Origin of the sequence: Brucella oryzae (assembly GCF_041929965.1) — a bacterium.
GTDB lineage: Bacteria > Pseudomonadota > Alphaproteobacteria > Rhizobiales > Rhizobiaceae > Brucella > Brucella oryzae.
The window spans coordinates 1-56,245 of sequence record NZ_JBHEEO010000007.1; the positions used below are offsets into that span (position 1 = coordinate 1).

A 56,245-nucleotide genomic window follows, 5' to 3' on the forward strand; every position below is an offset into this window, starting at 1 on the left:
ACGTTCTGAATCTGGGACGTTCCGTGAATCTGAGGTCATTTTGACCCTGCCGGAGGTTTGTCAGCAGTCTGAGGCGGGCTTTTAGCCCGCCTTTCTTTATAAGATCGCTTGTTTGATCAAGATTCCAGATACTTGCTGGGATTGACTGGAGCCGAATTCTTGCGCACCTCGAAATGCAGCTTCGGAGATTTTGCGTTGCCGCTCATACCCGATTTTGCAACTTCTTCGCCGCGCCGAACCTTTTGTCCACGCTGAACCAGTATCTGACTGTTGTGACCGTAAACGGTAACGAGGCCGTTGTCGTGGCGGATCAGAACAGTCTGACCGAATTCCTTGAGACCGTCACCGGCATAGATGACAACGCCATTCTCAGCCGCCTTCACCGATGTCCCTTCCGGGACCATAATGTCGATGCCGTCGCTTACAGACGTGCCTTCACGCTGACCGAAGCTTGCGAGAATACGGCCACGCACTGGCCAGCGCATTTGGGAAATGCCAGTTGAGGAAGGCGCTGCCGCCTGATCCTTTTCGGCATCCTCGATCACCTTGTTGCTCGCCTGTGGTGGCGTGTAAGGCTTCACATCGGCATTGGCGGTCGGCGCAGTGGCAGCCTTGGCCGGATTTTCCGGCTGCTGCGAAACTGCTGCAACCTGTGTTGCATTGCCCGCTGCGGCAGACGGAATAAGAAGCGCCTGACCGACGCGGATAGCGCCATTTGACAGACCGTTTGCCTTCTTCAACTGCTCGACAGGAACGTTGTGCCTCTGCGCGATGGAGAAGAGCGAATCGCCGCTCTTAACCGTGTAGGTGCCGTTCGGCGCTGGCGGCGTTGTGGCATTTGCACCGGCCGAAGCCATATCGTTCGCCGAAGGCTTCTTGCCGTTGACAGCAGGTGCCTGCGGCACGACTGCGATATTGTTATCAGTCGGCCGCGGCATGGTTGGGTTTGCCGGAAGCTGGCCGAGAACCTTTTCCTGCGCACCGTTTACGGTATTGCGCGTGGAGGTGGCCGCGCTGGCGACTTTGGTTTCAGCGGCATTGACCGTGTTGTTCACACGGTTTGCGGCCATGTCCTGCGCCTGCCCAACCTGATTTTGAATGTTATTGGATGCCGCTGCGACCGGAGCCTGAACCGACTGCCGCGCCGCCGCCATCGGCGCTGAGGACACTGGCGGCAATGAATTGCGCTGAACGGAACCGCTCGAAGCGGGAGCTACGGGAGCCGCAGATGCATAAAGATCGCCAGCCGGCTGCTGTGCGACACGCTGACTGGACGTAGAGCCCGTACTGATACCATCAGTGAAGCGCATCGTATCGGCACTGCACCCGGCACCAAAACCGGCAATCAGAACGATCGCGACATTCCGCAGAAGACGTTCAGACGTGTGCTGCAAAATTTGTAAACGCATGTTCAACTCGCCCATACTCGAAACTCAGTAAGGTGATTAAAACGCGTTAATGTTACTCTCTGGTTAAGAACGGCAAATCTTCGAAAAAAGATTCACCAATTAAATACCATAAGCGCACAAAGCGACCGAAAGCCCTCCCCGCTGCTGCCGAAGAGAGCCTGATAGTCATCATTTTGACGAATCGATACGCCGCCGTTCACAGAACGGAAGAGACACCTTCGATAAAAGGCTGATAACGGACCGCCATCAGGTCTTCCTGTTCGAATCGGCTGCCGACCTTGGCGATACGGGTCATGACCTGCGGGCCATCGCCCGGACCAATCGGGGCGATCAGCACGCCATGCGTTGCCAGAAGATCAACGAACTGACGTGGCACTTCCTCGAAGGCGAGCCAGATCAGAATACGATCGAAGGGGCCGCCGGGCATTCCATGACGGCCATCGGCATGTTTGACCATGATGTTTTCGCGCTTCAGCGACACGAATTGCTGCAAGGCGTGGTCGCAAAGCTTGCGATAGCGCTCAACGGTCGTGACGCGACCGGCAAGCGAAGACATGACTGCCGCGGTAAATCCGGAACCGGTCCCGATCTCGAGTACACGATGACCGGGCTCCAGCTTGAGTGCGGCTATAGCCCGAACCTGATCGTCGATGCCTTCCATATACTCGCCGCAGTCAAGCGGCGCAGTACGCGAGCTATAAGCAAGATGCGACCAGGAAGATGCGAGGAAACTCTGGCGGGGCGTAGCTTCAACGGCCGCGAAAAGACGCGGATCGTCAATCCCGTATCCACGCATCCTCATAACGAAGGACGCAAATCCTTCCTTGTCCGAAAGCCGTGGGCGCTCAGACGCTGCCTGCCTCATGCTTCAACCCCAAGTGCTGCGCTCAATTCTGCCCGAACCTTATGCGCGGTCAGATCGAGGTGCAACGGGGTGACCGAAATGCAATCGGAACGGATAGCTGCTATATCGCTGTCGTCAGCCACCGGAGCCTTGCCGCGACCGAAATGCAGCCAGAAATACGGGAAGCCGCGTCCGTCACGGCGCTCATCGAGCCGGGCGTCATGGCTGAGTTTACCCTGGGCTGTGACGCGCACGCCTTTCACTTCCTCCGGACCGCAATTCGGGAAATTCAGGTTCAGAAGTACCCCTTCCGGCCAGCCTGCCGCCATCAGCTTTTTTATAAGGTCTGGGGCATGGGTTTCAGCCGTTTCCCACGGCACGATACGGCGGTCACCCTCATATTCATATTCCTGCGACAGCGCGATGGCTCGCACACCGAGCAAGGTTCCTTCCATCGCACCGGCGACGGTGCCCGAATAGGTCACATCGTCAGCCATGTTCGCCCCGGAGTTGACACCGGAGAGGACGAGATCAGGCGCCCCCGGCAAAACATGGCGCACGCCCATGATGACGCAATCGGTCGGCGTGCCGCGCAATGCAAAATGGCGTTCATCGATCTGGCGAAGGCGGAGCGGTTCCGACAACGTCAACGAATGCGCTAGGCCGCTCTGATCAGTTTCCGGGGCGACAACCCATACATCATCGGAAAGTTTGCGTGCGATCCGTTCCAGAACTGCGAGGCCTTCAGCGTGGATACCATCATCGTTCGTCAGCAGAATTCGCACGTCGTCACTCCTTCATTAAGGCTGTCAGTAATTTCGATTCACGCAGCTTTCTCTATCCGCGTGAGGCCGCCCATGTATGGCTGCAATGCTTCAGGAATATGAATGCTACCGTCTTCTTCCTGATAATTTTCCATGACGGCGATCAGGGCACGACCGACGGCGACCCCCGAACCGTTCAGCGTGTGCACGAAACGGGTCGATTTCTCGCCTTCCGGACGGTAGCGGGCATTCATGCGACGCCCCTGGAAATCACCGCAGACCGAGCAGCTTGAGATTTCGCGATAAGTGTTCTGGCCGGGCAGCCATACTTCGATGTCATAGGTTTTCTGTGCGCCGAAGCCCATATCGCCGGTGCAGAGCACGACGGTGCGGAACGGCAGACCAAGCCGCTTCAGCACTTCTTCAGCACAGGCAGTCATGCGCTCATGCTCTTCAATCGAGCTGTCCGCATCAGTGATCGACACCATTTCCACTTTCAGGAACTGGTGCTGACGCAGCATACCGCGGGTGTCGCGACCGGCAGAACCCGCTTCCGAACGGAAGCATGGAGTCAGCGCCGTGTAGCGCTGGGGAAGCGATTTGGTTTCGACGATTTCATCGGCAACCAGATTGGTCAGCGGAACTTCAGCGGTCGGAATGAGCCAGCGACGGCTTGGATTGTCCGCCAGACTAAACGAAACTCGCTCTGGTGACTTGATCATAGATCTAAGCCAATCAAGTATCTCAGCCGGGCTTTTATTGGGTTCGCGAGCGATGGCTTGCTGGGCTATGTCCCAAGCTGCATCAAGCTGTTCCTTCAAATCCCGTTCTTGATTCTCTTGATCCGCGGTTCGGAATAAGTCTTCTGAGAATTTGGGCAGTTGGCCCGTGCCATAAACCGCCTTGTCATTTACCAATAGCGGCGGCATCGTTTCGGTATAGCCATGCTCCATGGTGTGCAGGTCGAGCATGAACTGACCGAGCGCACGTTCGAGACGCGCAAGCGGTCCCTTCAACACGGTAAAGCGCGAACCTGCGAGCTTTGCGGCACGCTCGAAATCCATGTAGCCGAGTGCTTCGCCCAGCTCGAAATGTTCCTTCGGCTGGAAGGAAAAGTTACGCTGGTTGCCGATGCGACGAATTTCGACATTGTCGCTTTCGTCCTTACCGAGCGGTACGTCTTCGAGCGGAATATTGGGAATGGTCGACAGGGCGTCGTTCAGTTCCTTGGTCAGGCGGCGTTCTTCGTCCTCAGCCTGCGCAAGAAAATCCTTCAACGCGGCGACTTCGGCCTTCAGCTTGTCAGCCGTTGCGGCATCCTTTGCGGCCATGGCCTTGCCGATTTCTTTCGAAGCGGCGTTGCGGCGCTCCTGGGCGGCCTGAACCTTGCCGACATATTCGCGGCGTTTTTCATCCAGCGCCATCAATTCGGACGACAGCGGCTGAGCCCCACGCTTAGCGAGCGCTTTGTCGAGGGTTTCAGGGTTTTCGCGAATCCATTTGATGTCGAGCATGGGAAAAGCCGTTTCGTGAAATTGAACAGAAGCGAGGCCGCACAACCTGCGACCTCACAGAATTATCGTGACAAATCAGGACGATGAAGCGTTGTTTTCAGCGTCGGAAGCTTCCTGCGCCTCATCCCGCTTCTTCTCGATCATGCGAGCCACGATGATTGAAATCTCGTAGAGAAGGATCGTTGGCAAGGCAAGGCCGATCTGGCTCGCCGGGTCCGGTGGCGTCAGGACAGCTGCAACGACAAAAGCGATGACGATCGCGTATTTGCGCTTGTCTTTCAAGCCAGCCGAGGTGACCAGTCCGACACGGGCCATAAGGCTCGTGACCACCGGCAACTGGAAGACCAGACCGAAAGCGAAGATGAGCGTCATAATGAGGCTCAGATATTCCGACACCTTCGGCAGGAGAGAAATCTGCACTTCGCCGCTGCCGCCGGTCTGCTGCATTGCGAGGAAGAACCACATCACCATCGGCGTGAAGAAGAAATAGACGAGCGCGCCCCCGGTCAAAAACAGGATCGGCGATGCGATCAGGAACGGCAGAAACGCCATGCGCTCATGCTTGTAGAGGCCAGGAGCCACGAACTTATAAATCTGCGCGGCGATGATCGGAAAGGCCAGAACGACGCCACCGAACATGGCAACCTTCACCTGCGTGAAGAAGAATTCCTGCGGCGCGGTATAGATCAGTTCTGCTTTCGAGCGATCCATACCAGCCCAGTCGAGCGCCCATTGATAAGGCACGACGAGCAGGTTGAAGAGCTGTTTTGCGAAAGCGAAACAGAAAATAAATGCCACGAAAAATGCCAGAATTGCCCAGATCAGGCGGCGGCGCAGCTCGATCAGGTGCTCAAGCAGAGGCGCTGCGCTCTGTTCGATTTCGTCCTCGTCGCGTTTCACGCTTTGGTTCCTGTCTTCTTCGTGGTCTTCTTGGCAGGTGCGACCGCAGCAGCCTTGGCTGTTTCCGGTTTCGCCGCTGCGGGCTTTTTGGCAGCGGGCTTTGCGACGGAAACCGTCTTAGAAGCTGCTTTCGTTTTGGCTGCCTTGGCTTCGGTCGCCTTATTCTCCGCCTTTGGAGCAGCCTTGCGGGTGGTTTTCTTCGGCGTTACGGCTTTTTCCCCGGCTGGCTTCACAGCAGGCGGAACCGGTGCGCCATCGGCATCAACCGGCGTCGTCACTTCGGCAACCTTTTCAGGCGTCGCCGGAGACATGGAAGACGTGGATTGAAGGCCGGAGCGCAAATCCTCGCCTGCGCTTCGAATCGGATCAAATACCTGCGTGATCTTTGAACGTGGGTCGAGCTTGCGGGTTTCATCGATGATGTTCTTGACGTCGTCCAGCTCAGCCTCTTTCAAGGCTTCGTCGAACTGCTGCTTGAACTCATTGGCAGTTGCGCGCATACGCGCGGTCGCCTTGCCGAATGCCCTCAGCATCTTCGGCAAATCCTTGGGACCGACGACCACGATCATCACGATCGCAATAATCAGAAGTTCAGACCAACCGATGTCGAGCATATTCTTGATACCCCGCGCAATTCGCGCGCGCGTCCCGTCTTTCGGCGGAAAACCGCACTTGTAAATGGCAAAATATGCTGCGCGCGTTCTCCCGCGCGCAGCATGCTTTATCCGTCAGATCAGGACTTGGTGGTTTTCTTGACGTCGTTGACCGTCTCGTCAGCCTTGGCGTCGATCGTACGACCCGAATCCCGGGCTTCATCCTTGGCGTCTTCGTCGGACATGCCCTGCTTGAAGTTCTTGATGCCCTTGGCAACATCACCCATCAGCTCGGGAATCTTGCCGCGGCCAAACAGAAGAAGGACAACCGCCAGGACGATCAGCCAGTGCCAGATGGAAAAGCTACCCATTTTATTCCTCTCATTGCCGCGAATGCGCGACATGTTCCTGCAATGCCAGTTACGATTTAAGCGCTTTCAACAAATCTTTCAAACAGAAGTGTGACAGTGAACGGCCCTGCGGCAAATAAAATTCAACAGAAAGGCCAGACTGAGACTATTCACCGCGCGGCGCGAGCAAGCCAAGGCTTTCCAGATCGATATCTTCGAGCGGCTCTTCGTCTTCTGTCAGCTCATCCGGATCGATATTCGGCACCGGAACGGCAAAACTCGACGGCATACGTGCAGAAAGCAGCCCTGCCCCGCGCAGCTCTTCCAGTCCCGGCAAATCGCGGATTTCAGGCAGGCCGAAATGGTCGAGAAACGAATCTGTCGTCCCGTAAGTAACCGGGCGGCCAGGCGTCCGGCGGCGACCGCGCAATTTGATCCAGCCGGTCTCCATGAGAACGTCAAGCGTACCCTTCGATGTCTCCACGCCGCGGATATCTTCCAACTCAGCGCGTGTAACCGGCTGGTGATAAGCGATGATAGCCAGCACTTCCATCGCCGCGCGAGACAGTTTGCGCTGCTGCACGGCTTCCCGGCTCATGAGAAAGGCGAGGTCCGGAGCGGTACGGAACGCCCAAGCGTTGCCGACCCGAACAAGATGCACACCGCGCGTTTCATATACTTTCTGCAGATGCTTTAAAACTGGTGCGACGTCCACATTGGCTGGCAGGCGTTCTGCCAATGCGCGTTCGGAAACCGGCTCGGAGGACGCAAAAACAATGGCCTCCACAATGCGTGCAAGGTCAGCAAGCCCCTGTGTCGAGACAGAATTTTCTGTTTCGATCTGATCGTCGTCACTATCGATTTCGGCCAGATTTCGACGTTCCGCCTCAGACATCCTCGTCCTCATCCAATTCGCTGATATCCCCTGTCGCCCGGATATAGATCGGCTCGAAAGGAGCGTTTTGCCTGACTTCCAGCTTGCCTTCGCGCACAAGTTCGAGACTGGCAGCGAAGGAACTCGCGAGTGCCGAAGCTCTTTCTCGCGGCGAAAGCGCATAATCGATCAGGAAACGGTCGAGAGAAATCCAGTCCCCCACAGACCCCATCAAACGCTCAAGCGCCACGCGTGCTTCTTTCAATGACCAGACCGCCCGCTTGGCGATCTGCACCTGCGAAACGGACTGTCGCTGCCGCTGCGAAGCATAGGCGGTGAGAAGGTCGTATAATGTCGCAGAAAACTGGCTGGTCCTGTCCACCATGACCATTTCCGGCATGCCCCGCGCAAAGACATCCCGCCCCAGCCGATTACGATTGACGAGTTTTGCCGCCGCATCGCGCATGGCTTCAAGTCTCTTCAAGCGGTAATGCAACGAAGCCGCCAGTTCTTCGCCGGTTGCTCCATCATCGCCCGGCTGTTTGGGGATCAGCAGCTTCGACTTGAGATAGGCAAGCCACGCCGCCATGACGAGATAGTCGGCTGCAAGTTCGAGGCGCAAGGCGCGTGCCTGCTCCACGAACACCAAATACTGCTCTGCGAGCGCCAGAACGGAGATGCGGGCAAGATCGACGCGCTGACTTCGTGCAAGATGCAGCAGCAGGTCGAGAGGGCCTTCAAACCCCTGCACATCGATGAGAAGCGACGGCTCGCTTTCACTGCGCTCGGAATCGCCCTGCCACAGCGCATCCATCGGCACGAGCGTGCCGTCTTTGCCGTCTGTGTCTGCTCCCGATGCCGCCAAACCCGTTTCCCTGCTGATGAGGTTCACCGGCGGATCAATCCGCCGATGATGTCAGTTTACCAATTTTTGGCGATTACGCTATCAGTTCGAACATGGCGTTGAATTCTGCGCGCAGTTCATCCTCATCGGAAAGATCGGGGTCACCCGCATAGACTTCCGCCAGATCGGCACGGCGCTTCGCCTTGCCTTCAAGAACCGGCACACGTGCTGCAACCTGCTTCAGTTCTTCCATCACGCCCGCGCAATAGAGAACCATATCGCAACCGGCACCGATGATGCCGTCTGCAATATCGCCAAGCCCACCCGAGAGCGCCTTCATGGAAATGTCGTCGCTCATAACGAGACCGTCAAACTCGATGACATCGCGAATGATCGTATTGATGACGGTCGGCGACAATGTGGACGGACGCTGCGGATCAATGCAATCGAACACGACATGCGCCGTCATTGCCATCGGCAGGTCATTGAGCGCCTTGAACGGCACAAAATCATGCGCAACCAGTTCATTCAGTGGAACGGAGACGCGCGCCAGCTCCTTGTGCGTGTCGGCAAACGCTCGGCCATGCCCAGGCATATGCTTGACTACAGGCAGCAATCCGCCGGCGAGCAAGCCTTCAGCGGCAGCTCGTCCCATTTCGGCAACCGCATGCGGATTCTTCGAATATGCTCGTGCACCGATGACATCATGCGCGCCTTCGACAGGTACGTCCAGAACCGGCAGGCAATCCACATTAACACCGATTTTCAGCAAATCGAATGCATGGAGACGCGCATGAAGCCATGCTGCACGCAGACCGGCCTCGCGGTCACGCGCATAGATCGCACCGACTTCCGAGGCCGAAGGATAGTTTGGGACGAGCGGCGGGCGAAGGCGCTGCACACGACCACCTTCCTGATCAATGAAAACCGGCGTCTGATCCCGGCCCGTCAAGTCGCGCATGTGAGCCGTCAGCTCTGAAACCTGTTCCAGACTTTCGACATTACGCGCAAAAAGAATAAAGCCCCAAGGTCTTTCATCGCGGAAGAACGCGATTTCGTCCTCGGTAAGTTTCGTTCCCGACACACCGGCAATCCATGCCTTGCACTCTTTCATGCGCTCTTCCCCAAAATGGTCTGGAAATGCTGTTCTCAAACAACCCTGCCCCGGTGTAACTGAAAAAATCGGAGCTTGGTAGTGGACCATGAAAAAGGGCGACCGAGGCCGCCCTTTCAATGTTCAATATTCGATCAATTACTGCGTCACGAAGCAGCTGCCGCCTGCGGATTTGAGACGTCCGCAAAGTGCGGATGCATCTTCCTTGGAGCCGCCCTGAACGCGGACACGATAGTAGGTGCCCTTGCCCGGAATATCGGCGCGCTTGATATCGACGCTGCGGCCACCGATCACGTTGCCATACTTCTGGGCCATGTTGGCGTAAGATTTCTGTGCCAGTTCGGCAGATGGCTGCGAAGCGATCTGGATGAAATAGCCCCCCGCACCTGCCGCCGATGCCACCTGAGGTGCGGCTGGCGCCGCCGGTGCCTGCTGCGTACGCTGCGGAACATTGCCAACGATATTAACCGGCTGTTCGGCGGGGCGTGACGGCACCACCGGTGCACGGACAGGAAGACGTGGTGCTTCTGCAGTCGGCTGAGGCTGTTGTGCCTGCGGGGCCGGTGCCGGTGTTTGCGCAGCCGGCTCTACAGGCGCATTGCCAGCCGCAAGCGCAGCAATTTCATCGCCAGCGGCGGGAGCCGCCGGCTGAGCAGTATTTGCCGGAGACAGCTGCGAAGCGGTTTCCTCCGGCGCTGACGAAGGCTGAACGATAGAACCATCCGGACGAACGATCATGGTTTCCACTTCGCGCGGCTGAACCAACGGCGCATTGTGATTCGTGTTTTGATTCTGGGCCGAAGCATTATTCGTCACCGGCGGCTCATCTGGCGTATTGTCCGCCATGTTCGCACTGTCATCCGTGCTGGAAATATCGACCGGCTCTTCACCGGACGTAATCAGGGACTTTTGTTCCGGATTGTTCGGCAATGTACCGGCAACCCGATCATAAACGGCCTTGTCCTGATTCGGCACCGTGGCGCCGCCCGGATTTTCAGGCTGCACCTTGATCGGCTGATTGTCGGCACGAATCACGACCGGTTCGCTAGAACCGCCACCTCCAAGGAAATGATAGCCGATCCCGCCAAGAAGCACCGCCACACCGGCCACGCTGGCCAGAATGAGGCCGCGACGGCCCCGAACCGGACGATTGCGATAGGCCTCGGCAGCGCTGCCAAGATCGTCTTCCGCCTGCATCGCAGCGCGTTCGCCATAGTCGCCGCCTTCCAGGGTCTGCGCGCCTTGGGCTGCCCAATGGTTATAGAAGTCGTCTTCGTTGCCCAGGGAGTTAGAGGCTTTCGACTGCGCTGCAGTCTGGGGTATCGCCTGAGGTGTCGCCTGCGAACGGCCATACGTTCCAGCTGTCGCGGCTGCACCGACGCCCATTGCGGCAGCACCTAGAGCGGCACCGACACTGGCGTCCGAATTCGGCAGATAGGTTGAGGCGCTTTCGCGGAATATATCTTCAAAAGCCCTGTCGGCTTCGCTTTGTGCGTCGGTTTTCGCCGATTCATCCACACCAACCGTGTTAAAGACATCGGCAAATTCTGCTTCGAGATCAGTCAGACCTGCATTGGGCTCTTCTTCACCGTAATTGATTTCCGGCAAATCGAGGGAGTGCGTCTGCTCGACCTTCTCGTCGGCCACGCTCAATGTTTCGACTTCGGGTGCCGGAGCAGCACTGACCGCAGCCGTATGAGCATCGCCGAACTGCGAAAAAGAAGCCGGGGACGGTCGATAGTCATCGTCCGAACGGACCGCATGCGCATAAGCGGCGGTTTCGTCGACTGTTTCCGCACTCAGATCGAGATCGCTTTCAGTGAAGAAATCATCTTCGCTGAACGCATTCGCATCCTGCGCGCTGGAAACATCCCCCGACGGCTCGAAACCGAAATCGTCTTCCGAAAGACTGATCTCAGCCAGCTCAGGAAGATCGTCCTCTGTTCCTTCAGCATCAATTGCAGCCGGGTTTTCCTCAAGATCGAACGAAAAATCGTCATCGAAGGAGAAATCGTCTTCATCATCGAGCGAAGGAGCCGATTCTGCAACCGGCGCATAATCAGCCCTTGGTGCTGTCGCTACCGCATCCTGTCCTGCAACTCCCGACGAGAAATTGCTTCGCGTGTAGTACGGGTATCCCGCCGGAACCGTCTGGGGGGCGTAGGCTTCGATTGGCGCAACCGGTGCAGCAGCCGGAGCCTCATCATCATAAGCCGCCTCATCAAGCTGCAAATCATCGAAATGGAAGTCTTCCAGCTCCGGCACATCCTGATGCCCGGTATTCTGCACCGGCGCCGTATCGTGCTGAACATTTGCCGCTTCCGCGGGCGCAACACGGGAGAAATAGGTGTTATCTTGAGTCACAGGCTGCGGCTCGTCGCCGAACAGGAGATTTTCCAGTTCGTCCTCAAGCGAAACCGGCGCTGCGACGGCAGCATAGGACTGCTCTGACGGCTCAACTGGCTGAACGTTCCAGTCATGCTGACGCGCAGGCGGGTAAGCCTCTTCTTGCGGCTCAATCGCTGGCTGATAGATCGTCGGATCGTAATCCGTTTGATCGATATGAACCGGCTCGACTGTTTCGCGGCGACCGTAGACCGACGGCGACGAGGCATACGCTTCCTCATTCGAATCGCGCGCAGTCGAATAATCGTTGTAGTCGAATTGCGGTACAGGTTCGGTACGGTCAGCTTCTTCAAACTCAAGCGTTTCAAATGATGGCGTATCCAGTTCAGGCGCCTGCTCATCCTCGCTTAACTGAAGATCAAGCTCGTCTTCCAACGCCGAAGCAAGTTCTTCCTCATGAATCAGAGGCTCATCCAATAGATGGGAATCATCTTGCACGGGCATCGCTGCCAACTGTGACTGATCCGCAGGCTGAGAATAATCATTGAAGTCACCGAGCAATTCGCGCTCCAGATCCAGCGATGGATCGAAGCCCGGCTCTGTTCGGTTGTCTTCAAAGTAAGGGCGGCGCTCATTCCAAGCGACGTTGTTATCAGCAGGCGTGCCGAAGTCCATGATCCGCGACAGTTCCATCAGTGGATCGTCTTCGTGCAACGGACGCTCGCCGTAATTACGGGGATTTGCACTGCTGTCCGTCATAGCGTGTTCCTAACTCAAACCCTGGACGTCGCAAGACGTCTCCATACATTGCTTTTTAGCGAGGCAATGTGGGCAAAAGTTGACGGAAGTTTCCTGCGCCAGAAGGAAGACCAATGACTTGCGTTCATTATGGCCTTCCACCTGTTCGACTTGTCAACTTTTGCCTTCAATCAGTCTTTCGACCTGAAAAGCTTTGTGACAGTCGCCTGATCTCCGAAGTCATCTCGAACCGCATATTGCGACCGCTACAGCCGCGGAGATCATTCTTCGAGTATAATCCGTTCTAAACGGCGTTCACCTTCGAACTACACTCTAGCGCATTTCCGTTGGAGCATCCGCACCGATTATCATCAATCCGGAAGTCAGCACATCGGAAACAACCTGTACCAGCCCTAGCCTGGCTAGTGACAAGTCTGGATCGTTAACCTTAATAAAACGTAAGTCCGGGTTCTCTGTGCCTCTATTCCACTGTGAATGGAACGCGCTGGCGAGGTCATAGAGGTAGAACGCAAGCCGATGCGGCTCCTGATGAATAGCCGCAGCCTCGATCAGACGCGGATATTCGGCCAGCTTGCGAACGAGCGCAATTTCGCTTTCATCGGTCAGCTTGTCGAAATGCGCAGCCATGCTGACTCGGTCGAGATCGGCAAGCCCGAGCTGATCGACAGCCTGCCGGAAAACCGAATGGCAACGTGCGGAGGCATATTGCACGTAGAAGACCGGATTGTCTTTCGACTGCTCCGTCACCTTGGCAAAATCGAAGTCCAGCGGCGCATCGTTCTTCCGGTAAAGCATCATGAAACGAACCGGATCACGACCGACTTCATCGACCACGTCGCGCAGCGTGATGAACTCGCCTGCCCGCTTCGACATGCGCACAGGCTCGCCGTCGCGGAAGAGCTTGACCAGCTGACAGAGCAACACCGTCAGCTTCGCCTTACCGTCGGAAACAGCCTTTGCAACCGCTTCCAGACGCTTGACATAGCCGCCATGGTCGGCGCCCAGCACATAAATCATCTCGTTGAAGCCGCGGTCGTACTTGTCCTTGAAATACGCCACGTCGCCAGCAAAATAGGTGAAAGAGCCATCCGACTTCACCAGCGGGCGGTCGATGTCGTCACCCACTTCCGTCGAACGGAACAAGGTCTGCTCACGATCCTCCCAGTCTTCCGGAAGCTGACCCTTCGGGGGAGGCAGCTTGCCCTTATAGACATGACCCTTGAGCGTCAGATCGTTGATTGCATTGCGAATCGCCCGTGCATGATCCACATGCAGTTTCCGCTCCGAAAAGAACACATCATGATGCACGTTGAGCGCATCGAGATCGGCACGGATCATTGCCATCATGGCGTCAATGGTCCGATCCTTTACGAGAGCAAGTGCTTCGGCTTCCGGCATTTCCAGAAGCTTCGTGCCAAACTCCTTGGCAAGCTCCTGCCCGACCGGAACGAGATAGTCACCGGGATAAAGACCCGCCGGAATCTCGCCGATATTCTCGCCGAGTGCTTCACGGTAGCGCAACATGACGGACCGCGCCAGCACATCGATCTGTGCGCCCGCATCGTTGATGTAGTATTCCTTGACCACATCATAGCCTGCAAACTTGAGCAGATTGGCCAGAACGTCACCCACGACAGCACCACGGCAATGGCCGACATGCATGGGACCGGTCGGGTTTGCCGAAACATATTCGACATTGACCTTCGATCCCGCGCCAAGCTTGGAACGACCGAAATCCGTACCTTCGTTCAGCATCGCGGAGAGTTCGCGCTGCCAGTAGGTAGCCTTCAGACGCAGATTGATGAAGCCTGGACCGGCGACATCGACAGTTTCGACATCTTCGTCCGTGGCAAGAGCCTCGGCGATACGACCGGCGAGTTCACGCGGGTTCTGGCCAACAGCCTTGGAAAGCACCATTGCAGCATTGGTTGCAATATCGCCGTGGGAAGCATCTCGTGGCGGCTCGACACCGATGCGCGAAAGGTCCAGTTCGCCACCGTCTTTCGGTTTCAGATCAATATCTTGCAACGTCTTTTTGATACGTGCGTCGAAATCTGCAAAGATATTCATGGTCTGTCCTGTCAGGCTTACGCCGGGCTTTGTTTTACCGCATTATCCAACGCAAAACCGCTTCGCACTTTTGCTGGAAATGCTCTGTTTCGTCGCATTGTCCAACGCAAAACCGCTTCGCACTTTTGCTGGAAATGCTCTAAATTTCCTGCGGAACCCGGCCAGTCTGCCGGAAATGCCGCTTCGTTTGGCCCCGATTAAGCTAAATCGGGTGTGCGGTCAAACAATCGTCGGTGTTCTCGCACGGCATAATTGTCAGTCATCCCGGCAAGATAGTCGGCAACCCGCCGCGCTCGCGCCGCTTCATCGAGCGTCTCGCAGCCCGACTGCCATTCCGGCGGCATGATCGACGGGTCGGCAAAACAGGCATCGAAAAGATCCTGCAAGATCTTGTCGGCGGCGTGCCTGCGCACCACGACGCTGTCGTGGAAATAGAGGTTCTTGAACAGAAACCGCTTCAGCACCTTCTCTTCGGCGCGCATGGCATCGGAAAAAGCCACAAGCGCGTGCGACTGTCCGTGCACCTCTTCCACGCTCTGCGGGTTTGCCGCGGCAAGACGGCGCTGGGCCTCTTCGATTACATCTTCCACCATGATGGTGATCTGCCTGCGCACCAGTTCATGACCGGTGCGAACGGGATCGAGATCGGGATAGCGCGCCCGAACAAGATCGAGCAGGCGTTTTGTCAACGGCACTTCGTCCAGTGCATCGAGGCTCAAAAGCCCGGCCCGCAGACCGTCATCGATATCATGGGCGTTATAGGCAATATCGTCGGCAATGGCCGCGCATTGCGCTTCCAGACTGGCAAAGCGCGTCAGTTCCAGATCATAGCGTTCGTTGAAATCGAGAATCGGCAACGGAACCGGGACATCCGGATGCGTCGCATGAGCGCCCAGCAAAGGCCCATTGTGCTTGACCAGACCTTCCAGCGTTTCCCAGGAGAGGTTGAGCCCATCGAAATCGGCATAGCGATGTTCGAGCTTGGTCACGATCCGGAGCGACTGCGCATTGTGATCGAACCCGCCGAAATGCTTCATGCGTTCGTTGAGCGCCTCCTCACCGGTATGGCCGAAAGGTGTGTGGCCAAAATCATGGACAAGCGCCACCGCCTCGGCCAGATCTTCATCGAGCCGCAATGCACGAGCCAGCGCACGCGCAATCTGGGCGACCTCTATCGTATGCGTCAGCCGTGTGCGGTAATGATCGCCTTCATGCGCGATAAAAACCTGCGTCTTATGCTTCAGACGACGAAATGCCGTGGAATGAATGATACGGTCGCGGTCGCGCTGGAACGGCGTGCGGGTCGGGCTTTCCGACTCCGGCACCAGACGTCCACGGCTTCGTGCAGGATCACAGGCATAGGGCGCGCGTTCGCGATAACCGAAGCCTATTCCTTCCAGCGACATTGCGATGCATCCTTCACTGTAATATGATTACACAAAACTGTTGCGAACATTGACTTCCGCAGTTCGCGTTCATAGCTATCAGCTAATCATGAAGGCAAGTATGCGGCTATCGGAAATCTGGAAAATCGCCCGGTTCGATATTCGCAATTGCAAACGGAACAAGGCAGATGACAGGCATTACCGTTTCAGATTCCGCAGCAAGGCGGATCGCCAAGATTCTCGGATCGGAACCGGGAAAGACTGCCCTTCGCGTTTCTGTCGAAGGCGGCGGGTGTTCCGGTTTCTCCTATAAATACGATCTTGTCGATGAGCAAACCGACGACGACATCGTCATCGAGAAGCTCGGCGCCAAGGTGCTGATCGATTCCATTTCGGTTCCCTATATGGACGGCTCGGAAATCGATTTCGTCGACGATCTGATGGGACAGTCGTTCCAGATCCGCAATCCAAACGCCACTTCGGCTTGCGGCTGCGGAACCAGTTTCGCCATCTGATCGGCGCGCACGAGGTCGAAATTCAAAACCGGCTGCCATGGGGAGCCGGTTTTTTCATGACTGCCGGAAAACAACAAGCCTCAAACCTTGACCGAAGCGACCGTCGCCTCAATGTGGTCCACCAAGGCATCCGGCAAACCGAGGCGACCAGCCAGCATATCCAGATATCCGCGTTCAGCCCGGTTATCCGGATCTATTGCAAGACGCGAAGCCGTATAAAGCTCGACCTTCTGCTCTTCAGTCTGTGCGGCTGAAACCAGAACATTGAGATCGACAGGATCGGCAAGTTCCTTTTCAAGGAAGGCTTCCGCCTCATCGTCGAGACCTGAAATCTTCACCTTCTCCATGATGCGAGCCCGCTCGGCGTCATCGATATGACCATCGGCTTTGGCGGCAGCAATCATCGCCTGCACAAGTGTCAGCGCGAAACTGTTGCTCATGGCTGGAGATTGCGGGTGGAACGGAGAATCGGCCGGAGGCGGCGGAAGCAGTTCAGGCTCCTTCGCAACCAGCTGTTCAGCTTCCTGCGGTGCCTGACCGGACTTATAATTCTTGTAGGCGAGATATCCCAATCCGGCGATGGCAGCAATGCCACCCACTGTCGCCACATTGCCCGCGAGCTTGCGTCCGGTCTTGGTGCCAAGGATGGCGGCGGCGATAGCGCCTGTCGCAAGCGGGTTCTTTTTTGCAAGATCGGTCACCTGCCCGGCCTTGTCGCGGACACTTCCCGACGTACCAGGTACTTGTGATCCCAGAAACTGTTCGAGAAGTTTCTTGGCGTCGAACATTCGGATATCTCCTGTTTGGCTCCTGTCCAGAGCAAATAGGAATGCAAAACCGCCAATACAAATAGTCTTGCGCCGAAATATCCGCGGATATTGAAATTGTGGTCGATGAAAAGCTGTGGCGCGCGATTGCGTGCTGCTTGCCCTCACCTCGCCAAGCGCATAATCATAGCGATATGAAAATCGCGACCTGGAACATCAACGGCGTCAAAGCCCGCATCGACAACCTCCAGCACTGGCTGAAGGAGTCCTCGCCCGATATCGCCTGCCTGCAGGAAATAAAATCGGTCGATGACCAGTTTCCGCGTCTGGAGATCGAAGCGCTTGGCTACCATGTGGAAACCCACGGTCAGAAGGGCTTCAACGGCGTCGCGCTTCTGTCCAAGAAATCACCGGATGAGGTCAACCGTGGCCTTCCGGGTGATGATAGCGACGAGCAGGCGCGTTTCATCGAAGGCGTCTACTCGACGGACAAAGGCGTTGTTCGTGTTGTTTCGCTTTACCTGCCGAACGGCAATCCGGTGGACACGGAGAAGTTTCCTTACAAGCTTTCGTGGATGCAGCGGCTTGAACTATGGGCGAAAGATCGTCTTGCCCTGGAAGAGCCTCTGGTGCTTGCCGGTGACTATAACGTCATTCCCGAGCAGGAAGATGCAAAGAACCCCGGCCAGTGGGTCGGCGACGCGCTCTTTCAGCCCCAATCACGTCAGGCATTCCGCAGGCTTGAAAATCTGGGCTTTACCGATGCGATCCGTGCGTCAACCGACGATGGTGGAATTTACTCGTTCTGGGATTATCAGGCCGGTGCCTGGCAGAAGAACAACGGCATCCGCATCGACCATCTGATGCTGTCGCCGGAGGCGGCCAATCGCTTCATTTCAAGTGATGTGGAAAAGCATGTCCGCGCCTGGGAAAAGCCGTCCGACCACGTGCCGGTAACGATAACGCTTTCGGCCTGAGAAATGCCCCTACCTCAAAACAGCAATCAGAAATCGCCTTTGGTGACATAGTCACTGGAGAGAGCAACCGCATTGCGGCGGTCCGCTTCACCCGCAATCGAGAATGCCTGTTCCTGCATATCGCGTATCCACGGGCAATCTTCGGTCGGGCAGCGTTCAAAAGCTGCCGTCATCATGGCAAGGCCACGAACGGTTTTCCCTGCCTGAAACAGCATGTTGCCGAGCATGGCCTGCGCTCCAGCATTACCCTTCTTGGCTGCGAGCTGAAACCAGCGTGCGGCCTGAACGGAATTGCGTTCTCCACCGTCGCCATCAAGCAGCATCTTGCCAAGCTCGAACTGGGCCGCTGAATCACCGAAATTCGAGGCAGCCTGCACATAAAGATTGCGCGCCATGCCCGGATTGGCATTGACCGGCGAGCCGGGAATACCGCGCTTCACATAGCCTGCAAGCGCCACGAGGGCATCAGCCACATAGGAGTCGTTCTCCGATCCCGGCTCGGAACCTTCGCGAACGATTTTCTCAAAAATCTTGTAGGCTTCGTAGTCATTCTCCGGCACGCCATCGCCATCGGCGTACATGCGGGCCAGTTTCCACTTTGCGCCTTGATGGCCGCGATCTGCAGCATAGCGCAGCGCCTTGATCGCCTCATCCTTGTGACCGTTCTTATATGCAGAGAAGCCGAACTTGAAGAGTTCGAACGGACTTCTCGACTTTTCGGAATCGTCATTGAGATCGAAAGCAAAGGCGCTGTTACAGGCAATGGCCAAGCCGAGAGCCATAGCAAGGGCGCTATATGAAAAACTGCGGATACGCATCACAACGCTGGTCTTTCACATTCAGTGGAGGAAACATTCATGGAGGACAGAATGCACGCTGTTTTGGTCAAGACTGAGACCCGATCTTGGCCGAAAAAAGCCTTACCATCATGGGAAAGAATAAAGGGCGCGTGAACAGGGTTGATCCTGTTCCCAATCCGTTTGCTGTGCAACAACACGCCCTTCGTCATTCCTGCCTATCCTGCTGGAGCTTACCGGCTCCCAATGGTTCGACGGCTTCTGCCTTCCCTTGAAGCGGTGACGCCTGTTTGTGGCGGGAAATGGGCAAAATGTGCCAGAGCTCTTTCTAGCCTAAAGCAACGGTAAAGACTGTTGCTAATTGACAACAAACTGACTGTTGTTCTGATCAACAATCTGCTCTTGTTGACGCAAAGGACAAGAGTTCGCAGTCTGCCGCAAAATCAAGGACGCCAGGGAATCGGGAAGCCACCTATGAGCAAATACCGTCGTCCTCACAGACGTCCCTACCGACCTGCCCGCAAAAGCAATAATATAAATTTTCGCAGTATCTTATTGACGATATTACTCTTTTCCGTCCTCGTCGCGCTTATCGCCTATCTGCCGATCCCACCAGCTCCCAAAGAAGCTTTGAACGGGCCGGCCTATGTCATCGACGGCGATACTGTGGTCGTTGGCAAGAGACATATACGGCTCAAGGGGATCGACGCGCCGGAGATGCAACAGCAATGCGTCCGGGCAGGAGCCGCTTATGACTGCGGCAAGGAAGCTCGCAACATCTTGCGGGCCAGAATCAGCAGGTCTTCGATTCGGTGCGAGACGGAGGGGCGGGATCAGTACAGTCGCGATCTGGCGCGCTGTTATCTCGGTGAAACCGATCTCAACCGCTGGATGGTCGAACAGGGCTGGGCCGTCGCCTACGGCGACTATCAGCGTGAAGAAAGAGACGCCCGCAGTAACCAACGCGGCGTTTGGGCAGGACAGTTCCAGCAACCGTCTCTATGGCGCAAGCAACATCGCAATGAGGAAACGGCCCGGCAATCCGACCGTCGATCACTGCTGGGTGTGATCGACGAAGCCTTTACCTATATAAGAGAGCATATCCGGACTTTAATCGAAATGATCCTGCCCCGAAACTGATAGAATTCGCCGATACAATTCATGGAAAAACCAGACACGCTCAGTCAGTCGATCCGGGCCTGCCGTATCTGCCGCGACACCCCTGAATTTCCGCCGCCCCTTCCGCACGAGCCCAACCCCGTCTGTATCGTCTCTGATACAGCGAAAATCGCTATTTGTGGCCAGGCTCCCGGCATTCGCGTGCACAACACTTCCCTGCCGTTCAACGACCCGTCTGGGGATCGCCTGCGGCAATGGCTCGGCGTATCACGTGAAGAGTTTTATGATCCATCACGCTTCGCCATCATTCCGATGGGCTTCTGCTTTCCCGGCTATGACAAGCATGGCGGCGATCTTCCACCGCGCCGCGAATGCCGCCAGACTTGGCATGACCGTGTTTTCGCGGCGATGCCGCAACTGGAGTTCATTCTGGTCGTCGGGCAATACGCCCTGGCCTATCACCTGCCCGACTATCGAGGCCGCAATCTGACTGAAACCGTCAAGAACTGGCGGCATTTCATGGAGACACCCAATCCGGCGGGTCGAATCGCGCTGCCCCTGCCGCACCCTTCCTGGCGCAACAGCGGCTGGCTCAAGCGCAATCCATGGTTCGACGCTGAAGTTGTGCCTGTTCTTCAGGCAAAAGTGCGCGACATCATCCGAGACGATAAATAATTTTTATTCCATTCGTTCTCATCGGAATATTTTTCCTGTAACTTCGGATCATTGCGAACCATAAGGTATGACGTTTCACCTATTCGCAAAGTTCGGGAAACGATTTCTAAAACCGGGAACGGAAACGCATGGACAGGCTCGACAGAAAGATACTGCGCTTATTGCAGGAAGATGCGACACTTGCGGTGGCAGACGTTGCCAAGAAAGTTGGCCTTTCCACGACGCCCTGCTGGCGCCGCATCCAGAAACTCGAGGAAGACGGCGTCATCAAGCGTCGTGTCGCCATTCTCGATCCGGTTCGCGTCAATGCGCGGGTGACGGTGTTCGTGTCGGTGCGCACAAGCTCCCACAGCCATGAATGGCTGAAGCGCTTCTCCGAAGTGGTTCAGGAGTTTCCTGAAGTGATCGAGTTCTACCGCATGAGCGGCGATGTCGATTATCTGCTGCGCGTGGCCGTGCCGGATATCGCCGCCTATGATGCGTTCTACAAGCGCCTCATCAGCAAGATCGAAATTCGCGACGTGTCTTCTTCCTTTGCCATGGAGCAGATCAAATATACCACCGAATTGCCACTCGACTACATGGTGCTCGACAAAGATAACAACTGACGCTTTTAAGCTATTGATTAAAAAAGAGCCCGCCGGAAGTGGCGGGCTTTTTTGATAGTACTGACAACCTCTATTTCGAGCCGGATATGCCAGCCTGTTCGAACGTAGCCATGCCGCTATGGCACAGCGCCGCCGCCTTGACGATACCGGCCGCAAGCGCTGCGCCGGTACCTTCACCAAGGCGCATTCCCATATCGAGCAGCGGTTGCTTGCCCATCTTCTCCAAAAGCTTGCGATGGCCCGGCTCGGCAGAGACATGGCCGAACAGGCAATGGTCTATGGCTTCCGGGTTGGCCGCAAAAAGAACCGCTGCGGCAGCACTTGCCACAAAGCCATCGACGATGACGGGAATTTTCTCCATGCGCGCCGCCAGAATTGCACCAGCCATGGCTGCGACTTCACGACCGCCGAGGCGGCTCAACACTTCCAGCGGGTCGCCGAGATGCGCCTGATGGAAGGCAACCGCCTGACGAACGGCGGCAAGCTTGCGCTCAAGCAATTCACCCGTTGAACCGGTGCCCGGCCCCACCCAGTCTTCCGCCGTACCACCGAAGAGCGCCAGCGCGATTGCCGCGGCAATCGTGGTGTTACCGATACCCATTTCACCGATGCACAGGAGATCGGTTCCACCGGCAATCGCTTCCATACCGAAAGCCATAGTTGCAGCACAAGTGCGCTCGTCCATGGCCGGTTCTTCCGTGATATCGCCGGTCGGATGCTCCAGCGCCAGATCGAACACCTTCAGCCCAAGATCGTTGGCGATGCAGATCTGGTTGATTGCTGCGCCACCGGCAGCAAAATTCTCGACCATCTGCGCCGTGACACTTGGTGGAAACGGTGTAATATTCTTGGCCGTAACACCGTGATTACCGGCAAAGACTGCAACCAGCGGACGATTGATCTGAGGTGTGCGCTTGCCGGTCCATGCGGCCAGCCATGCCACGATCTCTTCCATGCGTCCGAGCGAACCTGCGGGTTTGGTGAGCGTAGCTTCGCGCTCGCGAACGGCTCTTTCCGCGCCAAGGTCGGGACCCGGCAGATTTCGGATCAGTTCTCGGAAATCGTCGAAAGGTAGGCCGCTGGCGCTCATAAGTTCAGTCCAATCAATGATGGGAGGTGTAAATTCGTTGGGGTCGTCCTATAAGCACTGACGCGAATTTTCAAATCACCTCTTTGAGCTGAAGCAATATTGAGGCGAATTATCGCGAGAACGCCGCTCGGGAAACAAGGTGGAACAGTCACTTGCAGCGAAATAGTCTCATTGGCGACACGATCCGGAGTCTGGGCTTTCTGAGCCGCCTGCCGCTTCCGCAGAGCTGGTTCGAGAACGGCGATGATTCGCTGCCGCGCAATGCCCGCGCCTTTCCGCTCGCAGGTGCGGTTCTGGGCCTGCTGGCCGGCATTGTGCTTTTCATGGCCCATAAAATAAACCTGCCGCCCCTTGCAAGTGCTCTGCTCGCCATTGGGGCTCTGGCGGCGATGACCGGCGCGCTTCATGAAGACGGCCTGGGCGATACTGCTGACGGCTTTTTCGGCGCTTCTTCCCCTGATCGCCGGCTGGACATCATGAAAGATTCCCGCATCGGGACTTTCGCTGCGCTGACGCTGATTGTTTTCGTGGTTTTGAAGGCGGCGCTCCTGATGGCGATCATCGACCGTGCGGGCGCTGGCTATGCGGCACTTGCGCTGATTGGCTGCGAAGCGGCAAGCCGCGCGAGCATGCTGGCATTCTGGCACGCCCTGCCCTCGGCGCGTCCCGGCGGGCTTTCCGATAGCGTCGGCAAGCCGCAATGGGAGACCGTTGTTTGCGGTTTCGGGATCGGGCTGGTCTTTCTTGTCTTTACGCTCATACCAGCGGGCGGATTTCTCTCGCTCATCAATGCGCTGGTGCTGGCGACTGTTCTGCTGTTCGGCTTTGCCCGACTTTGCATGGCAAAAATCGGCGGGCAGACGGGCGATACCCTGGGCGCAGCACAGCAGATCTGTTCGATTGCCGTTCTCGCCGGGCTTGTCATGGCGCTGTGACGCAACCACATTGCATCCATGGACACGACAACCATCGCATCCCCGTGCATCCTTGTCTGCACGATCGATCCGGAAACCGGCTTCTGCCTCGGCTGTGCCCGAACGCTGGATGAGATTGCACGCTGGTCCAGCATGAGCGCGGACGAGCGATTGGCCGTGTGGGCGCTTCTCGCCGACAGGCATGAAATCATTGTTGAAAAGAGAATTGGCTGATGGGGCGTTTTTTCTGGCTCATTATTGCGGCGGTTGCGATTGTTGTCCTGCTGCTGATGTCCAACAATGACAGCGGCTCAACGCTGGGCATGGACAATGACGTATTTGCCCGCGCGGCCTATCTCGGCATATGGGGCGTCGTGCTTGCCGCGGGTCTGCTCGGCTCCGGTATCAAGCTGACCGACTTTGCACGCAACATGGCCATGTGGGCCGTGATTATTCTCGGCCTCGTTGCAGGCTACCAGTATCGTTATGAGCTACAGGACGTCGCAAGCCGGGTCACGGCCGGGCTTATCCCCGGAAGCCCTATTTCGGGTCGCAATGCCGATGGCTCCCTGACCGTCACGCTTGCAAAGGCTGCAAACGGTCACTTCGAGGTCAACGGACGCGTGAACGGTGAGCGTGTTCATTTTCTGGTCGATACCGGCGCGTCGTCGGTCGTCCTGTCCCAGCAAGATGCAGAACGCGCAGGCATAAACACCGCCTCGCTCAACTATTCCGTTCCGATCATGACCGCTAATGGCACGGCAAGTGCAGCAGTCATCAACATTGCCACATTGCAGATCGGCGATATCGAACGCCAGAATGTGCGCGCTATGGTGACGAAGGAAGGCCTGATGACCGGTAGCCTGCTTGGCATGAACTTCCTGCAAACGCTCGGCGGATTCACCGTTCGTGGCGACCAGCTTATTCTTATAGATTAAGCAGCTTCTGCCGCCGCTTCAGTCACAACGGCATAGGCCTGACGCAGAACTTCACTCGTCGCGCCCGGCTTGGTGGCGTCCGTCGAAAGGATCTGCCGCCAGCGCCGTGCGCCCGGCTGTCCGGTAAAAAGCCCGACCATATGGCGGCTCACATGCGAAAGCCTGCCGCCTGCCGCAATGTGGCGATCAATATAGTCACACATCGCATCGATAACATCGGCCATCGAAGTATCGCGTTGTTCGCCGCCATAAAGGCGCGCATCCACCTCTGCTAGAAGCTCCGGATTATGATAGGCGGCGCGACCGAGCATGACCGCATCGACCTTGCGCAAATGCGTTTCGGCTTCATCAAGCGTGTTAATCCCGCCATTAATGCCGACGAAAACATCGCCGAGCCGTTCCTTGAGCCGATAGACGCGATCATAATCGAGCGGCGGAATCTCGCGGTTTTCCTTCGGCGATAATCCTTTCAGCCAGGCCTTGCGGGCATGGACCCAAAGCGCATCGGCACCAGCGTCAAGCGTCAGGTCGGCCAAGGTATCGAGCGCAACTTCCACGTCCTGATCGTCAACGCCGATACGGCATTTGACAGTAACAGGCACGGAAACGGCTTCCTTCATGGCTGAAACGCAACGCGCCACTACGTCCGGGGTCTGCATGAGACAAGCCCCGAATGTGCCGGACTGCACGCGGTCCGAAGGGCAGCCGACATTGAGATTGATTTCATCATAGCCGTAATCAGCGCCGATTCTGGCTGCCTCTTTCAGCTTCGCCGGGTCGGAACCGCCAAGCTGCAACGCCACCGGATGTTCCGCCACATCGAAGCCCAGCAACCGGTCACGCGGCCCATGGATGATGGCATCCGCAACCACCATTTCGGTGTAGAGCAATGCGCGTCTGGAAAAGAGCCGGTGAAAATAGCGGCAGTGCCTGTCCGACCAGTCGATCATGGGCGCAACGGCAAAACGGACATCGGGATAGTTGCGTTTTTTTGATTTTATTTCAGTCATTTATACAACAATCCTGAGAATGCGATTCAGTCGCAACCAACGCTTTCGACATCTGTTCAAATTCGGATTGGTGCCAAAAGCCACAATCGATCGAAATGTTCAAGTTTTGCCATTATTGCGGTCACCAGCGCTCAATATAATAAGCCAGAGAGAATTTTCATACCCAATACGGCAACTCCGGCTGCTCCAGGACTGTCTTCCCGCCAAATAAGCACTATGATCGCGTTTGGAAGCATTCTCCCGATTCTCATTTGCGCAATTCAAGGACATTCGGCGTGACCTCCTTTTCCCCCTTCGGCAAATCATTCGATGCGTTTCTATTCGACATGGACGGCACGATACTGAGCTCCATCGAAGCGACCGAACGCGTGTGGAGCGAATGGGCAATACGCCATGGCATCGATCCGATCACGTTTCTGCCGACCATTCACGGCGTCCGGGCAGTTGAAACGGTGCGCCGCCTTGCTCTGCCGGGCGTGGATCCGATCCGCGAGGCCGAAATATTGCTTCAGGCCGAAATGGCTGATCTGGACGGTATTGCACCTATCGACGGCGCATATGACTTTCTGAGTTCCTTGCCTGAAGACCGCTGGGCAATCGTGACCTCGGCCCCGCTTGAGCTTGCGACCCGTCGCGTCGCCGCGGCAGGGCTACCGATGCCGAAAACCATCGTTTCCGCCGAAGATGTGGAGCGCGGCAAGCCAAGCCCCGAATGTTTCCAGCTTGGCGCCAAAAGGCTTGGCTTCGATCCGCGCAATTGTCTTGTGTTCGAGGACGCGCCAGCCGGTATCGTTGCGGGGGAAACTGCCGGCGCCAGCGTTGTCGTGGTGACGGCGACGCACCCGCATTCCCCGAAGACATCCCATCTGAGCATTGACAGCTATCGCTCTCTCCAGCTCGATATTCTGGATGATGGCAGATTGGCGCTGGAACCGACAAGCCCGGTCCCGGTGGGCTAGATAACCCGCCGCCCTTCCCGCCAGACGGTGCGGATGATCGGAACATGATCGGCAATCTGCACCCGAACCAGATCAGCTCGCTTGCCTGCGAGAATCTCGCCGCGATCCTCCAGCCCTACTGCTTTGGCAGGGTTGGCAGAAACCAGTCGAATAGCTTGAGGCAGCGAGATATTTTCGGCGACATCTGCGAGAAAAAACGCCGATTGCATCATGCTGGCCGGAATATAGTCCGACGATATGATGTCGAGATTTCCAGCTTCCGCCAGTTCGCGCGCGGACACATTTCCCGAATGTGAACCGCCGCGCACGACATTTGGCGCGCCCATGAGAACCGACATTCCGGACTCCTTTGACGCCTTCGCAGCCGTATGTGTGGTGGGAAATTCCGCAACCCTTATTCCCTGCGCCTGCGCTTCCGCCACATGGTCCACCGTTGCGTCATCGTGGCTCGCCAGAACAACGCCGCGTTGGTGGCACAATTCGGCAATCGCCTTGCGTGTCGGCGCGGAATATTGCTGGGACTGCCCGATACGCCGCTCGCAATAGAGGCGGAACTCCTCTTCCGAGAATTTCAGCTTGCGAAGGAAATAGGTCTTGTAGCTTTCGATATCCGTGAACTGACGCTGCCCCGGCGCGTGATCCATCAGGGATACCAGCCTGACCAGCGGCTGATTGCCGAATTGTTCGAAGGCTGGAAGGCAGTCAGGTGCTGAAACCTCGCAGCGCAAATGCAGGAAATGGTCGGCGCGCAGACGGCCCGCATTGCGGCCCTCGGCAATTGCCGACGAAAGCTTGCGCATATCGTCTATACCTGTCTCGGCGTCGTCATCGAAGCCAATGCGCAATGCATCGAAAACAGTTGTGATCCCAGAAGCAGCAATCTGCGCATCATGCGCCTGCACGGCAGCAATCGGGTTCCAGCGGACCTTCGGGCGCGGCGCATAGTGCCCTTCGAGATGATCCGTGTGCAGTTCGACCAGCCCCGGCGTGAGGAAGTCACCTTCCATATCCTCGCCGATACTGGATGCGCCGGTCGCGATATCAGCGATCTTACCGTCCACGAGTTTCAGGGAACCGAGAACGACATCATCGGAGAGCACGACGCGGGCATTGCGCAGAACCGTTTCATTTCCCATTGATTACGGCCTCCCAACCGCTCGTGAGGCCCGAGCAGACGCTATCTTGCCACCGGTCAGAGGATGCAGCGAATGAATCTCGAAAGGAGCCCCTTTCTCAGGTTCCACGAACAGAGCGAGATTCGCAACCTCAACGGCATCGTCCAGCAGCGGCGTGAAGAATTCGTCCAGCGTCCGCTCCACGCGAGCGCGGTCTTTCTCCTCCACCGGGCCGGTCAGCGTCATATGAAAGCGGAACTCCTCGAAAACATAAGGATAGCCCCAGCGCTCGATATTATGCCGCTGTGTTTCGCTGAGACGCTCCGGACGCCGCTTTGCAATTTCAGCCTCGTTCAGAGGTGCGCGAAACCGGTCGAAGGCAACGACAACATCATTGGCAAGCTGGTTCAGCTCGGCAACCGGCTCTTCCGGCACAAGCGCGAAGAACGGGCCAATTGCGTGCAGTTTCAGACGCGGAATAACGACCGGCGATGCCGACGATGCGAAATGCATCAATGCGGCAAGCAGATCACTTTCGGTGTGCTCTTCATTCAGACGGAAGGGAGCCTTCATCGTCGCATGAAAGCCATAACGCCGTGGCTCTTCGGTCAGTTGGGCGATTTCAGCGGTCGCAAGCGAGCGAATCGCAGGCATCTTGACCGGTTCGCCACTGAAGGCATTGCGCCCGAGCCAATTTGCGGCAACCTTCAAAAGCGCATCATTGGATGGCGGCGTGAAATAAATCGCATAACGCATGTCAAATCCTTAAGCGAGGCTCGCTACACGACGTCAGCGGAACTCCCGAATATCCAGTAATGCATCGTGCTTCTGAAAAGCTATCCTGATTTTGAGGTCGATGCGGTCGGCGGATGCTTACACAATGAATGTGGCAAGTCGATAAAGCTGACATGACAGTGCTGACGAAATGCCGACAAACCAATTTACACGAGCGAAAATTAGTATAGGCGTTAGCGCCATTGGAAGTGAGGAGACTGACATGGGCGGATTTGCGTCTATCGGCGAATGCATGATCGAGCTTTCTGGCAATGAAGGCGATCAATGGCGCATGGGTTTTGCGGGCGATACGCTGAACACTGCGTGGTACATGCGGGCGCTGACGGACAAATCCTATCCCGTCGAATATATAACGGCCTTTGGTGAAGACAGCTTCTCCCAGAAGCAGCGTGTATTTCTGACATCGAACGGTATCGGAATCGCCCATAGCCCGGTTATCGACGGGCTTCATCCCGGTCTTTACGCGATCACGCTCAACGGCGCCGAGCGCTCGTTCACCTATTGGCGCAGCGATGCCGCCGCAAGACGCCTGGCCAGTGACCGTGAAGCCCTGGAAAAAAGCCTGACCGGCCGCGACATCATCTATTTTTCGGGTATTTCACTCGCCATCATCCTGCCGGAGCATCGCGACACGTTTTTCAATGTCTTGCGGGAGTGCCGCGCCGCTGGTTCGCGAATCGCATTCGATCCGAATTTCCGTCATCAGCTTTGGCCCGACCGGAAAGTTGCGCAGGAGATCATCAGCGAAGCAATGCGTATCGCGGATATTGCATTGCCCACTTTCCCGGATGAACAGGCGCTCTTTGGCGACAAGGATGCAGAAGCCTGCGCAGATCGCCTCGCCGCTCTTGGCGTGAAAGAAATCGTCGTCAAGGACGGTACGGAACCGGCTCTTGTCGTCTCTGGCGAAGAAAAAGTGCTGGTTCCATCTGTCGCTGCGCAAGCCGTGGACACCACTGGCGCCGGCGATAGCTTCAACGGCGCCTATCTTGCCGCACGATTGAACGGGCTCGCGCCAGTGGACGCGGCACGGAAAGCCCACCTGGTTGCGGCACGTGTCGTTGAGATACGCGGCGCGCTGGCTCCGATGGAAACCGCACGCGCCGCCTTTACCGACTAGCGTTCCTCACGCGTAAAACTGAAATGGCTCGTCTGGGCGTAAACCTCGCCCGGCCGCAATATTGCCTGCGGGAAATACGGATATTCCAGCGATCCCGGCCATATCTGCGGCTCGAGACAGAAGCCTGCGTGTTTTCCGTAGGGCTTGCCCATCAGGCCGATGCAGTCATTGGCCATGGTGTTGCCTGCATAGAACTGGACGCCTGGCTCTGTCGTCGAAATATCGAGACGAATACCGGAACGCGCGCCCTTGACCGATGCACATGGGCGTAATGGTCCCCGCGCTGCAGTCATGCAGAAATTGCTATCATATTGAACCTGACCGCCATTTTCCTCAAAACGAATCGGACGGAACTCCCTGAAATCGTATGGCGTTCCCTTGACCGGCAGAACGCGTCCGTCCGGAATGAGAGCATCATCGACAGGCATATAAGCGTCAGCTTCGATTTTCAGCTGATGATCGAGGATATCCCCCTCGCCGCCATCATCAAGATTGAAGTAGCTATGGTGCAGCAGATTGCAGACGGTCGGCTTGTCGGTCACTGCTTCCAGACGAATAATCAGCGTTCCATCCCCATTGAGCATATAGGTACAGCTCACATTCAGATTGCCGGGGAAGCCCATCTCGCCGTCAGGCGCCACCGTCGCAAGCGTCACGAAGTCCGGACCCGTCCCGGTTATCTTCCAGACGCGATTGCCAAGCCCCTTGCTGCCGCCATGCAGGTTATGAATCCCCTGAAAATTCGGCTCCACCTCGTAAGTCGTCCCATCCAGATCAAACCGGGCATTGCGAATACGATTGGCCGAGCGACCTGCAATTGCGCCCAGATGCGGTGAATGAGCCGGATAATCGGCAAAGTCGCGATAGCCGATCACCAATGGTGCCGCATGGCCCTCCATGCGCAGATCCTGAATGGCCGCGCCCCAATTTATGATCCTGGCCGTCAGCGGGCCGTTGGAGATTGTGAGCCGGTGAACCGCCTGCCCGTCCGGTGCATATCCAAAGATTTCCGAATTCACTTTTGCCCGCCTGTCAATGATGCAGCGATGAGATGCTCATGAAGCCGCATCCATGCACAGGACGCAAGACATATCGTGATCAAATAATGCTTGTGAACCAATCCCGATTGAACATGTCGACAAGTCGTTCTGGCACTATTCCCGCACTTAAAAAGATTATATTCTATTCCACAAATTACTGCTCTTCATTTTCAAATACTAAATTAGAGGCAATTAAATGAAACGGAATTTTCAGAAAGTCATTCCTTATATCTTTAGTGAAGAAGGCGGATATGTAGACAATCCTGACGATCCCGGCGGTGCGACCAATATGGGTATCACCATCGCAACCCTGTCTGCTTGGGAGAGCCGCCAAGTATCGCCCGAAGATGTAAAAGAAATGACGCAGGCAACCGCCACTCAAATCTACCAAACACAATTTTGGAACAAGATCGACGGAGACAACCTGCCTTCCGGCATTGACTACGCCGTATTCGACTTTGCGGTCAATTCCGGGCCGGGACGCGCAGCAAAAATGCTGCAAAGCGTTCTGGGGATTCCGGAAGATGGAATAATTGGTGCGCAGACTATCGCCGCGGCAAACATGCGCCCCGCAGACGAGATCATCAATGCCTTGTGCGATGCGCGTGCATCATGGTTGGAAGGCTTATCTACTGCATCATCGTTCGGAAAAGGATGGCTCGCCCGTGTTGGCCGGGTACGTTCTCGCGCTCTGGCGCTTGCGGCCAATCCGCCGGTTACCCAGCCCGTCGAACCTGCGACTGACATTTCCCCAAAAGCCCGGCAGAGTGACATGGCTTTCACATCTGCCTTGAAGCACCCGGAAGCCATAGGCACGATAGGGAGCGTGGCATCCGGTCTTGCGGCAATCGCGTCAGGGAACGGCCCGGTCCAATACGCCTTGGCAATCGTCATGATAGCCTGCGCCGCTGTAGGGTTATGGTATTTTGTCAGACGCGTCAGAAACGAGCCTTAGGCAATAGTCGCAATAACTCAGTTTTGAGAATATTTCCAAAATTAGAGTTTGCCTTTATGTTGCGCTTCGCATGTTGCGCGCCTTATATGCGCTTTTGAAAAGCTCGGTGGTTGTGAAAGTAATATGACTTTCCCTATCACCGGAAAAACGCTAGACACGCGCAAACAGTCAGATGCGTGCCAACTGTGGCACCGCCATGAATAAAGGAATCGAAACTTGTCCTCTACTTTTGACAAAGTCGCCGACATCATCGCCGAAACCAGTGAAATCGACCGTGACACCATCACGCCAGATAGCCACACCATCGACGATCTGGGCATCGACAGCCTCGACTTCCTCGACATCGTCTTCGCTATCGACAAGGCTTTCGGCATCAAGATTCCGCTTGAGCAGTGGACTCAGGAAGTCAACGAAGGCAAGGTTCCAACCGAAGAATATTTCGTTCTCAAGAACCTCTGCGCAAAAATCGACGAGCTGGTTGCGGCCAAAAAAGGCTGATCTGGCACATAATATGGCGGTATTGAGGGGTGGACAGAAATGTTCGCCCTGATTCCGTTTCTGGTAATGCGAAATCTTCGCTTGTCAGAGCAGTCTCAGCATCGACGGACAAACGGGACCCATGCAGAACAATAAAGTCGTCATCACAGGTATCGGCATCATCTCTTCGCTCGGCGAAGGGGTCGACGCACATTGGAACGCGTTCTCAAAGACAGGTACTGAACCGCGCCTCGAAAAGGAAGCCTTCGCGCCCTACACTGTTCACCCGCTGGGTGAAGTGGATTGGAGCCTGCAGATTCCAAAGCGCGGTGACCAGCGCCAGATGGAAACCTGGCAGCGCCTCGGTACCTACGCCGCAGGACTAGCGCTTCAGGATGCAGGCATGAAGGACGACGAAGCGCTTTGCGCGACCATGGATATGGTCGTAGGCGCCGGTGGCGGCGAACGCGATATCACCGTCGACATGCAGATTCTGGAGGAAGGCCGCACCCGTAACGACCGCGGCGTCATGCTGAACGAGAAACTCTCGACCGAACTGCGGCCGACCCTGTTTCTGGCGCAGCTTTCCAATCTGCTCGCAGGCAATATTTCGATCGTCCACAAGGTGACCGGTTCGTCACGTACCTTCATGGGCGAGGAAGGTTCCGGCCTTTCGGCCATCGAAACCGCAGCCGCGCGCATCCGCACCGGTCAGAGCACCCATGCGCTGGTCGGCGGCTCCTATAACTCCGAACATTTCGACATGATTCTCGGCCACGAGCTTGGCGGATTGCTCAAGCATGATGGCTGGGCACCGCTCTGGCAGCGTGAAGGTTCGGCTGGCGGCGGCATGGTTTCCGGTTCCGGCGGCGTATTCCTTGTACTGGAAAGCGCTGACCATGCAGCCAAGCGCGGCGCGCGGGCCTATGCGGAAGTGAGCGGTATCGAAAGCGCACAGATTCGACGCGACAATGCCGACCTCGCCAACACCATCCGCGAACTCATCCTTGCAGCCAATGGCGGCAAGGACCCGTCCTATGTTATTTCTGGCGCTTCCGGTGCCCATGAAGCGACTGGCGCGGAAAAGGCTACACTGGACGCTCTGTCGGCCGCATATCGCGGCATTTCCGGCCTGACCGGTCATATGCGTGAAGCGCAGTTCCCGCTGGCATTGGCACTTGCGGCCATATCCGTCTGGAAAGGCGAAGCTTTTGCACCGCTGGATGCATCCGAAAAGGATGCCGGTGGCCCAATCAGCGAAGCAATCGTCACCGTAATTGGCGCTACGCGTGCCGAAGGCGCAGCAAAGCTGGTGAGAGTATAAGATGACGAAATATACAGACCATCTCGGCCGTCCCATTGTCGCCATCACCGGTGCAGGTGTGGTTTCCTCACTCGGTCAGGGCAAGGAAGACAATTGGGCTGCGTTAACCGGCGGAAAACCGGGCATCCACGCCATTACCCGCTTTCCAACCGACAATCTCAATACACGCTTTTCCGGAACAGTCGATTTCTTGGCCGAAAGCGATGTCGGTGCATCAGCACTCTCAGAAGCACTGGCCCGGCTCGCCGGTGAAGAAGCCCTCGCACAGTCCGGCCTTTCGTCGACCGATTTCGGCGGCCCGCTTTTTCTGGCGGCTCCCCCGGTCGAACTGGACTGGAAAAGCCGGTTTGCACTTGATGCGACCGTGAAGAATGAAGGCCCGGCGAGCTATCAGCTCCTCTTGGAAGCCTGCCGCCGTGCACGTCAGGACGACCTCTTCAACACGACCCAGTTCGGCTATATCGCCGAACGCCTGTCGGAAGCTTTCGGCACGCGCGGCCTGCCGATCACGCTTTCAACCGCATGTGCCTCGGGCGCAACTGCGATTCAGCTCGGCGTGGAAGCCATCCGTCGCGGCGAAAGTGACCGCGTTCTTTCTATCGGAACCGACGGCTCGGTGTCTGCCGAAGCTCTCATCCGCTTCTCACTGCTATCCGCTCTTTCCACACAGAACGACAAGCCGGAAAAGGCTTCCAAGCCTTTCTCCAAGGATCGCGATGGCTTTGCCATGTCGGAAGGATCCGGCGCTCTGGTGATGGAATCGCTTGAAAGTGCCGTTGCACGTGGCGCAAAAGTGCTGGGCATTCTTGCCGGTTGCGGCGAAAAGGCCGATGATTTCCATCGCACACGCTCCAAGCCGGACGCCTCGCCTGCCATTGGCACGGTGCGCGCCGCACTGGCCGATGCCGGTCTGACCGAAGAGCAGATTTCCTATATCAACGCCCATGGCACTTCGACGCCGGAAAACGACAAGATGGAATATCTGGCGCTTTCGACCGTATTCGGCGACAAGCTTGCCTCCATCCCGGTTTCTTCCAACAAGTCGATGATCGGCCATACGTTGACCGCTGCGGGTGCTATCGAAGCTGTGTTCTCGCTTCTGACGATCCAGACGGGTACGCTGCCGCCAACCATCAACTACGACAATCCGGACCCGGCTATCCCGCTTGATGTCGTGCCGAATGTGAAGCGTCAGGCTGAGGTTTCTGCCGTGCTTTCCAACTCGTTCGGTTTCGGCGGACAGAATACGAGCCTTGTTTTGGCGGCAAATCCGAATTAATCGGTCCGGCAAATACGAATTTTCCCATGATCCCGGACGGTTCGCCGTTTCCGGGATTATGTCTTGAAAAGGATTACTTCATGCGCGCCTTGCAGCTTCTTGATGATCGCCGCCTTGAAATTACCGATATCGCACCGCCGCCTGCCCCCGGCATTGGCGAGGTGACGGTGAAGATCAAGGCCGTTGCGCTCAACCACATCGACGTGTGGGGTTGGCGCGGCATGGCGTTTGCCAAGCGCAAGATGCCGCTGGTTATCGGTGCGGAAGCTTCAGGCATTGTGGATGCCGTCGGTCCCGGCGTGTCTAATCTCCTGCCCGGCCAGCTCGTCTCGATCTATGGTGCGCGCACCTGCGGGCTTTGCCGCGCCTGCCGCGAAGGCCGTGACAATCTGTGCGAGCATGTCGGCGGCGTGCATGGATTCCACCTCGACGGTTTTGCCTGCGAGGCCGTGAACCTGCCTGCCCGCCTGCTCGTTCCGGCACCTCCCGGCGTGGACGCCATCGGCGCTGCTGTCGCGCCTGTCACCTTCGGCACGGTCGAGCATATGCTGTTCGACAATGCCAAGCTTGAGCCGGGCGAAACCGTGCTCGTTCAGGCTGGCGGTTCCGGCATCGGCACGGCGGCGATCCAGCTTGCCAAGAAGATGGGCTGCACAGTCATCACCACCGTCGGCTCTGACGACAAGATCGAGAAAGCCAAGGCTCTCGGTGCCGATCACATCATCAACTACCGTGAGGACCGCTTCGAGGGCGTCGTGCGCAAGCTGACCAAGAAGAAGGGCGTCGATGTCGTTTTCGAGCATGTGGGCGCAGACACCTGGGCCGGTTCGATGCTCTGCATGAAACGCGGCGCGCGTCTCGTCACCTGCGGTTCGACCTCCGGCGTTTCCACCAACATGAACCTGATGCAGCTCTTCCAGCAGCAATTGAAGATTTTCGGCTCCTTCGGCTGCCGCATGGAAAACATGGCCGACGCCATGCAGAAAATGGCACGCGGCATCGTGCATCCGGTCATCGACACCGTGGTCGGCTTCAACGATATCGACACGGCACTGAAGCGCATGGAAGGCCGCGACGTCTTCGGCAAGATCATTCTCGAGATCGACTGAGTCGCCCACGTCCATGATGTTCAAGCTGAAACTTCTGCTCTTCCGCTGGACCCGCAAGCTGAAGCAGTTCAACTACTGGCTCTGGGCACAGGCCGTATTTCTGCTGCTCGGCCTGCTGCGCCTTTTCCCGGCGAAGGCAGCGATCAGCTTTTCCGCCAAAGTGGCCCGACTGGTCGGGCCACTGACGCCGCGCCACAAGGTTGCCACCGATAATCTACGGCAGGCCTATCCTGAGAAAACCGACGCGGAAATCGAGGATATCGCCCGCGAAATGTGGGATTCGATGGCGCGCCTTTTCGCGGAATATATCTTTCTCGACGCAGTCTTCGATTTCGATCCCTATTCCACCACGCCGGGGCTGGTCGAAGTGGAAGGCATTCCGATTTTCGAACGCCTGCGCGACGAGAGGAAGCCGCATATCTTCTTCACCGCCCATACCGGTAATTTCGAGCTTCTGCCGATCTGTGCCGCCACCTTCGGCCTGAATGTTACGGCGCTCTTCCGCCCGCCGAACAATCCCTATATCGCCGACAAGGTTTTGAAAGCCCGCCGCACCAATATGGGCCATCTGGTGCCGTCGAAAGCCGGTGCTGCCTGGTCGCTTGCGCATATCCTTGATGAAGGCGGCAATGTCGGCATGCTGGTGGACCAGAAATTCCGCCGCGGCGTACCTTCCACCTTCTTCAATCGTCCCGTGAAGACCAATCCCCTGCTGGCCAAGCTTGCGCGGCAATATGATTGCGACGTCTATCCGGCGCGCTGCATCCGCCTTCCCGGTGGACGCTATCGCCTCGAACTCTATGAACGCATGGAGCTGCCGCGCGACGACAAGGGCGAAATCGATATTGCAGCAACGGCGCAGCTTTTGAACGATACCGTCGAAACATGGGTGCGCGAATATCCCGGCCAGTGGATGTGGTTCCACAAGCGCTGGGGATAGGATTCTTGCCCCTCATGTGCTAGGGGCTGGCCAAAGTTACGGAGATCACAATGCGCCCCATCGCCATCGCCCCTTCCATTCTTTCCGCCGATTTCGCCCGTCTTGGCGAAGAAGTCGATGCCGTGCTGGAAGCGGGTGCCGACTGGGTGCATATCGACGTCATGGATGGGCATTTTGTGCCAAACATCACTTTCGGCCCGCAGGTAGTGAAGGCGATCCGCCCGCGCACCAAGGCATTCTTCGATGCGCATCTGATGATTGCGCCCTGCGATCCCTATCTGGCGCCCTTTGCCGATGCCGGATGCGATCTCATCACAATTCACGCCGAAGCCGGTCCGCACACGCACCGTTCGCTGCAATCGATCCGCGCTCTGGGCAAGAAGGCCGGTCTGGCGCTCAACCCGGCAACACCTGCCGAAGCGCTGACAAATGTTATCGAAGATGTCGATCTCGTCCTCGTCATGACCGTAAATCCGGGTTTTGGCGGCCAGAAATTCATCGCGCCGATGCTCGACAAGATCAAGCGCGTCCGCGAAATGGTTGGCGACCGCCCTATCGACATCGAAGTTGATGGCGGCATTACGCCGGAAACCGCAGGCTCGGTCGTTGCCGCTGGCGCTAACATTCTCGTAGCCGGTTCGGCGGTCTACAAGGGCAACTCCGTCGAAAGCTACCGCACCAATATTCAGGCGATCCGCGCCGCTGCCGAGGCCGCACGCAATCACTAAATTCCTTCCGTCTATTCCATTCTATAGGATGCACCCATGATCCCGCGCTATTCCCGGCCTGAAATGGTCGCCATCTGGTCGCCCGAAACAAAGTTCCGTATCTGGTTCGAGATCGAAGCCTATGCCTGCGAGGCGCTGGCGCAACTCGGCGTCATCCCGAAGGAAGCGGCAAAGACCATCTGGGAAAAGGGTAGCGTGGCGCAGTTCGACGTCGCCCGCATCGATGAAATCGAAGCTGTCACGAAGCATGACGTCATCGCCTTTCTGACGCACCTGGCCGAATTCATCGGCCCCGACAGCCGCTTCGTGCACCAAGGCATGACCTCATCGGACGTGCTCGACACCACGCTCAATGTCCAGCTCGTGCGCGCCGCCGATCTGCTGCTTGCCGACATGGACCGCGTGCTGGAAGCCCTGAAAAAGCGCGCCTTCGAGCACAAAGACACGGTGCGCATTGGCCGCAGCCATGGCATCCATGCCGAACCGACGACGATGGGCCTCACCTTTGCGCGTTTCTATGCCGAAATGGCACGTGGCCGCGCCCGTCTCGTGGCCGCGCGCGCGGAAATCGCGACCGGCGCTATTTCCGGTGCTGTCGGCACGTTCGCCAATATCGACCCACGTGTGGAAGAATATGTCTGCGCCAAGCTCGGCCTTGAAGCAGAGCCGGTTTCGACGCAGGTGATCCCGCGCGACCGCCACGCCATGTTCTTTGCAACGCTCGGCGTTATTGCCTCTTCGATGGAAAATATCGCCATCGAAATCCGTCACATGCAGCGCACGGAAGTTCTAGAAGCGGAAGAATTCTTCTCGCCGGGCCAGAAGGGTTCGTCGGCCATGCCACACAAGCGCAATCCGGTGCTGACCGAAAACCTGACCGGCCTCGCCCGTCTGGTGCGCATGTCGGTAACGCCTGCGATGGAAAACGTGGCTCTCTGGCACGAACGCGATATTTCGCATTCGAGCGTCGAGCGTGCCATCGGCCCGGACACGACCATTACGCTCGATTTTGCGCTCAACCGTCTGGCCGGCGTCATTGAAAAGCTGGTCATCTACCCGGACAACATGCTGAAGAACATGAACAAGTTCCGTGGTTTGGTGCACTCTCAGCGCGTACTTCTGGCACTGACGCAGGCTGGCGTTTCGCGTGAAGATGCCTATCGCCTCGTGCAGCGCAATGCCATGAAGGTCTGGGAACAGGGCGCCGACTTCCTTGAGGAACTGCTGGCCGACACAGAAGTGCGCGCAGCTCTGTCCGAAGACCAGATCCGCGAAAAGTTCGATCTCGGCTACCACTCCAAGCATGTGGATACGATTTTCAAGCGCGTCTTCGGTTGAGATTTCGGCTCTGATGGCCTGCAAATCGCGTCTTACTGCGCTTCCGGTGCTCACGTACCTCAGGTACGCTGCGCTCCGGTTCTCGCAAGCCACGAGTTTCGGCACGTCATAACCAAAATCTGCGCCCCTCCTTTTAATTGGTTCATAATTTGAATCCGAAAAAGCCCCATGTTTATGAAAACATGGGGCTTTTTTATATTCCGGAGATGGGCTGGTTACGCCTTGGTCTTGATCGTATTGACCACGTTGCCCCATGGATCCACGAAGGTGCTGTTGTTACCGCCGCGCGTATCCTCAAGCTCGACCCAGCCAAGCCCGGTGCGATCCATATCGCGCTTGCCAGCGCCAGCGCTCTGCCAGGCATTGGCAGCGATATGGTGATGGTAGCGCCCGGTGGACATGAACACGGCGCGATCACCATAGGTTTGAACGGTTTGGAGACCGAGTTCATTGTGCCAGAAGGTTTCAGCCTCCTGCGCATTGCCGACACGCAGATGCACATGGCCAACCACCGTATTTTGCGGCGCGCCATCCCACTCTCCGCCCTCACGCTTGATGACATCGAGCAGATTGCCGACATCGAGCGGATCAGTGCTCATGGCAACACGGTCGCCATTCCATTGCCACTCATTGTTCGGACAGTCTGAATAGATTTCGATGCCGTTGCCTTCCGGGTCGGTCAGATAGATCGCTTCGCTCACCTTATGGTCCGATGCACCGCTGACCGGCAACTGCTTGTCGATGGCGCGACGCGACCAGCGCGCAAGGTCTCCTCGCGTCGGCAGCAGGAAAGCCGTGTGATAAAGACCAGCACTGCGCGGATCGTCGGGCTTTGCGGCGGAAAACTGTTCGATTTCCATCAGTTCGCGATCACCTGCACCCAGTACAATCGACGCGCCACGACGGGCCATTTCGCGCAAGCCCACAACATCACGATAATATTCAGCCAATGTTTCCGCATCACGTGCCCTCAAGCCAACACGTGCCACACGCATGGGCGTGGTCATTGCGAATGGAAGCGGAGCGACCGGACGCTCGGTTTCGGCTGCCGCCGCTTTCAAATGCTGTGTCATGTCGCCCTCCTTCGACGGCATTTCTGCACGAACAGGAAGAATGTTGGCCATGACAGCAGTCCCGGCAGCGCCGAGAATCTTACGTCTGCTGATTGCCACCTCATTATCCCCGTCGCGTTTCAAATCTTGCCTAAACATCGCCATTTGGAGCGTGTTTCACAAGATCGCGATCAGCGAACAGGCTGTTCATCATTCGCATGCTTTCTATGCTAAGCATACGACAAGCACGGCTTGAAGAAGTTACAAAGCCTCTCTAAATGGGAAGCCATGAAAGTCAAAGACGCAGATATTCTCATCATCCCCGGCTATACCAATTCCGGCCCCGACCACTGGCAAACCCGTTGGGAGAGCAAACTCTCGACCGCGCGGCGTGTACAGCAGGCCGAGTGGACCAAACCTGTTCGTGACGACTGGATCGGTGAGGTCGTCAAAGCCGCCAATGCAGCAACCAGGCCGATTGTTCTGGTCGCGCATTCGCTCGGCGTTGCAACCGCAGTTCATGCCTTGCCACATTTTCAGCACAAGGTGGCCGGAGCGTTCTTTGTGGCGCCTCCGGACGTTTCAAACGACAAAATCCGCCCCAAGCATCTGATGACGTTCGGTCCTTATCCGCGTGAACGCCTGCCGTTCCCGACGATTACCGTGGTTAGCCGCAACGATCCCTTTTCAAGCTTCGAAGCAGCAGAAGATGTCGTGAAGGATTGGGGCGCAATGCTGATCGATGCTGGTGAATCCGGGCATATCAACTCGGAATCCGGGCATGGACCATGGCCGGAAGGCTCGATGGTATTCGCCGAGTTTATGACGCAGTTGCAGGCGCCGAAGCATCACTGATGTTTACTCATTCTGTATGAAAAGGCGGGCCACGTGCCCGCCTTTTCTTGTTCAGTACCTTGCAATGGAACTAGTCGCGAACCGCTTTCGTCAGCGTTTCCGCTGCAAGGCGGATATAACCGCCATCATTGCTGAGCGTCAGGAAGCGGAAACCAAGCGGAATATAGCGACGTGCAAACTCCGGTGATGGCGAATAGATGCCTGCGATCTTTCCTGCCGCAGCGGCCTTGCGGGCAATATTGCCAATGGGTTCCACAATCGCATCCGAATTCGGGTTGGCTTCGCGACCGTTGCTCCACGCAATGGAGAAATCCGCCGGTCCCACGAAAACACCGTCGATGCCGCGCACATCCAGAATGGCATCCAGCGCATCATAGGCATCGCGCGTTTCAATCATCGCGAAAGCAAGCGTGTCATGATTTGCGGTCGTCAGATAGTCATTGGAACCCGGCGCACCGTAATCCGCATTGGCCCGGAATACGCCCCATGAACGTTCGCCCACCGGCGGATATTTCATCGCGGCAGCAAAGCGGCGGGCATCCTCGACAGAATTGATCATCGGAGCGATGACGGCCTGCGCGCCAAAATCCAGCGCACGGCTTGCCATGTCGAAACGGCCGACAGGAATGCGCACGACCGGCGGCTTACCAGCGTTCAGGATGAGACCGAGAGAGCGAAGAACACTCGCCTCGTCATGGCCGCCATGCTGCATATCGAGCGTTACGGCATCGAAGGCGCTGTGTGCGAGAATTTCTACGGTCAGGGGTTCAGGCAGGGAAGACCATGCAGAAAGCACTGTTTCCCCCGCGCGAAGGCGCGAAGACAACGACATTCGAATTTCCTTCGTTTCAAAGGGATCGGGGCGGAAGTGCCAACTGCTCTTCCGCCCCAAACCATCCATCAATCCTGCTTCACCTGACGAACGGCTTCCTCAAGGAAAGCGAACATCTTTTCGCGGATTGCTTCATCGTTTACGCTAACGCTCGCGGCATCGAAGTCGGCGCGAATTTTGCGGAAAACGTCCTCATCGCCAGCTTCCTCGAAGTCAGCGGCAACGACTTCCTTGGCATAGGCTTCAGCGTCCGCATCCTTCTTGCCAAGCTGCTCGGCAGCCCAAAGTCCCAGAAGCTTGTTGCGGCGTGCCTCCGCCTTGAAGCGCAGTTCCGCATCAAGCGCGAATTTCTTTTCAAAAGCGTCGCGGCGATCATCCATGCCAGTGGTCATTCATAAAGCTCCCAGACTTACAAGTTAGAAGAGACCGTCATCCGTTCTCTTGCCTAAAGCTGGCAAGGGGCGCAAGATTATACAAGAGCTAAAGACTACTTTCTTGCGACTCATGCATAAACTTGCATCAGAAACAGCAAAAACGGGGGAACGGGCACAAAGCAGGATTGTTAAAAGCCCACAATTGCTATAGGTAGCCCGCGAGAATAGCGGCTTAGAGCCGATCACCATAGATATGGAAATCCGAGAAAAGCCATGAACCGTCGCCGCCGTATTTACGAGGGCAAGGCCAAGATTCTTTATGAAGGCCCTGAACCCGGTACGCTCGTCCAATTTTTCAAAGATGATGCAACTGCCTTCAATGCAAAGAAGCATGAAGTCATCGACGGAAAAGGCGTGCTGAACAACCGCATTTCAGAACATATTTTTACCCAGCTCAACCGCATTGGGATTCCAACGCACTTCATCCGCCGCCTCAACATGCGTGAGCAGCTGATCAAGGAAGTGGAAATCATTCCGCTTGAAGTGGTTGTGCGCAATGTTGCAGCCGGTTCGCTGGCCAAGCGCCTTGGCCTTGAAGAAGGCACCGTCCTGCCGCGCTCGATCATCGAGTTCTATTACAAGGCCGACGCGCTCGACGACCCTATGGTCACCGAAGAGCATATCACGGCTTTCGGCTGGGCAAGCCCGCCGGAAATCGACGATATCATGGCGCTCGCCATTCGCGTCAACGACTTCCTCACCGGCCTGTTCCTCGGCATCGGCATCCAGCTTGTCGACTTCAAGATGGAATGCGGGCGGCTGTGGGAAGGCGACATGATGCGCATTGTCGTTGCCGACGAAATTTCACCGGACTCGGCACGTCTTTGGGATCTCAGCACCAATGACAAACTAGACAAGGACCGTTTCCGCCGCGATATGGGCGGACTGGTCGAGGCCTATCAGGAAGTGGCGCGCCGTCTCGGCATCATGAACGAGAACGATACGCCGCGTCCAGCCGGCCCCACACTTGTAAAGTAAATGATCCGCCCAGCCCGGAAGGGCATGATCCTGACAGTCGACACGGTTTTCGGATAAGATCATGCCAGAACAAACCTTTCGGGCTGTTTCATTCGTTCTAAAATTGCAGGAACTATAGAGTGATCAAGGCACGCGTCACCGTTACACTGAAAAACGGCGTTCTCGACCCGCAGGGCAAGGCCATCGTCGGCGCGCTCGGCAGCCTCGGTTTCGACGGCGTCAGCTCGGCCCGTCAGGGCAAGGTGTTCGATCTGGAACTGGAAGGCTCGGACAAGGCCAAGGCCGAAGCGGACCTCAAGGCCATGTGCGAGAAGCTGCTCGCCAACACCGTGATCGAAGATTATTCTATCGCCATCGCCTGAGCCCAATAAAGGAAGCAGATGCCATGAAATCCGCAGTCATTCTCCTTCCCGGTCTCAATCGCGATCGCGACATGATCGCAGCGCTTACCAAGATTACCGGGCAGGCGCCGGTGACCGTCTGGCAGACCGATACGAGCATTCCCGACGATGTGGACCTGATTCTGATTCCGGGCGGCTTCTCCTATGGTGACTATCTGCGTTGCGGTGCGATTGCAGCCCGTATGCCGGTGATGCAGGCCGTGCGCGAGAAAGCCGAAAAAGGCGTCATGGTCATGGGCGTGTGCAACGGTTTCCAGATCCTCGTCGAAGCCGGACTTCTGCCTGGCGCGCTGATGCGCAATGCTTCGCTGAAGTTCGTCTGCCGCGAAGTGAAGCTCGAAGTAACCAACGCCAACACGTCGTTCACGCGCGGCTACAAGCCGGGCCAGATCATCCGCTGCCCGGTCGCGCATCATGACGGCAATTATTTCGCCGATGCCGAAACGCTGAAGCGTATCGAAGGTGAAGGCCAGGTTGTGTTCCGCTATGCCGAAGGCACCAATCCGAATGGATCGGTCAACGACATTGCCGGTATCGTCAACGCACGCGGCAATGTGCTCGGCATGATGCCGCATCCGGAAAACCTGATCGAAGCGGCCCATGGCGGCGATGACGGTCGGGCGCTCTTCGCGGGCGCGCTTGGCATCGCGGCGTAAGCTGGCAAACAGATAAACGGAAAAGGCGGCTCCAATCGAGTCGCCTTTTTTATTGCGCCCGCTCTGCCGCCTCCACCGCAAAACTGCACTGGCAAAGCATCTATTTTCGTGGCAGCTTGGCTTCGGGAGGGTTCCAGCGGAAGAGAAAACGTCGGGATCGCCCCATATTTGTTTCACGCATTTTCCCAGCACAAAGCGTTCACATTTTTGCTGGAAATGCCTCGCACATTTTAGCGATAACGAATCAGGGGAACTTCATTCATGCAGCTTTATTCCAGACCTCTTTCCCCTTACTCGGCCTTTGTCCGTGGGGTTCTTTACCTGAAAGATCTGCCATTCAAGCCGATGAACCTGCCCTACCCGTTTCCGGCTGATTTCGGCAATATCACGCCGCTCCGCCGCATTCCGGTGCTGATTACCAGCTCCGGCGAGACGCTGTTCGAGGGAGCAGTGATCGCCGAATATCTCGAAGACCATTTTCCGGAAGTATCCGTACTGCCCGGCACGCCGCGCGAACGCGCGCTCGCACGCCTGCTGGCCCGCGTAACGGAACTGGAAGTGCTTGGCCCTGCGATGAAGCTGTTCATCCTGCTAAGCAAGCCCGAGCGCGACAATGCAACCATCGAACGCCTGTTCGACAAGATGCATACCGGCCTGAAAGTGGTTGAAAGCCGTCTTTCGGACAAGCCTTATGCCGCCGGAGACGAACCAACCCTTGCGGATTGCTGGCTCTTGCCGGTGCGTTTCCTGATGGAACCGTTGAAGAAGCTCTCGGGCAAAGCGGATTTGCTGGACGAATTCCCGAAATTTGATGCATATGCCGCCAAGGCAAAACAGCATCCGGCTTTCGAGCGCATCTGGAACGAGATGAGCGACGGGCTGAAAGCCTTCATGCCGCAACTCGCCTGACACTGTTTACCCCCGCCCACCTCTCATGCGTGCCTTCAAAAAGGCACGCACTATCGGAGCCCCTCCTTGAAGACCAAGACTTTCGCTCTTCTGGCCCTCCCGGCCATTGCAATGCTTGCAGCCTGCACTTCCAGCAAGCCCACGGGGCCCATCGCCGTCGATGCCAGCAAGGCGGCACTACCAACAATGGAACGCATTGCGCTGGCAGCAAATAGCTGCTGGTTCAAATCCAGGGACAAGGATTTCCGTGGCTACACACTTGCGCCGGAGCTGAATTCCTTTACCGGACGTCCGCGCATTCTGGTCGTGCCAGCCCGCAATCCGGCATCTCGTCCGCTGCTTGTGGTGCAGGCGCAAGGCAATCCGGCTCGCGTCGAAGCCTTCGGTCCCATGATGCAGGAAAGCCATGGCGGACGCATCGCCGCCGATGTCAACCGCTGGTCTTCGGGCCAGAGCGGCTGCCAGTAACATCAAAATGCGTCGCGGAAAGCTGCTTTCCGCGACGCATCTCAACGCAAGTGAAAACGCACCTTGCGCGCTTCGCGCTCTGCTTCGTCGCGCTGTAGCCCGATGTCGCGCAACTGATCGTCCGTCAGCTCGCCCAAGGCGATCCGGGTGCGCCGCAGCATCATTCGATAAGATACCCAGTTTAAAAAGCGGCTTATATATCCGACTTGCGGCCGGGAGGCCGTTGTCAGATTAACCTGCAATCCTTTTGGCAAGTCCGTGATACTATCTGCCACTGGAACGGGAAGAATTGTATCTATTGTCTCGGTCTGCGGTCTGAAGTAGAACATTGTCTCGGTCCATTTCATTGCCAGTTGGCCCAGTTGGGAGCTGGGAAGCAGTCGAGGCAAACCCTATGTTTGCTTAGACATCTTCATTGTCACCAAGCAGCGACAAATTGACTCTACAATTGACTTAACAATAGGTACAATTTATAAGTTGTCACCATGACAAATTGGATTCCAGACCTTGCCGGCAAATCCGGCCCGTTTTACCTGCAGCTTGCCGATGCCATTGAAGAGGCTATCGGGAATGGTGGATTGCCAGCGGGGGCCAAGCTTCCCCCGCAACGGAATCTGGCATTCGACTTGAAGGTGACAATCGGTACAATCGGCCGTGCCTATGCCCTGGCCCATGAGCGCGGCCTTGTGACGGGCGAAGTCGGCCGGGGAACCTATGTGTTGGGTGAAGAACCCGCAGACAATGCGCTGTCTGCCTCCGGCATCGCTGGCACAAAGCCTGCTGATGTCCCATCCGGGAAAATACGCTTCGACACCACGGCAGCACCGGATGTCGGCCAGCATGAAGTTCTGGCCAAAATCAACGCCGAGATTCATCGGGATTTTCCGCAGGATATTGCAAGCTATTCGCGCTACTTCCCGCAGCACTGGCTGGAAGCCGGGCAAAAATGGCTTTCACGCGCTGACTGGCGGCCAGACCTCGACAACATTGTCGTCACCAATGGCGCGCAGGCTGCAAGCATCGCCATCATTACGGCTTTCACCAATCCGGGCGATCGCATCCTGTTCGAGAATCTGACTTATGCGCAGATCAGCCGTTCCGTGCGCCTTCTCGGTCGCCGGACCATTCAGGCCGGTCTGGATGAATACGGCCTGATCCCGGAAGAATTCGAACGCGCCTGCCGCCAGCAGCATCCCACCCTCGCCTTTCTGATGCCGACGCTGCACAATCCGACTTTATCCGTCATGCCGGAAGAACGGCGTCGCGCCATTGCCGACATCGCGAGGCGTTACAATGTCTGGCTTATCGAAGACGATATCTATGGCGTCATGTGCGACAGCCAGATTCCACCCTTGGCAAGTTTTGCGCCTGAACGCACCTTCGTCGTCTCCGGTCTATCGAAAGCCGTTGCCGCGGGGATACGCAGCGGCTGGGTCGCCTGCCCTGCGCATTGCGCGCAACGGGTGAAGGTAACCCACAAGATGGTCACGGGCGGCGCAGCCTTCCTGCTCGCCGAAACCGGCGCGCAGCTTGTATTGTCCGGTGAGGCAGACGCCATTCATAGCAAATGCCGCGAAGAAACGGTCATCCGCGAAAAAATGGCGAGAGAAATCTTCGACGGTTTCGATTTCGTATCCCGTCCAACAGTTCCATTCCTGTGGATGGGACTGCCCGAGCCGTGGCTTTCAGGCACGTTCAAAGCGGCCGCCTATGAAAGCGGAATCCTGATCGATGACGAGGATGAGTTCAAGGCCGGACGTGTCGATCAGATCTATCACCGCGTCCGCATTGCTTTCTCTTCTCCGGCTGATCGCAACGTCGTCGAAAACTGTTTTCTGACGCTCCGTCGCCTGCTCGAAAACGAACAGGCAGGATATGAGGGGAGTGTCTGACGGGCTCGGTCTCGCATTATCATTATCGATATACGATTGGGCCGGGAAAGCGGTATTTTCCTGTCGCACTTCATGAAAACTTAGGGTAAAGAGGCGCCTTGAAACCTTAGGCGCCAGTCTTCGGCAGAAGGCTTTCGGGTGCCGCAGCCTGCGACGGGGTTCCCCATTTCCATGACTATTTCCAATATGCGAGACATCACGCCGGAACTGATCGAAGCGCATGGTCTTAAGCCGGACGAGTATCAGCGCATTCTTGAACTGATCGGACGCGAGCCCACCTTCACAGAGCTCGGAATTTTCTCGGCCATGTGGAACGAGCACTGCTCCTACAAGTCCTCCAAGAAATGGCTTCGCACGCTTCCGACAACCGGACCGCGCGTTATTCAGGGCCCCGGCGAAAACGCAGGCGTAGTGGATATCGGCGACGGCGATTGCGTCGTCTTCAAGATGGAAAGCCACAACCATCCGTCCTACATCGAGCCCTATCAGGGTGCGGCGACCGGCGTTGGCGGCATTTTGCGCGACGTGTTCACCATGGGCGCGCGTCCCGTTGCGGCAATGAATGCGCTGCGCTTTGGCGAACCTGACCACCCGAAGACCCGTCACCTCGTATCGGGCGTCGTTTCCGGCGTCGGCGGCTATGGCAATGCCTTTGGCGTGCCGACCGTTGGCGGCGAAGTGAATTTCGACAAGCGTTATAACGGCAATATTCTAGTCAACGCCTTTGCTGCCGGTCTTGCCAAGCATGACGGCATTTTCCTGTCGGAAGCCAAGGGCGTCGGCCTGCCGGTCGTCTATCTGGGCGCCAAGACGGGTCGCGACGGTGTCGGCGGTGCGACCATGGCATCGGCTGAATTTGACGAGTCGATTGAAGAAAAGCGCCCGACCGTTCAGGTGGGCGATCCCTTCACCGAAAAATGCCTGCTTGAAGCCTGCCTTGAACTGATGGCCTCCGGCGCCGTGATTGCCATTCAGGATATGGGTGCTGCCGGTCTGACGTGCTCTGCCGTCGAAATGGGCGCCAAGGGCGATCTCGGCATCGAACTCATTCTCGACCATGTTCCCGTTCGCGAAGAGAACATGACGGCCTATGAAATGATGCTTTCGGAAAGCCAGGAGCGCATGCTCATGGTTCTGAAGCCCGAAAAAGAAGCAGAAGCGCAGGCGATCTTCCGCAAGTGGGGTCTCGACTTCGCCATTGTCGGCAAGACGACCGACGACCTTCGTTTCCGCGTCATTCATCAGGGTGAGGAAGTCGCCAACCTGCCGATCAAGGATCTGGGCGACGAAGCGCCGGAATATGATCGTCCGTGGATGGAACCGGGCAAGCACGCGCCGCTCCCTGCCAGCAATGTGCCGCAGGTGGAAGACTATTCGGCAGCCCTTCTCAAGCTCATCGGTTCGCCTGACCTTTCGTCGCGTCGCTGGGTCTATGAACAGTACGATACGCTCATTCAGGGCAATTCGCTGCAGGTTCCGGGCGGCGACGCCGGTGTGATCCGCGTTGAAGGCCATGACACCAAGGCTCTCGCCTTCTCGTCGGACGTGACGCCGCGTTATTGCGAAGCGGACCCATTTGAAGGCGGCAAGCAGGCTGTGGCCGAATGCTGGCGCAACATCACGGCGACCGGCGCGGAGCCTCTGGCTTCGACCGACAATCTGAACTTCGGCAATCCTGAAAAGCCGGAAATCATGGGCCAGCTCGTCAAGGCCATCGAAGGCATCGGTGAAGCCTGCCGTGCGCTGGATTTCCCGATCGTCTCGGGCAATGTCTCGCTTTATAACGAAACCAACGGTCAGGCTATTCTGCCAACACCGACCATTGCAGGCGTGGGCCTCATTCCGGATTGGTCGCAGACCGCCAAGATCGGCGGCATGCAGGACGGCGACACACTGGTTCTGCTTGGCGGCGACGGCACGCATCTCGGCCAGTCGGTTTACCTGCGCGATCTGTTCGACCGTGCCGATGGCCCTGCCCCGACAGTCGACCTTGCGCTTGAAAAGCGTAACGGCGAGTTCGTTCGTTCAGCTATCCGCAACAGTCAGGTTACGGCCTGTCATGACCTCTCCGATGGGGGGCTGGCGATTGCCGTCGCGGAAATGGTGATCAAGTCTGGCAAGGGCGCAGAACTCGATGCCGGTGACGGCCTGACGCACGCGGTCCTTTTCGGTGAAGATCAGGCGCGCTATGTCGTCGCGGCCACGGCGGAAATGGCAAAGCTCATTGCCCTCAATGCCGAAGGCGCAGGCATTCCGTTCCGCGTTCTCGGTACTGTTGGCGGCGACCGCCTGAAGATTGGTGATAGTGTCGATGTCAGCGTTGCCGATCTGACCGACGCCTTTGAAGGCTGGTTCCCGGGCTTCATGAGCGGCGAGCCGGTCAGCGATAACTGACCCGATTTCGCATCACTGATACCTTTTGCCGCCCGGTTGGAACTCCCGTCCGGGCGGTTTGCTTGTCTTGGATTTAAACGTTAGACAGATGTTTGTTGACGTTCCACGATGGTGCGTTACGATTCGATAAAACGATAAGAAGATGCTGGAAACGGCGGGAGATTTTACATGGCTATGGACGCACATGAGATCGAAAAACTGATACGCGAGGGGATTCCCGACGCAAAGGTGACGATCCGCGACCTTGCCGGAGACGGAGACCATTATGCCGCCGAAGTTGTCGCGGAAAGTTTCCGTGGCAAGTCCCGTGTGCAGCAGCACCAGATGGTCTATGATGCGCTGAAGGGCAATATGGGTGGTGTGCTTCATGCACTTGCCTTACAGACAAGCGTACCGGAATAACGGAAGGTCGTTTCAGGGGAGCCTGTTTCGAGAAGCAAATCCTGCTGCGGCAAGATGCAGCTCCCCTTGATACGGATTTCTCAAGCATTTGACTTGCTTTCAGCCAAACAGGGTGGTTACCAGCATTCAAATGACTATATTGGGAAAGACCTCCCATTTTGCGCCGAAATTTGCCTCGGCGTATTTGTTTAGCGCATAATCCTGTCCGAAAAGTCAGGCAACTTTTCGGGGTTATGCTTGGAAAGGACCACAAATGACCGGCATCAACGATTTCATCGATAATGAAGTGAAGACCAACGACGTCGTGCTTTTCATGAAGGGCACACCGGGTTTCCCGCAGTGCGGTTTCTCCGGTCAGGTGGTCCAGATTCTTGACTATCTCGGCGTGGACTACAAAGGCGTCAACATCCTTTCCTCAGACGAGCTGCGTCAGGGCATCAAGGAATACTCCAACTGGCCAACTATTCCTCAGCTTTATGTGAAGGGCGAATTTGTCGGCGGCTGCGATATCGTGCGTGAAATGTTCCAATCGAGCGAACTGCAGGCACTTTTTACCGATAAGGGTATTGCCACCAAGGCCGCTTGAGGATTAATTGCCGAATATACGGCTTTAGCCTCACCTTTTTCCAAAGGCGCCGTTCGACGGCGCCTTTTGCGTTTGCTGGATGCTTCAACGACGGATTTCCATCTGTCGGCTTCTGCTTTCTAAATTTTGTCTTTCGCATCGTGTCTTTTAGACGCGGCGCGCCATTTTGCCAGGGAATCCCAGTCATGCCGCTCGACATCAAGAACGGTTCGCCGGACCAGAAAACCTCCATGCGTGGGCGCGGCGAGTTCATCGCGCTCATCGCAGCCATCATGGCCATCAATGCGCTCGCCGTCGACATCATGCTGCCCGGCCTGCCGCAGATCGGTACAAGCCTTGGCGTTCAGTCCGAAAATCACGTCCAGTTCGTCATCACCGCCTATCTGCTCGGCTTTGGCGTTTCGCAGCTGTTCTATGGACCGCTGAGCGACCGCTTCGGTCGCAGGCTGCCGCTGTTCGGCGGGCTCGTCATCTACATTCTGGCAGCTTTGGGATCGGCCATCGTCACCGATTTCACGACGCTTATCATCCTGCGCGTCTTGCAGGGGCTTGGCGCTGCCGCCACCCGCGTGATCGCCGTATCCGTCGTTCGCGACAAGTTTGCCGGTCGTCAGATGGCGGAAGTCATGTCACTTGTCATGATGGTATTCATGATCCTGCCGGTCGTTGCGCCTGCAACCGGCCAGCTCATCATGCTTTTCGGCGAATGGCACCTGATTTTCCTGTCGATGGCCGTGATGGCGCTTATCGTCGGCATATGGGCGTTCCTTCGCCTGCCCGAAACCTTGCCCGCATCCAACCGGCGCCCACTGACGGTCAAGAGCGTGGTCGGCGGGTTCGGGATCGTTCTTTCGAACCGCGTCGCGCTGTTCTACATGCTCGGCACGTCGTTCATTCTCGGGGCGCTGTTCGGCTATATCAATTCCGCGCAGCAGATTTTCGTCGATATTTACAAGCTTGGCGCCCTGTTTCCGCTGGCTTTCGCGGCTGTCGCCATGACGCTGGCGCTTGCCTCATTCATGAACTCACGTTTGGTCGGCCGCTACGGCATGCGGCGGATTTCCCAGACCATGCTGCTGGTCTTCACCGGATTCAGCCTTTTGTGGATGATTCTGTCGGTCACGATGGACGGGCCCGTTCCCTTCCCGATCCTCATGGCGATTTACATGATCATCATGTTCTCGTTCAGCCTCGTGACTGCCAATTTCAATGCGCTGGCGATGGAGCCGCTTGGCGAGGTTGCCGGAACCGCCTCCTCTGTTCTGGGCTTTGCCCAAACGGTGATCGGCGCGGCATTGGGCGCTATCATCGGCCAGGCGTTCGACGGCACGACCACGCCGGTTGCAACCGGCTATTGCGTGCTCGGATTTGTGGCCCTTGGCTGCGTGCTGATTGCCGAACGCGGACGGTTGTTCAGGGTGCAAAACCCGCCTGCAGAACACGTGATCTGACGATAAAGAAAACCCGCACGGGCTGGCAATGCTACGTGCGGGTCACATTCTTTACGTAAGTGAAACGGGTTGGGAGTCCGCGCTTCCAACCCACTCCGTCAATATAATGCGCGATAATGCGCGACTTCCAAAAACATAAGATAGAGGCCCCGGCCTGCTATTCTTCCCAAAGCGCAGTCTGAATCGACTGCCAGCTATCCCTGCTCGGCGCCACCAGAAGACCGCCGCCGGTGTGGGACGGCAAATATGCACTTCCATCCCAGCGCGCCAGATAGCCGCCCGCTTCCTGATGGATCAGGGCGCCCGGAAGATGGTCCCAAGGCATCAGCTTGTTGTAGACCGCGAAATGCGCGCCGCCGGTTGCGATAATTCGATATTCGTGTGCCGCGCAACGATAACCGATCTGCGACAGAAACTTGGTGTGGTTGCGTGCCAGACGCGACCGCATAGGCTCGGCCGTGTACTGCCAGGAAATTGAGCCGATCATCTGGTTAATCGAGGCCGGCTCGGCAACGCTGACCTTGCTTGCCTCACCGTTGGAATGGCGGATGTAGGTCCCGCCACCCTTTGAAGCCATGATCCAGTCATTGCCGACCGGATCATGGATGATACCGGCCACGGTTTCGCCTTTCGACACCACCGCGAGCATCACGCCGAAAAGCGGAACGCCGGACGCAAAGTTGAAAGTACCGTCGACCGGATCGATTGTGAAGGCAAGTTCCGTATCGCCCAGTCCGTCCAGCAGTGATTCATTATCAGAGCAGGCTTCCTCGCCGACAATCACCGCATCGGCAAAGCGCTCCTTAAGCTTGGCGGTGATGAACCGTTCAGCATTCACATCCGCTTCCGTCACCAAATCGGCGGGTGAAGTCTTCTGCCGGATATCACCGACATCCAGCCTGCGGAATCGCGGCATGATTTCCTGACGCGCCGCATCTGCCAGCAGATCCGCCAACCAGTCCATCTGCCCTTCATCAAAGCGCATGATCACCCCCGTCATTCAATGTCAGTCCCGCAAAATCGAACAGCTTGCGATCCAGCAGATGGCTTGGACGAACATTCGTCATAGCCCGGATCATAGTGTCCTTGCGCCCCGGCATACGCTTCTCGATGTCGGTCAACATGGCCTTCATTGCATTGCGCTGAAGCCCTTCCTGACTGCCGCACAGATCGCACGGGATGATCGGAAACTGCATTGCTGTTGCAAACTTTTCCAGATCCTCCTCCGTAGCATAAGCCAGCGGACGGAACACCATCAGGTCTCCTTCATCGTTCAAAAGCTTCGGGGGCATCGCAGCCAGCCGCCCGCCATGGAACAGGTTCATGAAGAAGGTTTCGAGGATATCTTCCCGATGATGCCCAAGAACGATCGCTGAACAGCCCTCTTCACGCGCGATGCGATAGAGGTTCCCTCGGCGCAGGCGCGAGCAGAGCGAGCAATAGGTGCTCGTTTCCGGCAGTTTGTCGGTCACGATCGAATAAGTATCCTGATATTCGATCCGGTGCTCGATTTCATACCGTTTCAGGAAGTCCGGCAATATGTGCTTCGGAAAATTCGGCTGGCCCTGATCCAGATTCACGGCCAGCAGCTCAACCGGCAGCAGACCGCGCCATTTGAGATCGAGCAACAGCGCAAGCAGGCCATAGGAATCCTTGCCGCCTGACAGGCACACCATCCAGCGCTCGCCGGGCTTCACCATCGAGAAATCCTCGACGGCCTGACGCGTCAGACGCAAAAGACGTTTGCGCAGCTTGTTGAACTCGACCGTGGTCGGCACATCGCGGAATAACGGATGACAGCCGTCGCTGCCTGCGTTCTCAGCAATATCTGGATCGAAAGCGTTCATGGTGCGTCCCGAAAACGATTGAAGATGTTGAAGGCTTAATAGCGAAAACTGACCGCAGGGAAAACCGCCAAACCGGGATTCACTGCACGAAAATACTGCGTGCAAGAAAAAAGCCGCGCTGCATGTACAGCGCGGCTTTTCGAGTTCGGCATATATCCAGCGCAGCTGAGTGCGCCAGATCGCGCTTGGGATTAACGCGAATAGAATTCGACGACGAGGTTCGGTTCCATCTGGACGGCGTAAGGCACATCCGAAAGGGTCGGAACGCGGGAATAGGTCGCAACCAGCTTGTTATGGTCGACTTCGATGTATTCCGGAACATCACGTTCTGCGAGCTGTACAGCTTCGAGAACGATAACCAGCTGCTTCGACTTTTCGCGAACTTCAACAACGTCACCGGCCTTCAGGCGGTAGGACTGGATGTTGACGCGGCGACCGTTCACATTCACGTGGCCATGGTTGATGAACTGGCGGGCAGCGAAGATCGTCGGAACAAACTTGGCGCGATATACGACTGCGTCGAGGCGCGATTCCAGCAGACCGATCAGGTTTTCACCGGTGTCGCCCTTGCGGCGAGCGGCTTCTTCGTAGGTCTTGCGGAACTGCTTTTCGGAGATGTCGCCGTAGAAGCCCTTGAGCTTCTGCTTTGCGCGGAGCTGTACACCGAAGTCCGACAGCTTGCCCTTGCGGCGCTGGCCGTGCTGGCCTGGGCCATATTCACGACGGTTTACCGGGGACTTCGGACGGCCCCAGATGTTTTCGCCAAGACGGCGATCAATTTTGTACTTAGCGGATTCGCGCTTGCTCATCGCATTTCCTTCAAAAGGTTATAGCGCCCGGAGGCGCTGGAGGAAACGCGCCCTCCTCTGCCCTCTGTTTTAGAGGACTGACAGGATGAAGCGCGCGAGCGCAATCTTCATCCACGGGACACGTCAAATGAAACGCCGGCACGAAACGCGCCAGCGATGGGCGGCTTTTAGTCATGTAGCTGTTATCTTGTCAAGCTCAAGCAGCCGGAAAAGCCTGAAAAACCGGTCTGCAAGACCTGTTTCCTACCATTTGCTACGACCTGCCATCAAGCGTGAAGGAACGTCCTTGCTTGTTCCATCATTAGACATGACGGAACCGCAACTCATGAGGCATCAATGGCTTTGTCTTTTTTTCTGCCCGGCAAGGGTGCATTCACCGCTCTCTTTGCGGCGGGCCTTGTTGCAATACCCTGTTTTTCGGGCATCGGTTCCGGCGAGGCACAGGCACAAACTTTCATCGAACGTATTCTGAAACAAGATGCCCAAAAGGCAAAACAGCATCGCCAACGCCCGCCGGCAAAGCGTAGCCAGAAGAAATCGCCTCAGAAACAGCAGGCAACATCGCAGCCTGCAAGTACCCCGACAAAACCCAAACCCGCTCCCGGCGTTACAATACCCGTTCCGATGCCTGCGCCCCGTTCAGAAGATGCGGCAAATAAGGGTTTGGAACCGGAAACTCCACCCGTTCCAACGGAAAAGCCGGAAGCAGAGCCCGAAACACAACCGCCGGCCAGGCCTGCTCCTTCAACACCGGCACAGGAAGAGCCGCCAAAACCAGCTGATAACCCGAAACCGACGGATGACAAAGCGCAAGAGGCGAAACCCGGCCCTGATCAGCAGCCAAAGCCGGAAAAGGACGAACGTATCTATCAGGTAGCCTGCCCGGCGCTGATTTCCGGCGAAGTTGAGGGCAAGCTGTTACCCCCGATCAAGGATGGAGAACAATGTGGAGCGCACTCCCCGTTGTCCCTGACCGCCATTGGCAAGGATGAACCGCTGAAATTCGCCAATCCTGTAACAACAAACTGCGCAATGGCCGTTACGCTGGCGCAGTGGAGCCGCGAGGTGAGCAAAGCGGCCCGGGATATTTACGGTCCGGATTCAAAGATCTCGGAGATAGGCACCGGTTCAGATTACCAATGCCGAAAGGTAAACGGCGCTTCGTCGGGACGGGTTTCCGAACACGCCTTTGCCAACGCGCTCGACATCATGGCGTTCAAATTTTCGGATGGCAGCAAGACCGAGCTGGAGAGCGGCTGGAACGGCTCGGATAAGGAAAAGGCTTTCTGGCGTGCGGTCCACAGCGCCAGCTGCAAGCTTTTCATGACAGTCATCGGCCCGGACGGCGATGCTGCACATCGCACCAACATGCACCTCGATCAAGGTTGCCATGGCAAATCCTGCCTTGCGCGCATCTGCCAGTAGGATATTGTCGTAAGCATTGGAAATTCATAAAAAAACCAAATCGCTTGTCTAAGCTAATTCGCATTATCGATTTAGCTCTTTATCTTTAAGAGTATTCCCAGCATAAATGCGAAGCGCTTTTGCGTGGGATAATGAATATAAATAAAAGAGACCAAGCGGTTCTATGATTTCGTGTTAACTGGCAGCGCTCTAACAGTCGGCTATTTTCTAAAAGGATGTGAGCATGAAACCGACCCAAATTATACTTTCTACTATTTTTACATTTGGATTTATTGCAGCAGCTCACGCAGACGCGATTCCCAAACGTTCCAAGGATTTCACAACAAACTATCAAATGCTTGTCAAAGATCGAAAGGCGTCACCGCAAGTGGCTGACTGTATTGCCACCGCGTACGATTTTGTGAAGAAGAGTAAAAAATACGATCGTCTTGGATTCACCCAAGATGATATCTCATCTGCCAAAACCGATGACAAATCGTCCGAGTTCAGCACCAGAGAT

The 56,245-nt window shown here is 56.6% G+C and carries 58 protein-coding genes and 1 pseudogene (1 of these 59 cut by a window edge); 31 read left to right on the forward strand and 28 right to left on the reverse strand.

The annotated features are described in order from the left end of the window. Positions 1 to 116: 116 nt before the first annotated feature. The 14 genes and pseudogenes from dipM to JNC70_RS09015 all read right to left on the reverse strand — a co-directional run bounded on the left by dipM (position 117) and on the right by JNC70_RS09015 (position 15,787). Entirely contained in the window at positions 117 to 1,424 is a 1,308-nt protein-coding gene (gene dipM / locus JNC70_RS08950; RefSeq protein ID WP_104754102.1) for a cell division endopeptidase DipM, read from the reverse strand. Between the two features lie 181 nt (positions 1,425 to 1,605). Beyond that, entirely contained in the window at positions 1,606 to 2,274 is a 669-nt protein-coding gene (locus tag JNC70_RS08955) for a protein-L-isoaspartate(D-aspartate) O-methyltransferase (RefSeq protein WP_104754101.1), read from the reverse strand. Beyond that, a complete protein-coding gene (surE, locus tag JNC70_RS08960; protein ID WP_104754100.1) occupies positions 2,271 to 3,038 on the reverse strand; it encodes a 5'/3'-nucleotidase SurE in 768 nt (255 codons plus the stop codon). Before surE ends, JNC70_RS08955 begins: the two co-directional genes overlap by 4 nt. Before the next feature lie 38 nt (positions 3,039 to 3,076). After that, entirely contained in the window at positions 3,077 to 3,739 is a 663-nt protein-coding gene (gene serS, locus JNC70_RS08965) for a serine--tRNA ligase (RefSeq protein ID WP_510185728.1), read from the reverse strand. A gap of 120 nt (positions 3,740 to 3,859) precedes the next feature. Continuing rightward, positions 3,860 to 4,531: pseudogene (locus JNC70_RS08970) on the reverse strand (serine--tRNA ligase); the annotation flags it as partial. Positions 4,532 to 4,606: 75 nt separating this feature from the next. Beyond that, complete coding sequence (gene tatC, locus JNC70_RS08975) at positions 4,607 to 5,431, reverse strand: twin-arginine translocase subunit TatC (RefSeq protein WP_104754099.1); 825 nt, start codon at positions 5,429 to 5,431, stop codon at positions 4,607 to 4,609. Further along, positions 5,428 to 6,045 (reverse strand): Sec-independent protein translocase protein TatB, encoded by a 618-nt coding sequence (gene tatB, locus JNC70_RS08980; RefSeq protein ID WP_104754098.1) that lies wholly within the window; start codon positions 6,043 to 6,045, stop codon positions 5,428 to 5,430. The genes tatC and tatB overlap by 4 nt, the downstream gene beginning before the upstream one ends. Positions 6,046 to 6,164: 119 nt before the next feature. Further along, a complete protein-coding gene (locus tag JNC70_RS08985; RefSeq protein ID WP_006466664.1) occupies positions 6,165 to 6,395 on the reverse strand; it encodes a twin-arginine translocase TatA/TatE family subunit in 231 nt (76 codons plus the stop codon). A gap of 145 nt (positions 6,396 to 6,540) precedes the next feature. Continuing rightward, positions 6,541 to 7,269: an SMC-Scp complex subunit ScpB gene (gene scpB / locus JNC70_RS08990; RefSeq protein ID WP_104754097.1), complete on the reverse strand. Its 729-nt coding sequence runs from the start codon at positions 7,267 to 7,269 to the stop codon at positions 6,541 to 6,543. Next, positions 7,262 to 8,113, reverse strand: a complete 852-nt coding sequence (locus tag JNC70_RS08995; RefSeq protein ID WP_104754096.1) for a segregation and condensation protein A — start codon at positions 8,111 to 8,113, stop codon at positions 7,262 to 7,264. The genes scpB and JNC70_RS08995 overlap by 8 nt, the downstream gene beginning before the upstream one ends. Positions 8,114 to 8,186: 73 nt before the next feature. Then, positions 8,187 to 9,206 carry a beta-N-acetylhexosaminidase gene (gene nagZ, locus JNC70_RS09000; protein ID WP_104754095.1) on the reverse strand — a complete coding sequence of 340 codons (1,020 nt, stop codon included), beginning with the start codon at positions 9,204 to 9,206 and terminating at the stop codon, positions 8,187 to 8,189. A 138-nt stretch (positions 9,207 to 9,344) separates the two neighbouring features. Continuing rightward, positions 9,345 to 12,311 carry an SPOR domain-containing protein gene (locus JNC70_RS09005; protein ID WP_104754094.1) on the reverse strand — a complete coding sequence of 989 codons (2,967 nt, stop codon included), beginning with the start codon at positions 12,309 to 12,311 and terminating at the stop codon, positions 9,345 to 9,347. 312 nt (positions 12,312 to 12,623) lie between these two features. Continuing rightward, positions 12,624 to 14,381 (reverse strand): arginine--tRNA ligase, encoded by a 1,758-nt coding sequence (gene argS / locus JNC70_RS09010; RefSeq protein WP_104754093.1) that lies wholly within the window; start codon positions 14,379 to 14,381, stop codon positions 12,624 to 12,626. Positions 14,382 to 14,578: 197 nt separating this feature from the next. Further along, positions 14,579 to 15,787, reverse strand: a complete 1,209-nt coding sequence (locus JNC70_RS09015) for a deoxyguanosinetriphosphate triphosphohydrolase (RefSeq protein ID WP_104754092.1) — start codon at positions 15,785 to 15,787, stop codon at positions 14,579 to 14,581. 167 nt (positions 15,788 to 15,954) lie between these two features. On the opposite strand from JNC70_RS09015, the gene erpA reads away from it, so the two are divergent. Continuing rightward, positions 15,955 to 16,281 (forward strand): iron-sulfur cluster insertion protein ErpA, encoded by a 327-nt coding sequence (gene erpA, locus JNC70_RS09020; RefSeq protein ID WP_104754091.1) that lies wholly within the window; start codon positions 15,955 to 15,957, stop codon positions 16,279 to 16,281. A gap of 80 nt (positions 16,282 to 16,361) precedes the next feature. Here the strand turns inward: erpA and JNC70_RS09025 are convergent, their stop codons facing one another. Beyond that, on the reverse strand, positions 16,362 to 17,069 hold the full coding sequence (locus tag JNC70_RS09025; protein ID WP_104754090.1) for a tellurite resistance TerB family protein: 708 nt from the start codon (positions 17,067 to 17,069) through the stop codon (positions 16,362 to 16,364). A gap of 173 nt (positions 17,070 to 17,242) precedes the next feature. Between JNC70_RS09025 and xth the strand changes: the two genes are divergently transcribed. Then, a complete protein-coding gene (gene xth / locus JNC70_RS09030; RefSeq protein WP_104754089.1) occupies positions 17,243 to 18,025 on the forward strand; it encodes an exodeoxyribonuclease III in 783 nt (260 codons plus the stop codon). 26 nt (positions 18,026 to 18,051) lie between these two features. On the opposite strand, the gene JNC70_RS09035 is transcribed toward xth, so the two are convergent. Further along, entirely contained in the window at positions 18,052 to 18,843 is a 792-nt protein-coding gene (locus JNC70_RS09035; RefSeq protein WP_104754088.1) for a tetratricopeptide repeat protein, read from the reverse strand. A gap of 453 nt (positions 18,844 to 19,296) precedes the next feature. Between JNC70_RS09035 and JNC70_RS09040 the strand changes: the two genes are divergently transcribed. From JNC70_RS09040 to JNC70_RS09050, 3 genes are all read left to right on the forward strand, one after another. Beyond that, positions 19,297 to 19,962, forward strand: a complete 666-nt coding sequence (locus tag JNC70_RS09040; protein ID WP_104754087.1) for a thermonuclease family protein — start codon at positions 19,297 to 19,299, stop codon at positions 19,960 to 19,962. Positions 19,963 to 19,974: 12 nt separating this feature from the next. After that, on the forward strand, positions 19,975 to 20,616 hold the full coding sequence (locus JNC70_RS09045) for a uracil-DNA glycosylase family protein (RefSeq protein ID WP_104754086.1): 642 nt from the start codon (positions 19,975 to 19,977) through the stop codon (positions 20,614 to 20,616). Between the two features lie 128 nt (positions 20,617 to 20,744). After that, a complete protein-coding gene (locus JNC70_RS09050) occupies positions 20,745 to 21,224 on the forward strand; it encodes an Lrp/AsnC family transcriptional regulator (RefSeq protein ID WP_006466649.1) in 480 nt (159 codons plus the stop codon). A 70-nt stretch (positions 21,225 to 21,294) separates the two neighbouring features. Here JNC70_RS09050 and cobT read toward each other — a convergent pair whose 3' ends face one another. Then, complete coding sequence (gene cobT, locus JNC70_RS09055; RefSeq protein ID WP_104754085.1) at positions 21,295 to 22,314, reverse strand: nicotinate-nucleotide--dimethylbenzimidazole phosphoribosyltransferase; 1,020 nt, start codon at positions 22,312 to 22,314, stop codon at positions 21,295 to 21,297. A gap of 152 nt (positions 22,315 to 22,466) precedes the next feature. Here cobT and JNC70_RS09060 point away from each other — a divergent pair, with 152 nt between their 5' ends. From JNC70_RS09060 to JNC70_RS09070, 3 genes are read left to right on the forward strand one after another with little or no spacing between them, the layout of a single operon-like run. Next, positions 22,467 to 23,249, forward strand: coding sequence for an adenosylcobinamide-GDP ribazoletransferase (locus JNC70_RS09060; RefSeq protein WP_104754084.1), 783 nt, complete (start codon positions 22,467 to 22,469; stop codon positions 23,247 to 23,249). A gap of 18 nt (positions 23,250 to 23,267) precedes the next feature. Further along, on the forward strand, positions 23,268 to 23,462 hold the full coding sequence (locus JNC70_RS09065; RefSeq protein WP_104754083.1) for a DUF1289 domain-containing protein: 195 nt from the start codon (positions 23,268 to 23,270) through the stop codon (positions 23,460 to 23,462). Then, complete coding sequence (locus JNC70_RS09070) at positions 23,462 to 24,166, forward strand: TIGR02281 family clan AA aspartic protease (RefSeq protein ID WP_104754082.1); 705 nt, start codon at positions 23,462 to 23,464, stop codon at positions 24,164 to 24,166. Before JNC70_RS09065 ends, JNC70_RS09070 begins: the two co-directional genes overlap by 1 nt. Here the strand turns inward: JNC70_RS09070 and dusA are convergent. Further along, on the reverse strand, positions 24,163 to 25,176 hold the full coding sequence (dusA, locus tag JNC70_RS09075) for a tRNA dihydrouridine(20/20a) synthase DusA (protein ID WP_104754081.1): 1,014 nt from the start codon (positions 25,174 to 25,176) through the stop codon (positions 24,163 to 24,165). The genes JNC70_RS09070 and dusA overlap by 4 nt on opposite strands. A gap of 275 nt (positions 25,177 to 25,451) precedes the next feature. Between dusA and JNC70_RS09080 the strand changes: the two genes are divergently transcribed. Continuing rightward, positions 25,452 to 26,135, forward strand: coding sequence for an HAD family hydrolase (locus JNC70_RS09080; protein ID WP_104754114.1), 684 nt, complete (start codon positions 25,452 to 25,454; stop codon positions 26,133 to 26,135). Here JNC70_RS09080 and JNC70_RS09085 read toward each other — a convergent pair. After that, a complete protein-coding gene (locus JNC70_RS09085; protein WP_104754080.1) occupies positions 26,132 to 27,271 on the reverse strand; it encodes an alpha-D-ribose 1-methylphosphonate 5-triphosphate diphosphatase in 1,140 nt (379 codons plus the stop codon). The two genes, JNC70_RS09080 and JNC70_RS09085, sit on opposite strands and share 4 nt — an antisense overlap. A 3-nt stretch (positions 27,272 to 27,274) precedes the next feature. Then, positions 27,275 to 28,006: a DUF1045 domain-containing protein gene (locus JNC70_RS09090; protein WP_104754079.1), complete on the reverse strand. Its 732-nt coding sequence runs from the start codon at positions 28,004 to 28,006 to the stop codon at positions 27,275 to 27,277. Between the two features lie 241 nt (positions 28,007 to 28,247). Between JNC70_RS09090 and JNC70_RS09095 the strand changes: the two genes are divergently transcribed. Beyond that, positions 28,248 to 29,165: a sugar kinase gene (locus tag JNC70_RS09095; protein ID WP_104754078.1), complete on the forward strand. Its 918-nt coding sequence runs from the start codon at positions 28,248 to 28,250 to the stop codon at positions 29,163 to 29,165. Here JNC70_RS09095 and JNC70_RS09100 read toward each other — a convergent pair. Next, the gene (locus JNC70_RS09100) at positions 29,162 to 30,184 is read right to left on the reverse strand and encodes an aldose epimerase family protein (RefSeq protein WP_104754077.1); all 1,023 of its coding nucleotides are present in this window, start codon (positions 30,182 to 30,184) and stop codon (positions 29,162 to 29,164) included. The genes JNC70_RS09095 and JNC70_RS09100 overlap by 4 nt on opposite strands. 217 nt (positions 30,185 to 30,401) lie before the next feature. On the opposite strand from JNC70_RS09100, the gene JNC70_RS09105 reads away from it, so the two are divergent. The 8 genes from JNC70_RS09105 (at position 30,402) to purB (ending at position 38,355) form a co-directional block, all read left to right on the forward strand. After that, positions 30,402 to 31,160 (forward strand): glycoside hydrolase family 108 protein, encoded by a 759-nt coding sequence (locus JNC70_RS09105; RefSeq protein ID WP_104754076.1) that lies wholly within the window; start codon positions 30,402 to 30,404, stop codon positions 31,158 to 31,160. A gap of 216 nt (positions 31,161 to 31,376) precedes the next feature. Then, a complete protein-coding gene (locus JNC70_RS09110; RefSeq protein WP_006466638.1) occupies positions 31,377 to 31,658 on the forward strand; it encodes an acyl carrier protein in 282 nt (93 codons plus the stop codon). Positions 31,659 to 31,779: 121 nt separating this feature from the next. Beyond that, positions 31,780 to 32,961, forward strand: coding sequence for a beta-ketoacyl-ACP synthase (locus JNC70_RS09115; protein WP_104754075.1), 1,182 nt, complete (start codon positions 31,780 to 31,782; stop codon positions 32,959 to 32,961). A 1-nt stretch (position 32,962) separates the two neighbouring features. Next, the gene (locus JNC70_RS09120) at positions 32,963 to 34,240 is read left to right on the forward strand and encodes a beta-ketoacyl-ACP synthase (protein ID WP_104754074.1); all 1,278 of its coding nucleotides are present in this window, start codon (positions 32,963 to 32,965) and stop codon (positions 34,238 to 34,240) included. Between the two features lie 80 nt (positions 34,241 to 34,320). Then, on the forward strand, positions 34,321 to 35,349 hold the full coding sequence (locus tag JNC70_RS09125; RefSeq protein WP_104754113.1) for a zinc-binding dehydrogenase: 1,029 nt from the start codon (positions 34,321 to 34,323) through the stop codon (positions 35,347 to 35,349). Between the two features lie 13 nt (positions 35,350 to 35,362). Continuing rightward, entirely contained in the window at positions 35,363 to 36,289 is a 927-nt protein-coding gene (locus tag JNC70_RS09130) for a lipid A biosynthesis lauroyl acyltransferase (protein ID WP_104754073.1), read from the forward strand. 50 nt (positions 36,290 to 36,339) lie between these two features. Continuing rightward, on the forward strand, positions 36,340 to 37,017 hold the full coding sequence (rpe, locus tag JNC70_RS09135; protein ID WP_104754072.1) for a ribulose-phosphate 3-epimerase: 678 nt from the start codon (positions 36,340 to 36,342) through the stop codon (positions 37,015 to 37,017). Between the two features lie 36 nt (positions 37,018 to 37,053). Continuing rightward, positions 37,054 to 38,355, forward strand: coding sequence for an adenylosuccinate lyase (gene purB / locus JNC70_RS09140; RefSeq protein WP_104754071.1), 1,302 nt, complete (start codon positions 37,054 to 37,056; stop codon positions 38,353 to 38,355). Positions 38,356 to 38,570: 215 nt separating this feature from the next. On the opposite strand, the gene JNC70_RS09145 is transcribed toward purB, so the two are convergent. After that, positions 38,571 to 39,527 (reverse strand): VOC family protein, encoded by a 957-nt coding sequence (locus JNC70_RS09145; protein ID WP_374788581.1) that lies wholly within the window; start codon positions 39,525 to 39,527, stop codon positions 38,571 to 38,573. A gap of 168 nt (positions 39,528 to 39,695) precedes the next feature. On the opposite strand from JNC70_RS09145, the gene JNC70_RS09150 reads away from it, so the two are divergent. Beyond that, a complete protein-coding gene (locus JNC70_RS09150) occupies positions 39,696 to 40,262 on the forward strand; it encodes an alpha/beta hydrolase (RefSeq protein WP_104754070.1) in 567 nt (188 codons plus the stop codon). A 70-nt stretch (positions 40,263 to 40,332) separates the two neighbouring features. Here JNC70_RS09150 and JNC70_RS09155 read toward each other — a convergent pair whose 3' ends face one another. Both JNC70_RS09155 and JNC70_RS09160 read right to left on the reverse strand, forming a co-directional pair. Beyond that, positions 40,333 to 41,100 (reverse strand): HpcH/HpaI aldolase family protein, encoded by a 768-nt coding sequence (locus JNC70_RS09155; protein WP_208623414.1) that lies wholly within the window; start codon positions 41,098 to 41,100, stop codon positions 40,333 to 40,335. A gap of 62 nt (positions 41,101 to 41,162) precedes the next feature. Beyond that, positions 41,163 to 41,486 (reverse strand): DUF1476 domain-containing protein, encoded by a 324-nt coding sequence (locus JNC70_RS09160; protein ID WP_104754068.1) that lies wholly within the window; start codon positions 41,484 to 41,486, stop codon positions 41,163 to 41,165. Between the two features lie 255 nt (positions 41,487 to 41,741). On the opposite strand from JNC70_RS09160, the gene purC reads away from it, so the two are divergent. The 5 genes from purC to JNC70_RS09185 all read left to right on the forward strand — a co-directional run bounded on the left by purC (position 41,742) and on the right by JNC70_RS09185 (position 44,940). Then, the gene (purC, locus tag JNC70_RS09165) at positions 41,742 to 42,506 is read left to right on the forward strand and encodes a phosphoribosylaminoimidazolesuccinocarboxamide synthase (protein WP_104754067.1); all 765 of its coding nucleotides are present in this window, start codon (positions 41,742 to 41,744) and stop codon (positions 42,504 to 42,506) included. Between the two features lie 119 nt (positions 42,507 to 42,625). Further along, positions 42,626 to 42,868 carry a phosphoribosylformylglycinamidine synthase subunit PurS gene (purS, locus tag JNC70_RS09170; RefSeq protein WP_008935658.1) on the forward strand — a complete coding sequence of 81 codons (243 nt, stop codon included), beginning with the start codon at positions 42,626 to 42,628 and terminating at the stop codon, positions 42,866 to 42,868. A 23-nt stretch (positions 42,869 to 42,891) separates the two neighbouring features. Further along, on the forward strand, positions 42,892 to 43,563 hold the full coding sequence (gene purQ, locus JNC70_RS09175) for a phosphoribosylformylglycinamidine synthase subunit PurQ (protein ID WP_104754066.1): 672 nt from the start codon (positions 42,892 to 42,894) through the stop codon (positions 43,561 to 43,563). Between the two features lie 261 nt (positions 43,564 to 43,824). Then, on the forward strand, positions 43,825 to 44,472 hold the full coding sequence (locus JNC70_RS09180; protein ID WP_104754065.1) for a glutathione S-transferase family protein: 648 nt from the start codon (positions 43,825 to 43,827) through the stop codon (positions 44,470 to 44,472). A 66-nt stretch (positions 44,473 to 44,538) separates the two neighbouring features. Further along, positions 44,539 to 44,940: a hypothetical protein gene (locus JNC70_RS09185; RefSeq protein ID WP_104754064.1), complete on the forward strand. Its 402-nt coding sequence runs from the start codon at positions 44,539 to 44,541 to the stop codon at positions 44,938 to 44,940. A gap of 41 nt (positions 44,941 to 44,981) precedes the next feature. Here the strand turns inward: JNC70_RS09185 and JNC70_RS09190 are convergent, their stop codons facing one another. Next, entirely contained in the window at positions 44,982 to 45,287 is a 306-nt protein-coding gene (locus JNC70_RS09190) for a DUF1127 domain-containing protein (RefSeq protein WP_104754063.1), read from the reverse strand. A gap of 138 nt (positions 45,288 to 45,425) precedes the next feature. Here JNC70_RS09190 and JNC70_RS09195 point away from each other — a divergent pair, with 138 nt between their 5' ends. The 5 genes from JNC70_RS09195 (at position 45,426) to JNC70_RS09215 (ending at position 51,665) form a co-directional block, all read left to right on the forward strand. Beyond that, positions 45,426 to 46,832 carry an aminotransferase-like domain-containing protein gene (locus JNC70_RS09195; protein WP_104754062.1) on the forward strand — a complete coding sequence of 469 codons (1,407 nt, stop codon included), beginning with the start codon at positions 45,426 to 45,428 and terminating at the stop codon, positions 46,830 to 46,832. A gap of 171 nt (positions 46,833 to 47,003) precedes the next feature. Beyond that, complete coding sequence (gene purL, locus JNC70_RS09200) at positions 47,004 to 49,226, forward strand: phosphoribosylformylglycinamidine synthase subunit PurL (RefSeq protein ID WP_104754061.1); 2,223 nt, start codon at positions 47,004 to 47,006, stop codon at positions 49,224 to 49,226. Positions 49,227 to 49,394: 168 nt separating this feature from the next. Continuing rightward, the gene (locus JNC70_RS09205) at positions 49,395 to 49,628 is read left to right on the forward strand and encodes a BolA/IbaG family iron-sulfur metabolism protein (RefSeq protein ID WP_006466620.1); all 234 of its coding nucleotides are present in this window, start codon (positions 49,395 to 49,397) and stop codon (positions 49,626 to 49,628) included. A gap of 253 nt (positions 49,629 to 49,881) precedes the next feature. Further along, a complete protein-coding gene (gene grxD, locus JNC70_RS09210; protein WP_104754060.1) occupies positions 49,882 to 50,214 on the forward strand; it encodes a Grx4 family monothiol glutaredoxin in 333 nt (110 codons plus the stop codon). Between the two features lie 185 nt (positions 50,215 to 50,399). After that, positions 50,400 to 51,665 (forward strand): multidrug effflux MFS transporter, encoded by a 1,266-nt coding sequence (locus JNC70_RS09215; protein WP_104754059.1) that lies wholly within the window; start codon positions 50,400 to 50,402, stop codon positions 51,663 to 51,665. 157 nt (positions 51,666 to 51,822) lie between these two features. Here JNC70_RS09215 and JNC70_RS09220 read toward each other — a convergent pair whose 3' ends face one another. The 3 genes from JNC70_RS09220 to rpsD form a co-directional block, all read right to left on the reverse strand. Then, positions 51,823 to 52,650 carry an inositol monophosphatase family protein gene (locus JNC70_RS09220; RefSeq protein ID WP_104754058.1) on the reverse strand — a complete coding sequence of 276 codons (828 nt, stop codon included), beginning with the start codon at positions 52,648 to 52,650 and terminating at the stop codon, positions 51,823 to 51,825. Further along, on the reverse strand, positions 52,640 to 53,512 hold the full coding sequence (ttcA, locus tag JNC70_RS09225; protein WP_104754057.1) for a tRNA 2-thiocytidine(32) synthetase TtcA: 873 nt from the start codon (positions 53,510 to 53,512) through the stop codon (positions 52,640 to 52,642). The genes JNC70_RS09220 and ttcA overlap by 11 nt, the downstream gene beginning before the upstream one ends. Positions 53,513 to 53,703: 191 nt before the next feature. Further along, the gene (gene rpsD / locus JNC70_RS09230; RefSeq protein ID WP_104754056.1) at positions 53,704 to 54,321 is read right to left on the reverse strand and encodes a 30S ribosomal protein S4; all 618 of its coding nucleotides are present in this window, start codon (positions 54,319 to 54,321) and stop codon (positions 53,704 to 53,706) included. A gap of 336 nt (positions 54,322 to 54,657) precedes the next feature. Between rpsD and JNC70_RS09235 the strand changes: the two genes are divergently transcribed. Both JNC70_RS09235 and bspC read left to right on the forward strand, forming a co-directional pair. Continuing rightward, positions 54,658 to 55,746: an extensin-like domain-containing protein gene (locus JNC70_RS09235; protein WP_104754055.1), complete on the forward strand. Its 1,089-nt coding sequence runs from the start codon at positions 54,658 to 54,660 to the stop codon at positions 55,744 to 55,746. A gap of 223 nt (positions 55,747 to 55,969) precedes the next feature. Next, a protein-coding gene (gene bspC / locus JNC70_RS09240) for a type IV secretion system effector BspC (protein ID WP_104754054.1) crosses the window boundary here: on the forward strand, positions 55,970 to 56,245 show its 5' portion. It continues 150 nt past the right edge of the window; the window shows 276 of its 426 coding nt (coding positions 1-276); its start codon is at positions 55,970 to 55,972; its stop codon lies beyond the right edge, outside the window.

Excerpts from the sequence above, each read along its gene's own strand:
- dipM (WP_104754102.1), bottom strand. The coding sequence starts at position 1,424 with ATGGGCGAGTTGAACATGCGTTTACAAATTTTGCAGCACACGTCTGAA.
- JNC70_RS08955 (WP_104754101.1), bottom strand. The coding sequence starts at position 2,274 with ATGAGGCAGGCAGCGTCTGAGCGCCCACGGCTTTCGGACAAGGAAGGA.
- serS (WP_510185728.1), bottom strand. The coding sequence starts at position 3,739 with ATGATCAAGTCACCAGAGCGAGTTTCGTTTAGTCTGGCGGACAATCCA.
- tatB (WP_104754098.1), bottom strand. The coding sequence starts at position 6,045 with ATGCTCGACATCGGTTGGTCTGAACTTCTGATTATTGCGATCGTGATG.
- JNC70_RS08985 (WP_006466664.1), bottom strand. The coding sequence starts at position 6,395 with ATGGGTAGCTTTTCCATCTGGCACTGGCTGATCGTCCTGGCGGTTGTC.
- scpB (WP_104754097.1), bottom strand. The coding sequence starts at position 7,269 with ATGTCTGAGGCGGAACGTCGAAATCTGGCCGAAATCGATAGTGACGAC.
- nagZ (WP_104754095.1), bottom strand. The coding sequence starts at position 9,206 with ATGAAAGAGTGCAAGGCATGGATTGCCGGTGTGTCGGGAACGAAACTT.
- JNC70_RS09005 (WP_104754094.1), bottom strand. The coding sequence starts at position 12,311 with ATGACGGACAGCAGTGCAAATCCCCGTAATTACGGCGAGCGTCCGTTG.
- argS (WP_104754093.1), bottom strand. The coding sequence starts at position 14,381 with ATGAATATCTTTGCAGATTTCGACGCACGTATCAAAAAGACGTTGCAA.
- JNC70_RS09015 (WP_104754092.1), bottom strand. The coding sequence starts at position 15,787 with ATGTCGCTGGAAGGAATAGGCTTCGGTTATCGCGAACGCGCGCCCTAT.
- erpA (WP_104754091.1), top strand. The coding sequence starts at position 15,955 with ATGACAGGCATTACCGTTTCAGATTCCGCAGCAAGGCGGATCGCCAAG.
- JNC70_RS09025 (WP_104754090.1), bottom strand. The coding sequence starts at position 17,069 with ATGTTCGACGCCAAGAAACTTCTCGAACAGTTTCTGGGATCACAAGTA.
- xth (WP_104754089.1), top strand. The coding sequence starts at position 17,243 with ATGAAAATCGCGACCTGGAACATCAACGGCGTCAAAGCCCGCATCGAC.
- JNC70_RS09035 (WP_104754088.1), bottom strand. The coding sequence starts at position 18,843 with ATGCGTATCCGCAGTTTTTCATATAGCGCCCTTGCTATGGCTCTCGGC.
- JNC70_RS09040 (WP_104754087.1), top strand. The coding sequence starts at position 19,297 with ATGAGCAAATACCGTCGTCCTCACAGACGTCCCTACCGACCTGCCCGC.
- JNC70_RS09050 (WP_006466649.1), top strand. The coding sequence starts at position 20,745 with ATGGACAGGCTCGACAGAAAGATACTGCGCTTATTGCAGGAAGATGCG.
- cobT (WP_104754085.1), bottom strand. The coding sequence starts at position 22,314 with ATGAGCGCCAGCGGCCTACCTTTCGACGATTTCCGAGAACTGATCCGA.
- JNC70_RS09065 (WP_104754083.1), top strand. The coding sequence starts at position 23,268 with ATGGACACGACAACCATCGCATCCCCGTGCATCCTTGTCTGCACGATC.
- JNC70_RS09070 (WP_104754082.1), top strand. The coding sequence starts at position 23,462 with ATGGGGCGTTTTTTCTGGCTCATTATTGCGGCGGTTGCGATTGTTGTC.
- dusA (WP_104754081.1), bottom strand. The coding sequence starts at position 25,176 with ATGACTGAAATAAAATCAAAAAAACGCAACTATCCCGATGTCCGTTTT.
- JNC70_RS09085 (WP_104754080.1), bottom strand. The coding sequence starts at position 27,271 with ATGGGAAATGAAACGGTTCTGCGCAATGCCCGCGTCGTGCTCTCCGAT.
- JNC70_RS09090 (WP_104754079.1), bottom strand. The coding sequence starts at position 28,006 with ATGCGTTATGCGATTTATTTCACGCCGCCATCCAATGATGCGCTTTTG.
- JNC70_RS09095 (WP_104754078.1), top strand. The coding sequence starts at position 28,248 with ATGGGCGGATTTGCGTCTATCGGCGAATGCATGATCGAGCTTTCTGGC.
- JNC70_RS09105 (WP_104754076.1), top strand. The coding sequence starts at position 30,402 with ATGAAACGGAATTTTCAGAAAGTCATTCCTTATATCTTTAGTGAAGAA.
- JNC70_RS09115 (WP_104754075.1), top strand. The coding sequence starts at position 31,780 with ATGCAGAACAATAAAGTCGTCATCACAGGTATCGGCATCATCTCTTCG.
- JNC70_RS09120 (WP_104754074.1), top strand. The coding sequence starts at position 32,963 with ATGACGAAATATACAGACCATCTCGGCCGTCCCATTGTCGCCATCACC.
- JNC70_RS09125 (WP_104754113.1), top strand. The coding sequence starts at position 34,321 with ATGCGCGCCTTGCAGCTTCTTGATGATCGCCGCCTTGAAATTACCGAT.
- JNC70_RS09130 (WP_104754073.1), top strand. The coding sequence starts at position 35,363 with ATGATGTTCAAGCTGAAACTTCTGCTCTTCCGCTGGACCCGCAAGCTG.
- rpe (WP_104754072.1), top strand. The coding sequence starts at position 36,340 with ATGCGCCCCATCGCCATCGCCCCTTCCATTCTTTCCGCCGATTTCGCC.
- purB (WP_104754071.1), top strand. The coding sequence starts at position 37,054 with ATGATCCCGCGCTATTCCCGGCCTGAAATGGTCGCCATCTGGTCGCCC.
- JNC70_RS09150 (WP_104754070.1), top strand. The coding sequence starts at position 39,696 with ATGAAAGTCAAAGACGCAGATATTCTCATCATCCCCGGCTATACCAAT.
- JNC70_RS09160 (WP_104754068.1), bottom strand. The coding sequence starts at position 41,486 with ATGACCACTGGCATGGATGATCGCCGCGACGCTTTTGAAAAGAAATTC.
- purC (WP_104754067.1), top strand. The coding sequence starts at position 41,742 with ATGAACCGTCGCCGCCGTATTTACGAGGGCAAGGCCAAGATTCTTTAT.
- purQ (WP_104754066.1), top strand. The coding sequence starts at position 42,892 with ATGAAATCCGCAGTCATTCTCCTTCCCGGTCTCAATCGCGATCGCGAC.
- JNC70_RS09180 (WP_104754065.1), top strand. The coding sequence starts at position 43,825 with ATGCAGCTTTATTCCAGACCTCTTTCCCCTTACTCGGCCTTTGTCCGT.
- JNC70_RS09190 (WP_104754063.1), bottom strand. The coding sequence starts at position 45,287 with ATGAAATGGACCGAGACAATGTTCTACTTCAGACCGCAGACCGAGACA.
- JNC70_RS09195 (WP_104754062.1), top strand. The coding sequence starts at position 45,426 with ATGACAAATTGGATTCCAGACCTTGCCGGCAAATCCGGCCCGTTTTAC.
- purL (WP_104754061.1), top strand. The coding sequence starts at position 47,004 with ATGACTATTTCCAATATGCGAGACATCACGCCGGAACTGATCGAAGCG.
- JNC70_RS09205 (WP_006466620.1), top strand. The coding sequence starts at position 49,395 with ATGGCTATGGACGCACATGAGATCGAAAAACTGATACGCGAGGGGATT.
- grxD (WP_104754060.1), top strand. The coding sequence starts at position 49,882 with ATGACCGGCATCAACGATTTCATCGATAATGAAGTGAAGACCAACGAC.
- JNC70_RS09215 (WP_104754059.1), top strand. The coding sequence starts at position 50,400 with ATGCCGCTCGACATCAAGAACGGTTCGCCGGACCAGAAAACCTCCATG.
- JNC70_RS09220 (WP_104754058.1), bottom strand. The coding sequence starts at position 52,650 with ATGCGCTTTGATGAAGGGCAGATGGACTGGTTGGCGGATCTGCTGGCA.
- ttcA (WP_104754057.1), bottom strand. The coding sequence starts at position 53,512 with ATGAACGCTTTCGATCCAGATATTGCTGAGAACGCAGGCAGCGACGGC.
- rpsD (WP_104754056.1), bottom strand. The coding sequence starts at position 54,321 with ATGAGCAAGCGCGAATCCGCTAAGTACAAAATTGATCGCCGTCTTGGC.
- JNC70_RS09235 (WP_104754055.1), top strand. The coding sequence starts at position 54,658 with ATGGCTTTGTCTTTTTTTCTGCCCGGCAAGGGTGCATTCACCGCTCTC.